This window comes from Kitasatospora xanthocidica (assembly GCF_014656195.1).
GTDB classification, from domain to species: domain Bacteria; phylum Actinomycetota; class Actinomycetes; order Streptomycetales; family Streptomycetaceae; genus Kitasatospora; species Kitasatospora xanthocidica.
On sequence record NZ_BNBY01000002.1, the window covers coordinates 617,868 to 671,636 of the forward strand.

At 73.4% G+C, this 53,769-nt stretch carries 43 protein-coding genes; 27 read left to right on the plus strand and 16 right to left on the minus strand.

The features are described 5' to 3' along the window. Positions 1–58: 58 nt before the first annotated feature. The 3 genes from IE332_RS06070 to IE332_RS06080 form a co-directional block, all read right to left on the minus strand. The gene (locus IE332_RS06070; protein WP_189914023.1) at positions 59–3,184 is read right to left on the minus strand and encodes a tetratricopeptide repeat protein; all 3,126 of its coding nucleotides are present in this window, start codon (positions 3,182–3,184) and stop codon (positions 59–61) included. After that, on the minus strand, positions 3,184–5,055 hold the full coding sequence (locus tag IE332_RS06075; RefSeq protein ID WP_189914024.1) for an HSP90 family protein: 1,872 nt from the start codon (positions 5,053–5,055) through the stop codon (positions 3,184–3,186). The genes IE332_RS06070 and IE332_RS06075 overlap by 1 nt, the downstream gene beginning before the upstream one ends. 140 nt (positions 5,056–5,195) lie before the next feature. After that, a complete protein-coding gene (locus IE332_RS06080; protein ID WP_229928332.1) occupies positions 5,196–6,233 on the minus strand; it encodes a hypothetical protein in 1,038 nt (345 codons plus the stop codon). A 269-nt stretch (positions 6,234–6,502) separates the two neighbouring features. On the opposite strand from IE332_RS06080, the gene IE332_RS06085 reads away from it, so the two are divergent. Further along, positions 6,503–6,973 (plus strand): hypothetical protein, encoded by a 471-nt coding sequence (locus IE332_RS06085; RefSeq protein ID WP_189914025.1) that lies wholly within the window; start codon positions 6,503–6,505, stop codon positions 6,971–6,973. A gap of 78 nt (positions 6,974–7,051) precedes the next feature. Here IE332_RS06085 and IE332_RS06090 read toward each other — a convergent pair whose 3' ends face one another. After that, a complete protein-coding gene (locus tag IE332_RS06090) occupies positions 7,052–7,843 on the minus strand; it encodes a hypothetical protein (RefSeq protein ID WP_189914026.1) in 792 nt (263 codons plus the stop codon). Between the two features lie 257 nt (positions 7,844–8,100). Between IE332_RS06090 and IE332_RS06095 the strand changes: the two genes are divergently transcribed. Both IE332_RS06095 and IE332_RS06100 read left to right on the plus strand, forming a co-directional pair. Beyond that, positions 8,101–8,631 carry an RNA polymerase sigma factor gene (locus IE332_RS06095; protein ID WP_189914027.1) on the plus strand — a complete coding sequence of 177 codons (531 nt, stop codon included), beginning with the start codon at positions 8,101–8,103 and terminating at the stop codon, positions 8,629–8,631. Positions 8,632–8,768: 137 nt separating this feature from the next. Beyond that, positions 8,769–9,668 carry an alpha/beta fold hydrolase gene (locus IE332_RS06100; protein ID WP_189914028.1) on the plus strand — a complete coding sequence of 300 codons (900 nt, stop codon included), beginning with the start codon at positions 8,769–8,771 and terminating at the stop codon, positions 9,666–9,668. Here the strand turns inward: IE332_RS06100 and IE332_RS06105 are convergent. Together IE332_RS06105 and IE332_RS06110 are read right to left on the minus strand one after the other, a co-directional pair. After that, positions 9,654–10,196: a hypothetical protein gene (locus tag IE332_RS06105; RefSeq protein ID WP_189914029.1), complete on the minus strand. Its 543-nt coding sequence runs from the start codon at positions 10,194–10,196 to the stop codon at positions 9,654–9,656. The genes IE332_RS06100 and IE332_RS06105 overlap by 15 nt on opposite strands. A 172-nt stretch (positions 10,197–10,368) precedes the next feature. Further along, complete coding sequence (locus IE332_RS06110; protein ID WP_189914030.1) at positions 10,369–11,811, minus strand: glyceraldehyde-3-phosphate dehydrogenase; 1,443 nt, start codon at positions 11,809–11,811, stop codon at positions 10,369–10,371. 463 nt (positions 11,812–12,274) lie between these two features. On the opposite strand from IE332_RS06110, the gene IE332_RS06115 reads away from it, so the two are divergent. The 7 genes from IE332_RS06115 (at position 12,275) to IE332_RS06145 (ending at position 21,291) form a co-directional block, all read left to right on the plus strand. Continuing rightward, entirely contained in the window at positions 12,275–14,437 is a 2,163-nt protein-coding gene (locus IE332_RS06115) for a UvrD-helicase domain-containing protein (RefSeq protein ID WP_189914031.1), read from the plus strand. A gap of 135 nt (positions 14,438–14,572) precedes the next feature. Next, a complete protein-coding gene (locus IE332_RS06120) occupies positions 14,573–15,043 on the plus strand; it encodes a GreA/GreB family elongation factor (protein WP_189914032.1) in 471 nt (156 codons plus the stop codon). 201 nt (positions 15,044–15,244) lie between these two features. Then, the gene (locus IE332_RS06125) at positions 15,245–15,391 is read left to right on the plus strand and encodes a hypothetical protein (RefSeq protein ID WP_189914033.1); all 147 of its coding nucleotides are present in this window, start codon (positions 15,245–15,247) and stop codon (positions 15,389–15,391) included. Between the two features lie 36 nt (positions 15,392–15,427). Further along, positions 15,428–16,894: an MFS transporter gene (locus tag IE332_RS06130; RefSeq protein ID WP_189914034.1), complete on the plus strand. Its 1,467-nt coding sequence runs from the start codon at positions 15,428–15,430 to the stop codon at positions 16,892–16,894. Next, entirely contained in the window at positions 16,882–17,805 is a 924-nt protein-coding gene (gene fdhD, locus IE332_RS06135) for a formate dehydrogenase accessory sulfurtransferase FdhD (RefSeq protein ID WP_189914035.1), read from the plus strand. Before IE332_RS06130 ends, fdhD begins: the two co-directional genes overlap by 13 nt. Continuing rightward, positions 17,806–18,723, plus strand: a complete 918-nt coding sequence (locus IE332_RS06140) for a LysR family transcriptional regulator (RefSeq protein ID WP_189914036.1) — start codon at positions 17,806–17,808, stop codon at positions 18,721–18,723. Between the two features lie 276 nt (positions 18,724–18,999). Continuing rightward, positions 19,000–21,291 (plus strand): FdhF/YdeP family oxidoreductase, encoded by a 2,292-nt coding sequence (locus IE332_RS06145; protein ID WP_229928369.1) that lies wholly within the window; start codon positions 19,000–19,002, stop codon positions 21,289–21,291. Positions 21,292–21,446: 155 nt separating this feature from the next. Here the strand turns inward: IE332_RS06145 and IE332_RS06150 are convergent, their stop codons facing one another. The 5 genes from IE332_RS06150 to IE332_RS06170 form a co-directional block, all read right to left on the minus strand. Then, positions 21,447–22,748 (minus strand): YhgE/Pip domain-containing protein, encoded by a 1,302-nt coding sequence (locus IE332_RS06150; protein ID WP_189914037.1) that lies wholly within the window; start codon positions 22,746–22,748, stop codon positions 21,447–21,449. Positions 22,749–22,998: 250 nt separating this feature from the next. After that, positions 22,999–23,466 carry a protease inhibitor I42 family protein gene (locus tag IE332_RS06155; RefSeq protein ID WP_189914038.1) on the minus strand — a complete coding sequence of 156 codons (468 nt, stop codon included), beginning with the start codon at positions 23,464–23,466 and terminating at the stop codon, positions 22,999–23,001. After that, positions 23,463–23,834, minus strand: coding sequence for a hypothetical protein (locus IE332_RS06160; protein ID WP_189914039.1), 372 nt, complete (start codon positions 23,832–23,834; stop codon positions 23,463–23,465). The genes IE332_RS06155 and IE332_RS06160 overlap by 4 nt, the downstream gene beginning before the upstream one ends. A 28-nt stretch (positions 23,835–23,862) precedes the next feature. Next, positions 23,863–25,452, minus strand: coding sequence for a peptidoglycan-binding protein (locus tag IE332_RS06165; protein WP_189914040.1), 1,590 nt, complete (start codon positions 25,450–25,452; stop codon positions 23,863–23,865). 2 nt (positions 25,453–25,454) lie between these two features. Further along, positions 25,455–25,784, minus strand: a complete 330-nt coding sequence (locus IE332_RS06170) for a hypothetical protein (RefSeq protein ID WP_189914041.1) — start codon at positions 25,782–25,784, stop codon at positions 25,455–25,457. Between the two features lie 484 nt (positions 25,785–26,268). Between IE332_RS06170 and IE332_RS40675 the strand changes: the two genes are divergently transcribed. The 3 genes from IE332_RS40675 (at position 26,269) to IE332_RS06185 (ending at position 29,285) form a co-directional block, all read left to right on the plus strand. Further along, complete coding sequence (locus IE332_RS40675; RefSeq protein WP_229928333.1) at positions 26,269–27,048, plus strand: DUF4232 domain-containing protein; 780 nt, start codon at positions 26,269–26,271, stop codon at positions 27,046–27,048. 110 nt (positions 27,049–27,158) lie between these two features. Then, positions 27,159–28,478 carry a helix-turn-helix domain-containing protein gene (locus IE332_RS06180; RefSeq protein WP_189914042.1) on the plus strand — a complete coding sequence of 440 codons (1,320 nt, stop codon included), beginning with the start codon at positions 27,159–27,161 and terminating at the stop codon, positions 28,476–28,478. An 87-nt stretch (positions 28,479–28,565) separates the two neighbouring features. Beyond that, positions 28,566–29,285 (plus strand): TetR/AcrR family transcriptional regulator, encoded by a 720-nt coding sequence (locus IE332_RS06185; protein ID WP_189914043.1) that lies wholly within the window; start codon positions 28,566–28,568, stop codon positions 29,283–29,285. 171 nt (positions 29,286–29,456) lie between these two features. On the opposite strand, the gene IE332_RS06190 is transcribed toward IE332_RS06185, so the two are convergent. The 4 genes from IE332_RS06190 to IE332_RS06205 form a co-directional block, all read right to left on the minus strand. After that, entirely contained in the window at positions 29,457–31,094 is a 1,638-nt protein-coding gene (locus IE332_RS06190; RefSeq protein ID WP_189914044.1) for an amidohydrolase, read from the minus strand. A 129-nt stretch (positions 31,095–31,223) separates the two neighbouring features. Further along, positions 31,224–32,648 (minus strand): APC family permease, encoded by a 1,425-nt coding sequence (locus IE332_RS06195; RefSeq protein ID WP_189914138.1) that lies wholly within the window; start codon positions 32,646–32,648, stop codon positions 31,224–31,226. A 262-nt stretch (positions 32,649–32,910) separates the two neighbouring features. Beyond that, positions 32,911–33,876 (minus strand): hypothetical protein, encoded by a 966-nt coding sequence (locus IE332_RS06200; protein ID WP_189914045.1) that lies wholly within the window; start codon positions 33,874–33,876, stop codon positions 32,911–32,913. Positions 33,877–34,009: 133 nt separating this feature from the next. Then, on the minus strand, positions 34,010–35,245 hold the full coding sequence (locus IE332_RS06205; RefSeq protein ID WP_189914046.1) for an MFS transporter: 1,236 nt from the start codon (positions 35,243–35,245) through the stop codon (positions 34,010–34,012). A gap of 708 nt (positions 35,246–35,953) precedes the next feature. On the opposite strand from IE332_RS06205, the gene IE332_RS06210 reads away from it, so the two are divergent. From IE332_RS06210 to IE332_RS06250, 9 genes are all read left to right on the plus strand, one after another. Next, positions 35,954–37,315 carry an argininosuccinate synthase-related protein gene (locus IE332_RS06210; protein WP_229928334.1) on the plus strand — a complete coding sequence of 454 codons (1,362 nt, stop codon included), beginning with the start codon at positions 35,954–35,956 and terminating at the stop codon, positions 37,313–37,315. A 38-nt stretch (positions 37,316–37,353) separates the two neighbouring features. After that, positions 37,354–38,103, plus strand: a complete 750-nt coding sequence (locus tag IE332_RS06215) for a hypothetical protein (RefSeq protein WP_189914048.1) — start codon at positions 37,354–37,356, stop codon at positions 38,101–38,103. Further along, positions 38,100–39,302, plus strand: coding sequence for an ATP-grasp domain-containing protein (locus IE332_RS06220; RefSeq protein ID WP_189914049.1), 1,203 nt, complete (start codon positions 38,100–38,102; stop codon positions 39,300–39,302). The genes IE332_RS06215 and IE332_RS06220 overlap by 4 nt, the downstream gene beginning before the upstream one ends. Positions 39,303–39,398: 96 nt before the next feature. Then, positions 39,399–40,664 carry a lysine N(6)-hydroxylase/L-ornithine N(5)-oxygenase family protein gene (locus tag IE332_RS06225; protein WP_189914050.1) on the plus strand — a complete coding sequence of 422 codons (1,266 nt, stop codon included), beginning with the start codon at positions 39,399–39,401 and terminating at the stop codon, positions 40,662–40,664. A gap of 32 nt (positions 40,665–40,696) precedes the next feature. Continuing rightward, positions 40,697–41,668, plus strand: a complete 972-nt coding sequence (locus IE332_RS06230; RefSeq protein ID WP_229928335.1) for a fatty acid desaturase family protein — start codon at positions 40,697–40,699, stop codon at positions 41,666–41,668. A gap of 278 nt (positions 41,669–41,946) precedes the next feature. After that, positions 41,947–42,693, plus strand: coding sequence for an SDR family oxidoreductase (locus IE332_RS06235; RefSeq protein WP_189914051.1), 747 nt, complete (start codon positions 41,947–41,949; stop codon positions 42,691–42,693). A gap of 72 nt (positions 42,694–42,765) precedes the next feature. Continuing rightward, complete coding sequence (locus IE332_RS06240; RefSeq protein WP_189914052.1) at positions 42,766–42,930, plus strand: hypothetical protein; 165 nt, start codon at positions 42,766–42,768, stop codon at positions 42,928–42,930. A gap of 118 nt (positions 42,931–43,048) precedes the next feature. Continuing rightward, positions 43,049–44,251, plus strand: a complete 1,203-nt coding sequence (locus tag IE332_RS06245) for an adenine nucleotide alpha hydrolase family protein (RefSeq protein ID WP_189914053.1) — start codon at positions 43,049–43,051, stop codon at positions 44,249–44,251. 79 nt (positions 44,252–44,330) lie between these two features. Beyond that, entirely contained in the window at positions 44,331–45,098 is a 768-nt protein-coding gene (locus IE332_RS06250) for a class I SAM-dependent DNA methyltransferase (protein WP_189914054.1), read from the plus strand. On the opposite strand, the gene IE332_RS06255 is transcribed toward IE332_RS06250, so the two are convergent. Then, positions 45,059–45,661: a dTMP kinase gene (locus IE332_RS06255; RefSeq protein WP_229928336.1), complete on the minus strand. Its 603-nt coding sequence runs from the start codon at positions 45,659–45,661 to the stop codon at positions 45,059–45,061. The genes IE332_RS06250 and IE332_RS06255 overlap by 40 nt on opposite strands. A 79-nt stretch (positions 45,662–45,740) precedes the next feature. On the opposite strand from IE332_RS06255, the gene IE332_RS06260 reads away from it, so the two are divergent. From IE332_RS06260 to IE332_RS06280, 5 genes are all read left to right on the plus strand, one after another. Continuing rightward, positions 45,741–46,568, plus strand: coding sequence for a sugar phosphate isomerase/epimerase family protein (locus IE332_RS06260; RefSeq protein ID WP_268256531.1), 828 nt, complete (start codon positions 45,741–45,743; stop codon positions 46,566–46,568). Then, positions 46,565–47,782, plus strand: a complete 1,218-nt coding sequence (locus tag IE332_RS06265; protein ID WP_189914057.1) for an acyl-CoA dehydrogenase family protein — start codon at positions 46,565–46,567, stop codon at positions 47,780–47,782. Before IE332_RS06260 ends, IE332_RS06265 begins: the two co-directional genes overlap by 4 nt. Further along, positions 47,779–48,978, plus strand: a complete 1,200-nt coding sequence (locus tag IE332_RS06270; RefSeq protein WP_189914058.1) for a M20 family metallopeptidase — start codon at positions 47,779–47,781, stop codon at positions 48,976–48,978. Before IE332_RS06265 ends, IE332_RS06270 begins: the two co-directional genes overlap by 4 nt. A 73-nt stretch (positions 48,979–49,051) precedes the next feature. Continuing rightward, positions 49,052–50,272: a hypothetical protein gene (locus IE332_RS41790; RefSeq protein ID WP_189914059.1), complete on the plus strand. Its 1,221-nt coding sequence runs from the start codon at positions 49,052–49,054 to the stop codon at positions 50,270–50,272. Between the two features lie 384 nt (positions 50,273–50,656). Continuing rightward, complete coding sequence (locus IE332_RS06280; protein WP_268256532.1) at positions 50,657–53,650, plus strand: AfsR/SARP family transcriptional regulator; 2,994 nt, start codon at positions 50,657–50,659, stop codon at positions 53,648–53,650. Positions 53,651–53,769: the final 119 nt, after the last annotated feature.

Sequence of the window (53,769 nt, forward strand, 5' to 3'; positions counted from 1 at the left end):
GTGCACAACCCCGGTGCCCCTCACGCCGGTTCAGCACCGGCACCGACCGGCGGCCCGGTCACCGCGACGCCGCGAACCGCTCCCGCAGCTCCTGCAGCACCTGTGCCGCCTCCGGCAGCCCGGCCGCCTCGCAGCGCGCGATGCCGCCCGTCAGCCGGGCCACCGCCGCCCCGGTGCGGCCGAGGTCGCTGCCCTCGATCAGCGCGGCCAGCCGGACGGACTCCGCCCGCGGCGCCTCGGCCCGCTCGCCGCCCCCGTCGTAGACCGCGACGGCCCGCTCGACCTCGGCCAGCGCCTCCTCGTACCGCTCGGCGACGGCCAGGCAGCGCGCCCGCTCGTAGTGCGAACCGCCGCGTAGGTACCAGGCGTTGTACTCCTGGCCGCTCTCCTCGGCGGCCGCGCCGACGCCGTCCGCCTCGGCGATCAGGGCCAGCGCGGAGTCCATCCCGTCGGCGCCCCGGGCGCGCATCGTCGTCCGCGCCAACTCCCGTAGGGTGGCGGCCATCTGGTCGACCTGCGGGGCCTTGCGGTGGGCCTCCCGGGCGCGGGCCAGTGCCGCCTCGGCAGCGTCCCAGCGGTCCGCCTGGGCGAGCGCCAGGGCGGCCTCGCAGGCGACCATGGTGTGGGTCTCCTGGTCCTCCCAGCCGGCCACCAGGTCGGCCAGCCGCAGGTACTCCTCGGCCGCGTCCCGGTACTCCTCCAGTTCGGCCAGGCCGCGGGCGAGGTCCAGCCGGGTCTGGGCGAGCATCCGGACGTCCAGCCGGGCCGCCGACGCGTCGAGCAGCACCGATTCCAGGACGGCCACCGCGTCCGCCGTCCGGCCGGTGTCGCGCAGCACGTCGGCCAGCTGCAGCCGCACCTGGGCGGCCTCCTCGACGGCCTCCGGGCCCTTGCGGTCGTAGCGCGCGGCCGCCTCGGACAGCGCGCGGACCGCACCGCCGAGGTCGCCCACCTGCATGCAGGAGTGGCCGAGCATCATGTACGTCGGCGCGTACGGGTAGGAGTCGTCGCCCCAGCGCGCGGCCTCGGCCAGCGCCCGGTGGAACACCTCGGCCGCCTGGGCCGGTTCGCGGCTCTGCAGCAGCGCCTGGCCCAGCAGACCGAGCACCCGCGGCGTGTGCCAGGGCAGCTCGGCCGCGTCCAACTGGGCCAGCACCTCGCGCAGTTCGGCCACCGCCTCGGCCAGCCGGCCCTGCCGGGCGGCGGCGTCCGCGGTGTACTGCCGGGAGGTCGCGGCCCGCCGGTCGGAGCCGAGCTCGACGGCGCTCCGGTGGTAGCCGCCGACCGCCGCCTCGAAGCGCGCGACGGTCTCCGCGGCGGGCTCCGGCAGCGCCTCGACCAGGTCGTGGTGGGCGGCGTAGGCGCGGGTCTGCAGCACGATCAGGTAGTCGTCGTCGGTCAGCTCGCCGGCCGACCGCAGCTCCTCGGCCCGGGCCAGCGCCGCGTCGAGCGCGGGCCAGTCGGCCGCCTTCGCCTTCGCCTCGGCCTTAACCTCGGCCTTAACCTCGGCCTTAACCTCGCCCTTCGCCTCGCCCTTCGCCTCGGCCTTAACCTCGGCCTTAACCTCGCCCTTCGCCTCGGCCTCGAGCTCGCCCTTCGCCTCACCCTTCACCTCGGCCTCGCCGTCCTCGGCCCCCGATGACGAGTCCTCCGACGACGAGTCCCCCGACGCCTCCGCCACCTCCGACGCCTCGTCGAGGTCGACGATCAGCGTCCGGGTGCGGACCATCAACGCCGACCCGGCCATCCCCGCCGCCTCGAACAGCGCGGCCGCCTCCAGCAGCCCCGCCTTGCCCTCCGCGTACGCGTCGCGCTCCAGCGCCTCGTGGGCACGCTGCTCGGCGAGTTCGGCGCGCAGCCGCTCGGGGCTGCCGACGGCCGTGCCCTCGGGGTGGACGAAGTCCGCGGCCGCGACCCGCTCGGCGATCCGCTTCCACAGCCGGTCGGAGTCCGGGTGCCCGAGCAGCTCCAGCTCGCGGGCCCGGACCACCAGGGCGGTGAAGTCCTCCGGTTCCGCCTCGACCGCCCGACGCGGCGCGGGCGCGACGGCCGGGACGGCGGCCGTCGTCCCGGGCGCGGCGGCGGCCCGCACGCCCAGTGCCAGCGGCTCGGACGTCAGCGGCTCGACGGCCAGCCGGGCGCGCCGCGCGGCGCCGACCGCGTCGGTGCCGTTGCGGGTGTCGAAGCGGGCGGCCAGCGCGTCCGCCTCGGTGCGCAGGTGGGCGAGCAGGGTGTCCACCGTCCAGGCGGTGCCGGCCGGGCCGCTGACCGCGAGCTCGCCGTGGCCGGCCCGGGCCAGGGCGGCGATCAGCACCTCGACGCCGGTCAGGAAGTCCAGCCGGGCGGCGGCCTCGCCGGTGACCGCGAACAGGTCCCGGTTCTCGGCGAGCAGTTCCAGGCCGCGCGGCTCGTTGCCGGACAGCGCGCAGAACTCGATGTGCCGGGCGACGGCGCCCAGCATCGAGGACTTGCCGCGCGCGAAGCGGTAGCCGGTCAGGTGCGCGGAGCGGGCTTCGTCCGTGCGGCCCCGGCGCAGCAGCGGCAGCAGGGCGACGGACTGGCTGAGGTACGGCTCCAGTTCGCAGGTGCTGCGGCCGCCGAGCACCGGGGCGAGCACCTCCAGGGCCCGGGCGTCGTCGCCGAGGTCGATGAAGTGCCGGGCGCGGGCGCGGGTCTCGCAGGCGGGGCAGTCGCTCATCTCGGAGCGCGGGCGGGCCGTCCACAGCTCGTAGGCGTCCTGGACGCCGACGCCGGTGACCTCGGCCAGGTGGTAGCGCTCGGCGTAGTACGGGTGGAGGCCGTGGCCGGCCGCGCGGTAGCGGTCGCGCAGTTCGGTGAGCCAGCGCTCGACGGCGGCCAGCGGCACGTCCGGGTTGTCCCGCAGCGCGCCGGCCACCCACTTGAAGCGCCAGAACACCTGGTGGCGGGCCCATTCGCCGAAGCCGTCCGGGTCCTGGTCCCAGAGCTTGAGCACCCGGGCGAAGACGACCGGGGTCTTGTTCCGCTCGCCGTCGTACTCGTAGGCCTCCATCAGTTCGAGCAGTGCCATCGAGCGGACCTTGGTGTCCTCGAACTGCTCGGCGGCGTCGACGAGTTCCTCGGCGGTGACGGTCCGGGTGCGGCCGTACGGGCGGGAGTCGTTCTCGTGCAGCGCGGCCATCACCGCGTCGGGGGTCTCCAGCATCACGCCTCCTTCGGGCCTTGGTGATCCGGGCCGCCCGCCTCGTGGCCGAGCATGGCGTGGTCGAGCAGGCTGATGAACGACCGGTTGAGCAGGGCGGATTCGCTGGCCTTGAGCGGGCGGCGGGTCATCAGCACGGCCTGTCCGTACAGCGCCTCGACGGCGGTGACGGCCAGTTCGCGGTTGGTCACCGTCGCGGCGCGGCGCACCAGCGGGTTGAGGTGGTTGAGCACCAGCTGGGCGCGGGGCGCCTCGGCGCGCAGCGAGCCGAGGATGTCCGCCCACAACCCGTCGGCCTCGTCGGCGAGTTGGGCGCGGGTGCGCTCGTGCCGGGCCTCCCGGTTGTCGAGCAGCAGGGCGGGCGCGTTGGTCGGGTGGAAGCTGCGCAGGGCGACGTCGCAGTCGAACCGGCCGACCACCTCGCGGGCGATCGCCAGGAAGGCGTTGGCGGCCAGCTCGGCGGCCGGGTCGACGGTGTCCAGGTGCGCGGTGACGGTGCTCGGGTCGAGGTCGGAGACCGAGACGCCGGGGCGGATCTCGGGCAGCCGGTGCACCAGGTCGTGGTCGTAGGTGTAGCCGCCGTTGACCACGCCGAGGCCGGCCGCGCCGGCGATCGGGGCGACCTGGCGGAACTCCTCGACCGTACGGGTCACCAGCACCACCGGGTGGCTGCGGGCGAACTCGTCCAGGGTGACGTTGCCGTCGGTGGTCTCGAACGGCAGCCAGGGCAGCATCATCCGCAGCAACTCGTCGTCGTAGCGCGCGAGTTCCTTGACCGCCAGGTGGTGGACGGACAGGAAGCGGTGCAGCAGCGCCGGGTCGCTCGCGGACAGGCCGGTCAGCCAGTCGCGGATCCGGGCGCCGAGCGCGTCGCGGACGGCGGCCAGCGTCTCGTCGGCGTACAGGCCCTCGCGGGAGGCGGTCGGGCGCAGGCCGTCGGTGTCGACGACGCAGCGGACGAAGAACGCCCAGTCCGGCAGCAGTTCGTCGGCCTGGTCGGAGAGCAGCATGCCCTTGAGGTGCACCCGGTGGCCGTTGCGGCGCGAGGGCGGGGCGGCGTCCGGCAGCACGTACGCGACGCCGCGCAGGCCGACCAGCGGCAGGTCCAGCTCGATGGTGTCGAGCGGGGTGAAGTCGAAGGTGGCCCGGCAGTACTCGGCGAGCGCGTCGCGCCGGGCCAGCGGGGAGCCGTGCCGCTCGGCCCACGGCGGGGTGCGGTTGACCTGGTGCTCGGTACCGTTCGCGTCGATCACGGTGACGTCGTGGCGCAGCAGGCCGCCGAAGTCCCGGGCGAGGGTGAGCACCCGGCCGGGGCGGGTCCACTCGGCGGCGTCGGCGCGCGGAGCCAGGGTGACGGTGGTGCCCGGCTCCGGCTTGGCCTCGGCGGGCAGGGTGCGGATGGTGTAGCTGCCGTCGGAGCTGCCGCGCCACTCGATCACCGGGGCGTCCGGGTCGGCGGCGGAGCGGGTGACCACGGTGATCTCGTCGGCGACCACGAAGCAGGCGAGCAGGCCGATGCCGAACTGGCCGATGAAGTCGCCGCGGGCCTGTGCCAGCCCGGCGCCGTCCAGTCGGCCGTCGGCGTCGCGCTTGGAGCTGCGGCCGATGGTGGCGAGGAAGGTGTGGACGTCCTTCTCGGTCAGGCCGACGCCGGTGTCGGTGACGGACAGCTCGTCGTCGGCGCGGACGGTGATCCGGGCCGGCGCCCCGGGGTCGAGGGCGCGGCGGGCGGAGATCGCGTCCACCGCGTTCTGCAGCAGCTCGCGCAGGTAGACCCGCGGGCTGGAGTAGAGGTGGTGGGAGAGCAGGTCCACCAGGCCGCGCAGGTCCACCTGGAAGGTGTGCGCACTCGTCGGGTTGTCGGTTGGGGACACCGGAGGCTCTTTCGATCGCGGGGCGGGTGTGGTTCGACAGGGGCGCGGCTCGGCGCGTCAGGAACGCCGGGAGTGCCGGGAGCACCGGGAGCGCTCGGAATTCCTGGAGTTCCGGGAACGCCGGGCGGACTCGGCCGGCATCAGTACCCGGCGCAGCGGTCGCGGTGGACCCGGAAGCTCTTGACCGGATCCCCCGAGAGGTAGTGCCAGGGCGACTCGGTGACGGCGCCGTCCAGCGCGTCGAACAGCAGCCGGGCGGTCTTGCGCTGGTCGGCGAGCGAGAAGGCCATCGCGAAGGAGTTGAAGGCGCCCTGCCAGCCGCGCACCGGCGTGAAGTCCGGGTGCAGGACGGACCGGAAGGCGGCCTCCTGCAGCTCGGCCAGCACGGTCGGGCTGGTCAGGTAGGCGTGGTCCTCGCCGTCCGGGAGGTCCAGCCAGTGCTCCAGGTGCGCGAGCGCCACCAGCTCGCCGAGGTGGCTGCCCTCGGGGGCGGCCAGCATCGCCGAGCGGGCGAAGTCGTGCATCTCCTCGTGCGAGCCGCCCCACTTGGCGCACAGCTGCTGCAGTCGCTGCCGGTGCGTGCCCGGGTGCCCGGGCGCCCGGCGGACGGCGGCCTCGAACCGGCAGGTGGCGATCTCCGGGCCGAGCGAGGCGCCGCGGGCGCTGATCTGCAGGAAGTACCAGGGGGCCAACCAGGACGGCTCGCGCTCGGCCGCCGTCAGCAGGTGCTCCTCGGCGGTGTCCAGGCGCTGGTGGAACAGCTTCCACTGCTCCTCGCCCACGTGCTTGGCCCGGGCGCCGGTGCGCGCCTCCCAGGCCCAGGTGATCTGCCGGGCGCCGGACAGCAGCAGTGCCACCGCGTCGTCCGGGGTGTCCGTGAGGACGCGGCCCGTCCACTCCTCGACCCCGGGCACCTCGGCGACGGCCCCGGCGAGGTGCGTCAGCTCCGCGCCGTCCTCGACGGCGGCCAGCGCGGGGCGCAGCGCGGCCCAGTCCCCGGCGGCGGCCTGCCCGAGCACCCTGCGAAGGGACTCGTCCCCGAAGGTCGGGTCGAGCCTCGGCTCGGCGCCGCGGGCCGCCTCGGCCGCCGCGGCCCCCCGCCGGCCGAACCCGAACCCGCGGCGCCCCGCACGGTCCTGCGCGCCCTCCCCGCCGGAGCGGCGTCGGAACAGCGGCATGTGTGTGGCCCCCTCGAACGTCATCGGCATCTTTCGCATGGCCGCACTGCGGCCACCCGAGATGAGTACATATCACGCTCGACTGACATCCGTTTCCCCAGCCCAGCACCCTCCGGGGCCGGTACGCTCCGGCCCGGGCGGGACCCGGCGGGCGGGGGCGGCGCCCGGTGGGCACTGGCGGGCATCGAGGGTGACATCTTGCTGCCTGACAGCTATCCGCCACCGCCCGTCGTGCCCGCACCGACCGGCGTTCCGTCAGTCTTGGGAACGTGCACGCCATCCGCTTCCACCTGCGCGCTCCCGACGGCCCCGCCCGCCTGCCGCGCGGCACGGACCACCCGACTCCCGAGACCGTCCGCGAGGGGCTGGAACGCGGGCTGGCGACGGGGCCGGAGCAGGGGCCGGCAGGCGGACCGGCAGGCGGACCGGCAGGCGACGGGCAGAGCGGCCCGCGCGGCCGGGTCCGGATCGGGCACGCCAGGATCCTGACCGGCCCCGGCACCGTCGACGCGATGGTCTTCACCCTCGCCGACCGCCCGTCCACCGCCGAGACCGCCCTGACCGCCGCCTGCGCCGGACTCACCGACCCGGCCGGGCCGCTGCCCGGCTGGCGACTGGCCCACTGCGCGCTCGACGGCCCGCTCACGCCCGGACCGCTCGAATCGCTCGAACCACTCGGACCACTCGGACCGCTCGATCCGCTCGGAGCTCCCGGGTACCCGGGGCTGACCTGGCACTGAGCCCCGACGGCCCGAACCCCGACCGCCCGAACCCAGACGGCCCGTACCCCGGCACCTCGTCGGCCCGAGCCCCGGCGCTCAGCCCAGCGCGGGCCCGGCGTCGGGCGTCTTGCCCGCCTGCGCCTGCTCGATCCGCTTGACCAGCATCACCGCGAACCGCCGCGTCGCGGCCACGTCCACCGGGCCGCCCTCGGTGGTCACGCTCGCCACCACGGTGCCCGAGCGCACCACGATGCCGACGCCCTCGCCCTCGGCCAGCGGTCCCTGGAAGGCCTGGCTCTCGCTGCCCAGCGCCGGGGTGTCGACCTTCTTGAACGGGCCGGCGGCGTACGAGGCGTAGGTCTCCTTCAGCCGGTTCTTGGCCGCGTCCCGGCTGGGCAGGGTCTCCACGATGAAGCGGGTGACCACGTCGCCCGAGGAGAACCGGACCGACGCGCTGAGCGGCTTGCCCGCGCAGGAGGTGGCCGCGGTGCAGGTCACGGCGTGGTCGGCGGTGTCGACCTTGCGCTTCTCCTCCTCCCACCCGGCCATCACCTTGGCGTCCGGCAGCACCTGGCCGACCAGCTTGTCGTCCAGCAGCGCCGCCTCCAGGTCCGCGCTGGGGGCCGCCGCGGCCGGCGCGGGCGCGGACGCCGGTGCCGAAGCCGCCCCGGACGCGGCCGCGGAGGCCGCCGCGGACGCCGCCGAGGGGTCGGCCGGGGCCGTGGCCGCGGGCGCCGACCCGGCGGCCGTGCTCGCGACCGCCGCACCCGGCGTCCCCGAGGCCGTCCCCGCCGCGGTCTTCGACCCGCCGGACGAGCACCCGGCGAGCACCGCCATCAGCACCCCGGCCGCCACTCCGGCCGCCATCCGCCGACCACTCATCCCCATCGCCCGCTCCCTCCGGCTGTCAGTGACCCCTCAACATAGCCGCAGCTCCGCCCGCCCCCGCCGCCACCCCCGCGCCCGTCGCCGCCCCGACCGCCACGCCGGTCACCGGCCCGGCCGCCACCCCGGTCACCGCCCTGCCCGCCGCACCGGCCCCCTCCCCCGTCCAGTACGGTCCACCCGGGGCGACGCTCGGCGGCGATCGGTGACGGTCGGCGGCGATCGACGAGGATCGGCGAGGATCGGCGACGGGGGACGACATGACAGGCGCGGACAGCCCACGACCCGACCTCACCGCACTCGTCCGGGCCGCCCAGCAGGGAGACGCCCTCGCACTGGACGAGGTGCTGAGCCTGCTGATGCCGTACGTCGGGCGTGTCTGCGCGCCGATCGCCCTGCAGGACGCGCCGGACGCCGCCCAGGAGGCGATGATCGCGATCGTCCGCAACCTGCGCCAACTCAAGTCCCCCGAGGCGCTGTTCGGCTGGGCCCGGGCCATCGCCGCCCGCGAGGCCGTCCGCTTCGCCACCCGCCGGTTGCCCCGTCCCGCCGCCCCCGCCGACCAACCCGACCAACCCGACCAGCGCGACCCCGAGTTGGCCACCGACATCCAGGACGTCCTGGAACGCCTGCCACCCGACCACAGGGCAGTTCTGACGCTACGTCATATCGAAGGACTGGACGAGAAGTCCGTGTCCGAGATCCTGGACCTCCCACTCGGCACCGTACGTTCACGCCTCTTCCGCGCCCGCCACGGCTTCCGCGCCGCCTGGGGAACCGGAGACGGGTGAGCCCGAAAAAATCCACCGCCTCCCGGGATTGCCTCGCCCCTCCCGCCCCTCCTCTCTTGAGAACGGCCTCTCTCGAGCACACCGCCGTCTCGACAACACCGCTTGTCTCAAGAGCATCGCAGGAGAAGGAGACCCCGATGACCGACCCCCGCCCCCGCCCGCTGCCCGACCTCCCCGGCGTCCGGCACGACCACCTCGACGTCGACGCCGACGGCACCGTCCTGCACCTCGCCGAGGCCGGCCCGAGCACCGGCACCCCGCTGCTGCTCCTCCACGGCTTCCCGCAGCACTGGTACGCCTGGCGGCACGTGGTCCCCCTGCTCGACGGGGAGTTCCGCCTGCTCTGCCTGGACCTCCCCGGCTTCGGCTGGTCGGCGGCCCCGCGCCGGGGCGGTCACACCACCGACGACCGCGCCCGCCTGGTCCTCGCCGCCCTCGACCGGCTGGGCCTGGACCGCGTCGGCCTGGTCGGCCACGACTGGGGCGCCTGGACGGGTTTCGAGCTGGCGCTGCGCGCGCCCGAGCGGTTCACCGGCCTGCTCGCGCTCAACATGACCCACCCGTGGCCGCGGCAACGCGCCCTGCTCGGTACGGCCTGGCGGTTCTGGTACACCGCGCTGCTGGAGTACCCCGGCGTCGGCCGCCGGGTGGTCCGCCACCGACCGGGCCTGCTCGCCCATCTGCTCCGGCGCGGCGTACCCGCCGATTCCCCTTGGCCGGACGATGAGTTGGCCGAATACGTGGCGGCGGGCAGCACCCCCGGGGCGGCCCGCGCCGCCGAGCGGCTGCACTGGGGCTTCGTCGTCCGCGACATCCCGCGGCTGGCCCTCGGCCGGTTCCGGCACCGCCGGCTGACCGTCCCGACCCGGCTGCTCGGCGGTGAGCTGGACCCGGTGGTCCGCCCCGCCCTGCTCTCCCCCGTCGGCGCCCCGGCCGACGACCTGACGGCCGAAGTCCTGCCCGGCTGCGGGCACTTCCTGCCGCACGAGCGCCCTGGGGAGGTGGCGGCGGCCGTCCGCCGACTATTCGCGGCCTGACCCGATCCGCCGCTCCAACCGGTCCAGCAGCACCTCGCCGCGCCGGTCGACGAGCTTGCCGAAGAAGCGCTGCACCGGCCCCGCGCCGGGCACCCGCACCGCGGCGAGCAGGGCGAACCGCGTCCCGTCGCCGTCCGGCACGGCGGCCATCCCGCCGAGCAGCACCCGGCTCTGCATCAGGCACCAGCCGCTGCGCAGCACGATCTCGAACCGCTCCCGGTGGCCGAGCACGCTCACCGCGAGCCCCTCCAGCCGATCCCCGCCCGGTCCACGACCGCCGTCCACGCCTCCACCGTCATCCCTGCCACCGTCATCCCCGCCACCGCTCGGCGGCCCGACCTCGAAGGAGCGCAACCCGCTGATCAGACCCGGCAGTTCACCGGACAGGTCGCTCACGACCGGCCACACCGCGTCGAACCCGGCCGCCAGCCGCCGCTCGGCGAACAGCGGACGTCCGGGGGCGGCCGCCGCCATCACCCGCAGCCGCCGCACCGGGTCCAACTCGACCGTCGGCCACCCGTCCGTCATCCCCCACCCCTCCCAGCACCGAAGCCCGAAGCCCGAGCCCCGACCCTGGAAGCCCGACCGGAAACCCGCCTCGCACCGTACCGCCCGGCAATGCCCCGCAACGCCCCTCGATACGCCGAAGGGGCGGCGACCAAAACGGTCACCGCCCCGCCGACGAGGTCCCGCGGTCCGGTCAGACCGCCGGAGCCGGGTAGGTCGGGTACTCGACGCCCGAAATGTACTGCACGACCCGGACGACCTGGCACGAGTAGCCGAACTCGTTGTCGTACCACAGGTAGAGGATCGCGTTGTCGCCGTCGACCTTGGTCGCGCCGGCGTCCACGATGGAGGCGTGGCGCGAGCCGATGAAGTCGCTGGACACCGCGTCGGGCGAGTCGATGAAGTCGATCTGGCGCTTCAGCGGCGAGGTCAGCGAGACGTTGCGCAGGTACTCCAGGACGTCCTCGCGGTTGGTCTCCCGCTTGAGCTGGAGGTTGAGGATCGCGATGGAGACGTCCGGCACCGGCACCCGGATCGAGCTGCCGGTGATCTTCGCCTTGAGGTCCGGCAGGGCCTTGGCGACGGCCGAGGCGGCACCGGTCTCGGTGATCACCATGTTCAGCGGTGCCGAGCGGCCGCGACGGTCGGCCTTGTGGTAGTTGTCCAGCAGGTTCTGGTCGTTGGTGAACGAGTGGACGGTCTCCACGTGGCCGCGGACCACGCCGTACTCGTCCTCCATCGCCTTCAGCGGCGGGACGATGGCGTTGGTGGTGCAGGAGGCGCAGGAGATGATCTGCTCGTCCGGCTTGATCATGTCGTGGTTGACGCCGTGGACGATGTTCGGGACGTCGCCCTTGCCCGGCGCGGTCAGCACGACCTTGGCGATACCGGGGCGCAGGTGCTTCGACAGGCCCTCGCGGTCACGCCACCGGCCGGTGTTGTCGATCAGGATCGCGTCCTTGATCCCGTACTCCGTGTAGTCGACCTTGGTCGGGTCGTCGGAGTAGATCACCGTGATCTCGTTGCCGTTGACGACGATCTTGTTGTTCGCCTCGTCGACGGTGATCGTGCCCTGGAACTGGCCGTGGATGGAGTCCCGGCGCAGCAGCGAGGCGCGCTTGACCAGGTCGTCGCCGCCGCCGTTGCGCACGACGATGGCCTTCAGCCGCAGACCGTTGGCCGAGGCCTTCTCGATCAGCAGGCGGGCGACCAGGCGGCCGATGCGGCCGAACCCGTACAGCACGACGTCCTGGGCGGACCGGCGCTCCAGCTTGTTCGCACCGGTGGCACCCGCCACGGCCTGGGCGGTGAACTCCTCCACCGACAGACCGTGGTCGTCCGCCTTGTACGTGGCGGCGAGCATGCCGATGTCGATCTGCGAGGGGCCGAGGTCCAGGGTGGTCAGGGCGCTCAGGAACGGCATCGTCTCGGTGACCGAGAGCTCCTCGCCCGCTATCTGCCGGGCGAAGCGGTGCGTCTTGAGGATGCTGACCACCGACTTGTTCACCAGGGAACGGCTGTGGCACAGGACGGTGACGTCCCGCTCCCGGTGCAGCCGCCCGATGATCGGGATCATCGACTCCGCGATCTCCTCGCGGTTCTTCCAGTCCGTGAACACGTCGTCGTTGACAGTCACAAGTCCATCTTTCGAGCTGAGGGTGTTGCGCACATGGTAGCTTCGCCCGCCCCCACCCCAGCGGCCGGGCCCACCTCCCCCGACCTCCGCCACCCCTCCCACCTGCACGTTCTCCGACACCCCCACCCCAGAAGGTGATCACCGCCACCCTCGCACCCCACCCCCGCCCACCACCGGCGGGGCCCGCGGAGCGGCCCGGAACCCCCGGCCCGCCCGGGCCCGATCCGGTCCAATCCGGCCCGCCCCGGTCCTATCCGGCCCCATCGCCCGTTCGACGAGACCGAGGCGGGCGGGACCGGCCGCGGTGGCCGAACGAGATCGCGGGGGTCGAACTGGCGGAAGCGAAGCCGGAGTTGCACCCGTCCTTCGCGCCCCGGGTGCTCGCCGACCGTGCGCGCCGGGTGATCGTCCGGGCGGATACAGTGATCGAACGCCCGAACGGACAGAAGCACGAGGGGGCCGCGTGGCGACGCTGGGCATGCACCGGGACTTCCTGATGGAGTTCGCGGGTTTGGAGAAGTCGGTGCAGCGGAGGGTCTTCGAGACCTTCGAGAAGTTCACCGGGGCGACGCACACCGGCGCGCACCTGGAGAAGATCACCCACCAGCGGGACCCCCGGATCCGGACCATCCGGATCACCGACTTCTGGCGCGGTGTCGTCCTCAAGGCCGATCAGGGCGACGGCTACCTGCTGCTGAAGGTGCTCCCGCACGACAAGGCCAACGACTGGGCCTGCAAGCACCGGGCCTCGGTCAACGCCGCCACCCAGGGTGTGGAGATCCGCAACGACGTCGCGCTGGAGCGGGCCACCGAGTCGCTGCGGACCCGGGCCTCCGACGAGCCCCGGCGGCTGTTCGCCGACCGGTCCGACAAGGTCCTGCGCAGCCTGGGGGTCGACGAGGAGATCCTGCCGATCATCCGGCTGCTGCCCGACGAGGCCCACCTGGAGGCGCTCCACCGGGTCCTGCCGGAGCAGCAGTTCGACGTGCTGATCGGCCTGGCCAGCGGCATGGAGCCGGCCGACATCGACCGTGAGATCGTCCAGGCGTACGCGCGGGCGGCGGCGCCGGTGGGCGCTGCGCGGTCCGGGGACGGGCTGGTCTCGGCGATGGCCCACGCGCGCGGCCGGGTCGCCCTGGTGTCCTGCCCCGAGGAGTTGCTGGAGATCCTGGAGCGCCCGTTCGACGCGTGGCGGATCTTCCTGCACCCGGCCCAGTACCGGATCGCCTACCGGGACTCGTTCAACGGGCCCGCCCGGGTCAGCGGCGGCCCGGGGACCGGCAAGACGGTAGTGGCCCTGCACCGGACGTACCACCTCGCGCGCCGGCTGCCGCCGGATGCCCCCGACGGGTCGGTGCTGCTCACCACCTACACCAAGGACCTCGCCGCGGAGCTGGAGCGCTGCCTCGCGCTGCTCGTCACGGACGAGCGGATCAGGGCGAAGGTCCGGGTGGTCACCGTGGACGCGCTCGCCAACGAGGTCCTCCGGCGTTCCCGCGGCGGCGCTCCGCTGAAGATCGTCCTCAACCAGCGCGCGCTCCTCGCCCGCTGGGGGCGGATCGCCCGCCGGCTCGGGCTCGACTTCACCGACGTCTTCCTGGACCAGGAGTGGCGGCAGGTCGTCCTGGCCCAGGCGGTCGAGAGTGCGGAGCAGTACCTGAAGGCGCCCCGGTCCGGCCGGGGCACCTCCCTCGGTCCGCTGAAGAAGGCCCAACTGTGGCGCGCGGTGGCCGCGTTCGAGGAGGAGCTGCGGCAGGCCGGGGAGTGGACCTTCCTCCAGGTCTGCGCGCAGGCCGCGCGGGCGCTCGACGGACAGCCGGACCGCCCGTTCCGGCACGTCGTGGTCGACGAGGCGCAGGACCTGCACCCCGCGCAGTGGCGGTTCCTGCGCGCCCTCGTCCCGCCCGGGCCGGACGACCTGTTCCTCTCCGGCGACCCGCACCAGCGGATCTACGGGAACAACAAGGTCTCGCTGCGCGCGCTCGGGATCCAGGTGGTCGGGCGGTCCTCCCGGCTGCGGATCAGCTACCGGACCACCCACGAGATCCTCAGCTGGTCCGCGTCCCTGCTCACCGGCGAACGCCCGGACGACATGGACGGCGGGGAGGACTCCCTGGTGGGCTACCACTCGACCCTGCACGGCGCACACCCCGAGGCCCACGGTCACGCCGACAAGTCCGAGGAGATCCGGGCGCTCGTCGCCCGCGTCGCGGAGTGGACCGCCTCCGGCGTGAGCCCGGAGGACATCGGCGTCGCCACCCGGACCGTCCAGCTCGGCCGCGACATCGCCGAGGCCCTGGAGCGGGCCGGAACGCCCGCCGTCCTGCTCGGCGACGCGCCCTCCCCCGGCGTGCGGATCGGGACGATGCACCGGATGAAGGGGCTGGAGTTCCGCTGCGTCGCCGTGGCCGGCGTGAGCGAGGGGCTCGTACCGTTGCGCAGCGCGCTCACCCCGGAGGACGCGGACCCGCAGCAGCACCGGGAGGACCTGAACGGCGAGCTGAGCCTGCTCTTCGTGGCGTGCACCCGGGCGCGGGAGGCGCTCTCGGTCTCCTGGCACGGGGAGCCGAGCTCCTTCCTCCGGTCGGTCGTGCCGGAGCGGCGGGCGGGCGCCCTCGCCCGGTAGGCGTCGGGTCAGCCCTGCCCGGCAGGCGTCGGGTCGGCCCGCCTGGAGCCGGGAGGAGTTGCCCGGGCCCCGGTGCGGTGGGGTAATGGGAGGCGACCGGTGTTCACGTGTTCGACGAGCAGCCCGGGAGCAGGTATGACCGGTGGTCCCGAACCCATCAGTGCCGAGGGCCTGCGTGCGGTGCAGGAGGAGTTGGCGCAGCTGCGGGCGGATCGCGAGGAGGTGGCCGCGACCCTGCGCGGGGTGGACCCGGTGGGGGACCGGGCGGATGCGGCGGACGAGTTGCAGCGCGCGTCGGAGGTGACGCGGCTGGACCGGCGGATCGTCGAGCTGGAGGGGCGGCTGCGGGAGGCGTCCGTGGCCGGGGCGCCGTCGACGGAGGTGGTGGGGGTGGGGTCCACCGTCACCGTCCGGTTCGCGGACGGCGTGGAGGAGACCGTCGAGATCTCGGAGCTCGCCGAGGAGCGGGAACTGACCCTGGTGACCTTCGACAGCCCGCTCGGGAAGGCGCTGCTCGGGCGCCACGCCGGGGAGACGGTGAACTACGAGACGCCGGGCGGCGCGACCAGTGCGGTCGTGCTGTCGGTGGGGAGCGGTCCGGAGTAGTCGGGCCCCGGCCTCGGTCGGTACGGAATTCCCGATTCCTTGACCGGGGTTATCCGTCAAGCCTGTCCAGGGCATTGCGAAAACTCCCGATAAGCACCGCCTATCACGTCACAGGAATGACCTCTTTGACGCGGGGATATCGCGGCCGACACACTGGAAAAGGAGGAAATCGAGGAACCCGGGAATGGGGCAGAGCAGCGCATGAGCAGCAACGACGCCGAGGCCGCGTCCCGCCGGGTGACCGCTGAATTCCTCCGCGAGCATTCCGCCGCCGAACTCGCCTTGCTCATCCGCCTTGAGCCGGCACCCTCATCTGCCCTGCCCTCGGCCCCGGCCCCGGTCGGCTGAGGGACAGCGCGAGAACCGCGAGAACAGAGCAAGCAGATGCCCACCCGCCGGTTCCCCCGCCGGTTCCCGCGCTGGCTGCCGGCGGCGGCCGCCGTGGCCGTCGCCGCCTGGGGCGCGAACCAGTTCACCGCCCTGGCCACCGTCTACCGGGCGCGCACCGACTGGTCGGCGCTGTCGCTGGCCGCGATGTTCTCGGTCTACCTGGTCGGGCTGGTCCCCGGGCTGCTGCTGGGCCGTCCCGCCGCCGACCGGTACGGCCGTCGGCGGGTGGTGCGCGGTGCGCTGGTGCTGTCCGCCGCCGCGAGTGCCGTCCTGGCCGCCACGGACGAGCCGGCCGTCTACCTCGCCCGGCTGGCCACCGGCTTCGCCGCCGGGCTGGTCTTCCTGGCCGGGACGGCCTGGCTCCGGGAGCTGTCCGGCCCGTCCGTACCGACCGCGGCCCCCGCCCGCCGGGCGATGTACGCCACCGGGGTCGGCTTCTCGGCGGGCGCGCTGGCCTCCGGGGTGCTCGCCGAGTGGCTGCCGGACCCGACGGTGCTGCCCGCGCTCGCCCACGCCCTGTGCTGCCTGCTGGTCCTGCGTGCCACCCGGCGCCTGCCGGAGACCGCGCCGGGAACCACGCTGGGGACCGCGCCGGGAACCACGCTGGGGACCGCACCGGGGACCACGCCGGGGGCCATGCTGACGACCACGCCGGGGGCCGCGCCGGGCCGCCGCGCCGAACCGGGCGACGCGCACCGCTCGGCCGTCCGGCACCCCCGTTTCCGCTACGTCGTCCTGCCCGCCAGCCCCGCCGTCCTCGGCTCCGCCACCGTGGCGTACGTCGTGCTGCCCCCGCTGGTCGCCGACCGCGTGCCCGGCTACGCCCCGCTGTTCGGCGGCCTGGTGGCGGCGCTGACGCTCGGCACCGGCGTGCTCGCCCAGCCCTTCGCGGCCCGGCTGGACGACCACGGCAGCGCCCGGGCCACCCTCACCGCGATGGCCACCGTGATCGCCGGACTGCTGGTCGGCGCCCTCGCCGCCTCCCGCGACTCGGTGGCCCTGGTGGTCGCGGCCGCCGTCGTCCTCGGCGCCGGGTACGGGCTGACGCTCGGCGCGGGCCTGCACGAGGTGGAACGGCTGACCCCGCCCGCGAAAGGCCCCAGCCCCGGCTCCGGCCCCAGCTCCGCCTCGCTCTACCAGAGCACCACCTCCAGCGGCTTCCTCACCCCGCTGCTGCTCGCCGGAACGGCCGGCCACGCCTCCTACCCGACGCTGCTGACCGGCATGGCCGCGGTGGGCCTGCTCTGCCTGGCCGTCACGGCCGCGCACAGCCGCCGCCACCTGCCCGGACCGGACCACGTGGCGCACCCCGGCGGCCGGAGGGGCGAGGATTCATCCGTGGAGTCCACCACGGAGTCCGCAACGGAGTCCGCCACGGCGGGGGCGACCCCACCGCCGACACCGTCCACGATGCAGCTCGCACCGACCGATCCGAGGAGCCGACGACCATGGGCCGAGTGACCGTACCGCGCAGGGTGCTGCGCCTGCGCCAGGGCACGCCCTCGTACCGCCCCGACACCCTGGCCGCCGAGGAGCCGATGGAGATCCGGGTCGGCGGGCGCCCGCTGACGGTGACCATGCGCACCCCCGGGAACGACTTCGACCTGGCGGCCGGCTTCCTGGTCAGCGAGGGTGCCCTGCACGCCGCCCACCAGGTGGCCGGGATCCGCTACTGCGCGGGCGCCACCGCCGACGGCGGCAACACCTACAACGTCGTCGACGTGGTGCTCGCCCCGGGGGTGCCGGCCCCCGACGCCTCGCTGGAGCGCAACTTCTACACCACCTCCTCCTGCGGCCTGTGCGGCAAGGCCAGCCTGGACGCGGTGCGCACCACCGCGCCCTGGAGCGTCGCCGAGGACGGGCTGCGGGTCACCCCCGCCCTGCTCTCCGCCCTGCCCGACCGGCTGCGCGCCGCCCAGAAGGTCTTCGAGAGCACCGGCGGCCTGCACGCGGCCGGACTGTTCGACGCGGACGGGCGGCTGCTCTGCCTTCGTGAGGACGTCGGCCGGCACAACGCGGTCGACAAGGTGATCGGACACGCCCTGCGCGAGGGACTGCTGCCGGCCCGCGGCACGGTGCTGATGGTCAGCGGCCGGGCCTCCTTCGAGCTGGTCCAGAAGGCGGTGATGGCGGGCATCCCGGTGCTCGCGGCGGTCTCCGCGCCCTCCTCGCTGGCCGTGGACCTCGCCGAGGAGACCGGCCTGACGCTGGTCGGCTTCCTGCGCGGCGAGTCGATGAACGTCTACACCCGCACCGACCGCATCGACACCGGGCCCGTCGACGCCGCGCGCGCCGACACCGAGCCCGCCGACCGGGCCGACAGGGACCGCGCCGACACCGGGCCCGCCGACACCACCCGGAGAGCCGAGTAGATGCTCTTCCGCCAGCTCGAGTACCTCGTCGCCCTCGCCCGGGAGCGCCACTTCGCCCGGGCCGCGCAGGCCTGCCACGTCTCCCAGCCCGCGCTCTCCGAGGCCGTCCGCAAGCTGGAGGAGGAGCTGAAGGTACTGCTGGTCCGGCGCGGCCGCGCCTACGAGGGCCTGACCCCGGAGGGCGAGCGGATCGTGCTGTGGGCGCAGCGGATCCTGGCCGACCGGGACGCCCTGCGGGACGAGGTGGACGCGCTGCGCACCGGCCTGAGCGGACGGCTGCGGATCGGCTCGGTGCCGACCGCCTCCGGCGCCGTCTCCCTGCTCACCGGCCCGCTGTGCGCCGCCCACCCGCTGGCCACCGTGGAACTGTCCACCGACCTGCGCTCCGACGAACTCCTGCGCCAGGTACGGAACTTCGAGATCGACGCGGGCATCACCTACCTGCCCGAACCAGGCTCCGACGGCCTGCGTACGCTCCCCCTGTACGAGGAGCGGTACGTCCTGCTGACCAGCCTGGCCGACGGGCCGACCCGCCACCCCGAGGCCACCTGGGAGGAGGCCTCCCGGCTGCCGCTGTGCCTGCTGCACGCGGGCATGCAGGGCCGGCGGGTGCTGGACGAGGTGTTCGCGGGCCTCGGCCTGGCGCCGACGCCGCGGGTCGAGACGGACTCGGTGGCCTCGCTCTTCGCGCACGTGCGGACCGGGCAGTGGGCGAGCGTCGTGCCGTACGCCTGGCTGCACGTGTTCGGCGTGCCGCCCGGGATGCAGGCCGTCCCGCTGGTGGCGCCGGTGCACGGCGCGCCGATCGGCCTGGTGATCGCCGCCCGGGAGCCGGGCTCGGTGATGGCCCGCGCCCTGCTGGAGGTCGCCCGGCGCACCGACCTCGCCGCCGTCCTCGGCAGCCTCCCGCCGGGGTAGGGCCCCGCCCGTCCCGTACGAATCGGGCCCCGCCAGCCCGTACGAACCGGCCGGGCCCCCGGCGGCTCCGCTCGCCGGGCCCGACCGCCCGGCGTAGCCTCGACCCGAACGCCGGGCGTCCATCGAGCGCCGCGCTCCCCGGGCCTCCGTGCTCCGGGAGCGCCGTGCTCCCCCAGTTCCGTGCCCCGCCCGCCGCGCCCCAGATCCGAGCGACGGAAGGCGAGTGCCGTGACCACCTCCGACGACCCCGTGACCTCCTCCTCCGACGACGATGACGTGCCCGCCACCCCGCGGGAGGACGTCGGCCCCTCCCCCGAGGGCGCGCCGCGGTTCTCGCCGTACCACCACCCCGCCGCGGGCTGGGGCGCGGCCAAGAGCGTGACCCGCTTCCTGGCCCGCGAGGGCGCGTACGTGGACGGGCCGCGGGCGGTCATGCGGATGAACCACGAGAACGGCGGCTTCGACTGCCCCGGCTGCGCCTGGCCCGACGACACCAAGGGCCTGCACCTGGACATCTGCGAGAACGGCATCAAGCACGTCACCTGGGAGATGACCCGCAAGCGGGTCGGCCGCGAGTTCTTCGCCGCCCACTCGGTGACCGAGCTGTCCGGGTGGAGCGACTTCGCGCTGGAGGACCAGGGCCGGCTCACCGAGCCGATGGTCTACGACGCCGCCACCGACCACTACGTGCCGATCGGCTGGAAGGACGCCTTCGAGCTCGTCGGCCGGACGCTGCGCGGGCTGGACGACCCGAACCGGGCCGCGTTCTACACCTCCGGCCGGCTCGGCAACGAGGCGACCTTCCTCTACCAGCTGATGGCCCGCGAACTGGGCACCAACAACCTGCCCGACTGCTCCAACATGTGCCACGAGGCCAGCGGACGGGCGCTGCAGGCGGCGCTCGGCACCGGAAAGGGCACCGTCGACCTCAAGGACTGGGAGGTCACCGACGCGCTGTTCATCCTGGGCGTCAACGCGGCCTCCAACGCGCCCCGGATGCTCACCTCACTCGCCGAGGCGTACAAGCGCGGCGCGCAGATCGTGCACGTCAACCCGCTGGTCGAGGCGGCGGCGACCCGGACGATCATCCCGCACGACTTCACCGACATGGCGCTGAACAGGTCCACCCGCACCGGCACCCTGAACCTCCAGCCGCGCATCGGCGGCGACATGGCGCTGCTGCGCGGCATGGCGAAGGCGATCCTGGAGCAATCCGCCACCGACGACAAGGCGCTGGACCGGCTGTTCGTCGACCGCCACACCAGCGGCTTCGACGCCTACCGGGACATCTGCGAGTCCACGCCCTGGGAGGAGATCGAGCGCCAGAGCGGGCTGGACCGGGCCGAGATCCTCAAGGCCGCCCGGATCTACCGCGACGCCGACCGCTCGATCTTCAGCTGGTGCCTGGGCGTCACCCAGCACGAGCACGGCGTCGACACCGTCCGGGAGATCGTCAACCTCCTGCTGCTGCGCGGGAACCTGGGCCGCGAGGGCGCCGGTCCCTCCCCGGTGCGCGGGCACAGCAACGTCCAGGGCAACCGCACCTGCGGCATCGACCACCGGCCGGCCGGGGAGTTCCTGGACCGGCTCGCCGAGGTGTGCGGGATCGAGCCGCCGCGCGAGCACGGCCTGGACACCGTCCGCACCATCGAGGCGATGCGGCGCGGCGAGGTCACGGTCTTCGTCGGCATGGGCGGCAACTTCGCGCTCGCCGCCCCGGACTCGCCGTACACCTACCAGGCCCTGCGCACGTGTGAACTGACCGTCCAGGTGAGCACCAAGCTCAACCGCAGCCACCTGGTGCACGGCCGGGCCGCGCTGATCCTGCCGTGCCTGGGCCGCACCGAGAAGGACCACCAGCGCGCCGGGGTGCAGTCCACCTCGGTCGAGGACTCCATGAGCATGGTCCACCTCTCGGTCGGCATGAAGAAGCCGGCCTCCTCGCACCTGCTCTCCGAACCCGCGATCATCGCCGGGATGGCCCGCGCGGCACTGCCGGACAGCCCCACCCCGTGGGAGTGGTACATCGAGGACTACGACCGGATCCGCGACACCATGGCGCGGGTGCTCGACGGCTTCGAGGACTTCAACCGGCGGGTACGGCTGCCGCTGGGCTTCCGGATCAAGCAGCCGGCCCGCGAACTGGTCTTCCTGACCCCCTCCGGCAAGGCCGAGTTCTCCACCGCGCCGCTGCCCGACGTCGTCCCCGAGCCCGGCACGCTGGCTCTCGGCACGATGCGCTCGCACGACCAGTGGAACACCACCATCTACTCGGACGACGACCGCTACCGGGGCGTCAAGAACCTGCGCACCCTGGTCTTCCTGAACACGGACGACATGCGCGAGCGCGGCATCGAGGAGTTCGACCGGGTGGTCGTCACCAGCACCGCCCGGGACGGCAGCACCCGCACGCTGACCGGCTACCTGGCCGTCCCGTACGACATCCCGCGCGGCTGCGCGGCCGGATACATGCCGGAGATGAACGTGCTCTGCGCGATCGGCGACTACAGCACGCAGAGCGATCAGCCGATCATGAAGCACCTCAAGGTGACCGTGACAAAGGCATGAGCACGTCTCATACCCGGACGTATGAGCAACTCTCATGCGCGGAGGCATGAGCAAGTCTCATGGGCGGAGCCATGAGCAACTCTCATGCGCAAACGCATGAGGTCCGCTCATGACGTAGCCATGAGCGGACCTCATGCCGCGCCCTGTCCGACGGCTCAGTCGGTCGGCTGGGGCGTCCAGCGGTGCAGGCCCTTGCGGTCGTAGTAGCGGGTCATCGCGAAGCCGAACGCCACGGCCAGCACCGTGCCGACCGCGATCATGATCCAGCCGCGGGTCAGCCCGGCGTCTCCCCGGGCGTCGAAGAAGAGGATCGCCCGGATGCCGTCGCTGAGCTGGCGCATCGGCTCGAAGCTGCCCAGGAAGCGGTAGAAGTCGGGCACCGCCTGCAGCGGGACGGTCGCCCCGGAGGAGGGCAGGGCCAGCGCGATGAAGACGAACATCGACACCAGCTGCCCGATCCCGCCGAACGCGGCGTTGATCGCCTGGACCCCGAGGCCGACGGCGAGGCTCGCGCAGTAGGCGAAGAGCCAGAGCATCGCCTGGTGCGGGGCGTCCATGCCGAGGACGCCGACCGTGCCGAGCATCACCAGGGCGGTGGTGAGCAGCATGATCCCGGCCGTCATGATCATCTTGAGCAGCAGGGTCTGGGTGCGGTTGATCGGGACCGTCGGACGACGGGTGTGCCAGGGGCCGATCTCGCTGTCGCTGTAGCCGAGCGCGCCGTCGACGCCGTTGTGGATGATGTTGCCGCCGATGAACCCGGTCAGGACGGCCAGCAGGGTGAAGTAGAAGGCGCTCAGGCCGAGCCCGCTGTGGCTGCCGATCGGGTGACCGACCTGGGTCGCGACGGCGATCGGGTCGGTCAGCAGCAGGCGCGCGGTGGCGCCGAGGTCCGGCCCCGGGGTGGGCGTCGCCGGGACGGTGGCGAGCAGTTCCCGGCCGGCCGCCTGGGAGGCCTGGTGGACGGCGTTCTGGGCGATCTGGGCGGCCATCGAGGATCCCAGGCTGCCCAGGCCGGGGTTGGTCAGCACGGTGACGGTCGGCCGCTCGGTGGCCCCGCCGGTGACCAGCGCGGTGACGGTGGCGGTGAAGCCCCGGGGGACGACCAGCGCGCCGTAGACCTTGCCGGAGGAGAGCTGGTCGCGCACCCCGGCCTCGTCGACCTGCTTCCAGTCGACGGTGCTGTCGGGCGTGCCGGCCACGATCGCCTTGGTCAGCTGCGTGCCGAGGTTCGCCGGCTGGCCGGGCGGCGGCGCGCCCTGGTCGGCGTTCACCAGGGCGATGGGGAGCCGGTGCAGGTGCCCGGTCGGGTTGACGATGCCGCCCATGTAGAGCAGCGAGAGCACGAGGGCCAGCAGGCCGCACAGGATGCTCGGGAAGAGCCACAGTTTCGGGTGCCGGGCGAGCGCCAGCGCCCGCGCCTGCCGGGGAGCCCCCTGGGAACCTTCGGTCGTCATGCCATCCCTCGGGTCCGGGCACGACCTGGTGCCGCTGCCGGTACGGCGGGAAGTCGTTCCGTGGCGACCGGTCGGCCAAACCTGCATCACCCGGCCGGCCGCCACCCGAAGCCGCCCCTCCCCCGGCTGCTCCCCCGATCCCTGGCCCCACCTGCACCCCCGGCCGATCCCCGTCCAGCCCCGCCCGGCCCCGCCCCGAACCCGGACGCCGGGCCCGGACGCCGGGCCCGGACGCCGGTGCCGGCCCCGGTCAGCGCACGTCGACGGTGAACTGCCGCTCGTCCCGGTCGGATCCGTCCCCGCCGGTGCCGTCCGGGCGGGCGGCGCGGTGGGGGTTGTGCAGGGTGATGGTGGCGCGGCCGGGGTGGGGGCCGGCCCGGAAGACGAAGTAGTAGCGGCCGCCGGAGCCCGCCGAACCGGTGGCGCCGACCAGGTCCCCGAGGCCGAAGTTCTTGACGTACTCGTCGCCCACGGTCCGGACGGCCTCCGGGTCGGGCGCCGGGTCGGCGACCGTCCAGATCTGGCCGGTCACCCGGTGGGCGCTCACCTCGACGGAGAACAACTCGCCCGGTTTGACCGCCAGTTCGCCGGAGTCCTGGGCGAACACCGTGCCGTGGTCGAGCTTGCCGGTAGTCATCCGGTGGACCACCACCGCACCCACCGCGCCCGCGACGGCCGCCAGGGCGACCAGCGCGATCAGGATCCGACGCCACCTCACGCGCTCGCCTCCCGGTGGGTGACCCGCAGCGCCAGCACGGCGGCGACCGCGTCCAGCCACCGGGCGACCAGCAGGTCCCCGGTCGCGTCGCCGGTGACCAGCGCGGCCGCCTCCAGCCAGCCGCGCGCGACCGCGGCCGCCGGGCCGGGCAGCGGCTCGGGCAGGGCGGCGGCGTAGCGGGTGCCGCCGGACCGGACCACCTCGCCGAGGAAGACCAGGGCGCGCGGCATGGCTCCGAGCCGGTCGACGGTGATCGCGGCGGCCACCGCGCCGTCGCCGAACAGCGTGGCCCGGTGCGGGCCCGGGGCGGGCAGGCCGAAGCGGAGCAGCACCTCGACGTCCAGCTCGGCCAGGCTCGCGTCGCTCATGGGATGGGGGGTCGTACTCACTGCGGCCTCACTCGGGCATCTGGACGTGGTCGGCGATCGGCATGTCGCCGCCCTGCGCCGCCCCCTCCATGTGGTTGTTGACGAAGTCGCTCTCGCTCACCCAGACGGTGTAGCCCCAGGGGTTGTAGATCTCCAGCTGGTCGCCGCGGTGCCCGATGATCATCATCTGGTGGCCGTCCGGACGGAACCAGGTGTCCTCCTTGACCCCGATCGGCACCGGCTTGCCCTGGTCCACCGCCGACTCGACCTTGGCCAGCACGTCCTTGCGCTGCTCCGGACCCTCCAGGTCGACGGTGTGATAACCCGCACCTGTGTGCTTGCCGATCTCGTCGTTGGCGGCGTCCTTGGACTCCCCGTCGCTCATCCCGTCCGACCACTCGTTCCACCAGTTCTTGGTGTCGTAGACGCGGTCGGTCTCCTTGAGCCAGCGGTCGTACGCGGCCTTGCCGTTGTCGTACTTCGGGTCGCCGGGGTGCCCGCCGGTGGTGAGCTGGAGGGAGTAGAGCGGGTCGACCATCGCCCGGGCGGTGACGGTCGAGCCGGCCACGCAGGTCGGCTTGTCGCCCTGGTTCCACGCCACGCCCATGTACGAGGTGTCCCGCTGGTTGGTGGAGGAGGAGTCGATCTGCACCGGCGAGAGGCGCTGGGCCAGCCAGGAGGCGTCGCCGCCGTGCTCGTGGATCTGGTCGTCGAAGGCCTTGATCTCGTCGTAGCCGTGCCCGGCGGCGAGCGCCTTCATCAGGTAGGCGCGCTCCTCGGGGGACTTGCTGCCGGCCAGCAGCTGGTCGAAGCGGGCCCGGTCGGCGTCGCTCATCTTGTCCATGAACTGGCCGGCCCGGGTCACGTCGTTGGCGGTCAGGATGGTCCCGAACTGGTCGCTGCCGGCGACCTCCGCGTCCACGATGACCAGCTTGTCCGCGGCGCCCAGGCCCTTGTTCTTGAAACGGGCCGCCAGCGCCTTGTCCGCCAGCGCGTTCAGCTCGCGGGCGGCGGCGCGGCCGGCGTCCTCGGCCTTCACCGCGGCGTCGAAGATCGACTTGATGCCGTCCTTCGCCTTGGCGTGGGCGGTGTGCATCGTGTCGTCGTCCCAGTTGAACGGGTCCGGCGCACCCGAGACGGTGATGTCGTGCAGCAGCTTCAGCGCCTCGCTCAGCGGCGCGTGGCCCTGCCCGTGCAGGGTCTGCGCCTCGCTCAGCGCGGCGGCCAGCGCGGTGAGCTGGTCCCGGCCCTTGCCCAGCATGTCGCGACAGCGCGTCAGGTCGTCGGCGGAGGCCTTCACCACCTCGGCCGCCTTCTCCCCGACCTGCCCGGTCCAGGCCTCCGGCAGGTGCTCGGCGCTCACTCGCGCCACCTTCATCTGGATGACGTCCAGCTGGCTGCTCGCCGTGTTGTACGCGGCGGCGAACTCGCCGAGCTTGCCCGGATCCCCCTTCGGGGCGGGCAGCTGCAGGGCGTCGTGCACGGCGTACTTGAGGTCGCCGGCGCCCCACATGCCGTGCGACTCGTCGATGGTCTTCTTGAGCCGCTCGGCCTGCTGCCGCTGGTTGCCCAGGTCGACGCCCCACGGGCTGAGCGGGTTCGGGCTGTGGTCGGGCACCGTCACACCCCCTGCGGCCGGTACTGCTGTTCGACGCCGTGATCGGTGGTGCTGTAGTTGGCCGCGGTGGTGTGCACCTTGCCCCCGAGGTCCTTCAACGCGTCGACGTTCACACCCAGTTCGTCCTGCCAGGCCTGCCAGAACGCCTTCGCCGCGTCACCCGCGCCGTACTCCCCGAAGGTCCCCTCGCCGGACATGCCCAGCTTCCCCAGCGCGTCCTTCACCGAGCCCACGTCCGTACTGGCCGCCACCAGTTGGTCACCCGCGTCCCCGAGCTTCTCCGGATGGGCACTGAACCCCACCCCGGCCCCGGCCCCGCCGCCACCACTCATGCGTCTCCCCCGATTCCCCGTCGTTCCTCCGTGGAGCGGCGGTCAGCATAGCGGCAGTTCTTCCGCCCACCCCGGGCCTGAACACCGGCTTGGACGGGTGGTCGCACAACCCGCCCGATCTGCGCGGAACGATCACAGGACCGAGGGAATCCCTTGGGGAAGCCCCACACCCGCGCGGGCCTCGGATCCGCAGCGCGGTCGACCCCCACAGGGGCCCGCCCGGTCCTGGGCAGAGCTGTCACACACGTGGGCCGGTGGGTGTCGGCGGGATTGCCCCTTCGGGGTGGTCCGGTGTTCCGGCGGGGTGTTCCAGGGCGGGGTGTTCTCGCAGGTGGGAGGGGGTGGAACTGTTCCAGCGTCCCGTGGTCGCGGGGAGGGGTGGCGGGTGGGGCGGGTGGCGGGTCAGGGTGGTGGTCGACGGCAGGTGGCGATGGCCCCGCCGTCCGGATCCGCTCCTTCACCCACCACTGTCACGGGGGAACCCATGTCCGTTCGTCGTGCCTTCTTCGTTCCGGTCGTCCTCGCTCTCGGGGCCGCGCTCAGCCTGACCGCCTGCCAGTCCGGGGACGCCGCGGGCGGGGCACCGCAGTCCGCGCCGCCGACCCGGGCGGCCTCGGCCCCCGGTTCCGCCGCACCCGCCGTTCCGGCCGCCGACCCCGCCGGTGCGGCGCCGGCACCGGCCGCGCCTGCCGCGCCGGCGGCGAACGGCACCCCGGCCCCGCCCAAGGCGCCCGCCGCGACGTCTGCCGCGACGCCCGCCCCGGCCGGTGGCGGGGACGCGGGCGGCGGGGAGGCGTACGCCTACTCCCACCCCTGCGAGGCCAAGAAGCTGTCGGTGCGGGTGACCACCCGGGCCGAGGCGCCGGGCCAGCGGGTGATCGAGGTGCGCAACCAGGGCACGACGGCCTGCGGGCTGAGCTACTACCCGCTGCTGAGCCTCGGCGACTCGCACGCCGCCGACCGGGGCAAGGACGTCAGGCCGCTGGTGCCCGGCGGGCTGGGCGGCGCCCCGGCGTACCCGGTGGCGGCCGGTCAGCCGGCGTACGCGGTGCTGGACCTCAACCCGGGCGGTACGGCCGGTGGCGCCGCGGCCGGGGTCGACGAGCTGAACGTGCTGGCCGACGGCGACCACATGGCCGCCGCGGACGCCCGCAGCTTCCCGCTCGGCAGCGGCGCCAAGGTCGGCAAGCCGAGGCTGGGCCTGTACCGGAGCACCGTCGCGGACGCCGCCGCGTCGGCCGCCGGCGCGGACCGGCAGTCCTGACCAGGGCCGCTGTGCTCACCCTCCTCCGGGCGCTGCCCCGGCGAACCGGTACCGTGAACCGCGGATCCGACGGGATCCGCGGCCGGTCCGGGGTGAGGGGTACGCAGCGCATGGGCGTGGAGACCGACGAGTTCGCGGCGATGCTGCGGGAGCTGAAGGAGCGCTCCGGACGCAGCTACGGCGCGCTGGCGACCCGGCTGCACGTCAGCACCTCCACGCTGCACCGCTACTGCAACGGCGCGGCCGTCCCCGCCGAGTACGCGCCGGTGGAGCGCCTGGCCCGGGCCTGCGGGGCGGGCGACGACGAGCTGGTCGACCTGCACCGGCGCTGGCTCCTGGCGGACGCGGCGCGGCGGCGGGAGGCGGCCGGGGCGGTGGCGAAGCCGTCGCCGGAGCCGACGACCGAACCCGAAGCCCAAGCCCAAGCCCAAGCAGAACCCGCCGAACCCTCCACCGCCTCCACGGCGGCCGAGGAGGTGGAGCCCGTGCACCCCGTGGCCGTGCCCGTCGATGCCCGCCGCCGTCCCGGCCGGACCCGCGGCCGCGTGCTGCTGAGCGCGGTGGCCGTCGCGGCCGTGGCCGCCCTGGTCTCGGTCCTCGCCCTGCGCGACACCGGCGGCACCCCGGCCGCGTCCGGCGCGCCGACGACGGCCGGTCCGGTCGGTGACGCGGCAGCACCCACGGCCGTACCCACAGCGGCGCCCACCGCGCCCGGCACCACACCCACCACGGCGCCGACCACCGCCCCCGCCACCGCCGAGGCCACCCCCACCGCCCCGCCCGGCACAGCCGCCGAGGAGGACCAGGCCCCGTTCCACGTCAACGTCCTCACCAACAACTGGGGCCACCCCTGCGGCCAGTGGTTCCTGACCCCCCGCACGCCCGCCCAGGTGCCCCCGCCGCCGGACACCGCCGCGCGCACCGACAGCTGGGCGGCCGCGCAGCACGCCATCCCCGCCGGGCACCTGCGACTGGAGCTGACCGCGCAGGGGGCGGACGCCACGGCCGTGGTCCTGAGCACCATGTCGGTGCGCATCGTCAGCACCCAGCCCGCCCCGAAGTGGAACGCGTACACCCCGGGCGGGGGCTGCGGCGGGAACCTCGCCCCGGCGTCCTTCGCGGTGGACCTCGACGCGTCCGCGCCGCGCGCGGTCCCCGTCCCGGGCCTGGAGGGGACGAAGAAGACCCCGGTGACCGACTTCCCCTACAAGGTGTCGAGCACCGACCCGCAGGTGATCGACGTGGACGCCACCACCCGCTCCCAGGACGTCAGCTGGTACCTGGAGCTGACCTGGAGCACCAGCGGGAACCGCCACGGCACCCTCACCGTGAACGACAACGGCCGCCCGTTCCGCACGGCCGGCCTGCACGGCGCCCCGAGCTACTTCTACAACGGCCGCGCCTGGACCCCGTCCCCCGCCGAGGACTGACCGGCGGCCGCCCCGGCCCACTCCGCCTCGGCCTCCTCTATGTCGACCTCTTCTCTACGTCAACGTCGTTGACATAGCCTGGAGGGCATGACCGACCGCGTAGTCCCCGAGCCGGAGCGGAGACGCCGGCGCCCCACCAAGCGGGGCATCGTCCTCACCGCCGAGCTGATCGTCGACACCGCGCTGCGCCTCATCGGACAGCACGGCGCGGACGCGCTCACCGTACGGCGGCTCGGGGCCGCCCTGGGCGCCGACCCGAGCGCGGTCTACCGCTACTTCCACAGCACCGACGACCTGCTGCTCGCCGTCGCCGACGAACTCATCGGCCGCGCCCAGCACGCCTGGCAGCCCACCGGCGACTGGCGCGCCGACCTGCGCGCCATCGGCCTGCGCATCCACGCCGCCTACCAGGCCCACCCGCAGGCGGCCCTGCTCGCCGCCCACCGCACCACCGGTCGCACCCACGAGGCCGCCGCCGTCGAGGCCATCCTCGGCGTGCTGCGCACCGCCGGGTTCCCCGACCTCGAGGCGGTCCGCGTCTACCACGCCTTCGTCGACCAGAGCCTCGGCTTCGCCGCCCTGGACGCCGCCGCCCTCGCCCTCCCGGCCCCCGCCGCGGCCGCCGACCGCCAGGTCTGGCAGGCCTCCTACGCCCGCCTCGACGCCGCCACCCACCCCCACATCGCCGCCACCGCCGACCTCCTCACCACCGACATGCGCCGCAGCGGCTACCCGTACGCCCTCGACCTGCTCCTCGACGCGGCCGAGGCCCGGCTGCGGGCGGTGGGCGGGAAGCGGGAGGGCTGACCCGGGCCGGGGCCCGCTCGGGACCGGCCCCGGGCCCGTGCCGCGGCACCGCCGGCGGTGAGCCCCCGTGTGCCCACCACCGGCGGCCGTCCCGCCCCCGTCACCAACCCCGGCCCCCGGCCGCCCATTCCCCGGCCGCTCGTTCCGCCGGGATCGGCCCGCCGGCCGGACTCAGTCCGTCGCGTACACCAACTCCCCGCCCACGTACGTCCGTTCCACCTTCGCCCGGGCGATCTCCTCCGCCGGTCCGGTGAGGATGTCCCGGTCGAGCACGACCAGGTCGGCGAGGTGCCCGACGGCCAGCACGCCCGCGTCGTCGTGCCCGTTCACGTGCGCGGACCCGGCGGTGTACGCGGCGATGGCGGAGCCGAGGTCGAGCCGCTGCTCGGGCAGGAAGACCCGTCCGTCGGTGGCTTCCGGCTCCATCCGGTTGACCGCCACGTGCAGGCCGGCCAGCGGGTCCGGGCTGCTCACCGGCCAGTCGCTGCCCGCCGCCAGGGTGGCGCCGGCGCGCTGCAGGGCGCCGAACGGGTACTGCCAGGCGGCGCGTTCGGGGCCGAGGAAGGGGATGGTCAGTTCGTCCATCTGCGGTTCGTGGGCGGCCCAGAGCGGCTGGATGTTGGCGATCGCGCCGAGCCGCGCGAAGCGGGCCAGGTCGTCCGGGTGGACCACCTGGAGGTGGGCGAGGTGGTGCCGGGCGCCGCGCCACCCGTTGGCGGCGCGGGCGGCCTCGACGGCGTCCAGGGCCTCCCGGACGGCCCGGTCGCCGAGGGCGTGGAAGTGCACCTGGAAGCCGAGCGCGTCCAGTTCGGTGACGTGTCCGCGCAGGGCGGCCGGGTCGACGAAGCTGAGGCCGGTGTTGGCGGTGGCGCAGCCGCAGCCGTCCAGGTAGGGGCTGGTCATCGCGGCGGTGAAGTTCTCCGCGATGCCGTCCTGCATGATCTTCACCGAGCCGGCCCGGAACCGGCCGTGGCTCAACTCCTCACGCCGCCGCACCAGTTCGGGGATCTGTTCGGCGCCCAGGTCGCGCCGCCACCAGAGCGCGCCGGTCACCCGGGCGGTCAGGGCGCCGGAGCGGGCCGCGGCCAGGTAGGCGTCGGACGGGTCCGGCTGGCCGTTGAACTCGCCGAGCAGCGCGTCCTGCCAGCCGGTGATGCCGAGCGAGTGCAGCAGCCGCTGGGCGCGCAGCAGCCCGTCCAGCCGGTCGGCGGCGGTGGAGGGCGGCAGCAGCCGGGCGACCAGGCCGGTGGCGCCCTCCTGGAGCGTGCCGCTCGGGGTGCCGTCGGGTTCGCGCTCGATCCGTCCGTCGGCCGGGTCGGGGGTGTCCCGGGTGAGGCCGGCGAGTTCCAGGGCGCGGGTGTTGGCCCAGGCGCCGTGGTGGTCCCGGTTGGTCAGGTACACCGGGCGGTCCGGGACGACGGAGTCGAGCAGCTGCCGGGTCGGCAGTCCGCCGTCGAAGCTCTCCATCGACCAGCCGCTGCCGGTGATCCACTCCTGCCCGGGGTTCGCCTCCGCGTACGCCCGGATCCGCTCCAGGTAGTCGGCGACGCCGACCGTCCCGGTGAGGTCGCAGACGGCCAACTCCGCGCCGCCGAACACCGCGTGGATGTGCGCGTCCTGGAACCCGGGCAGCAGCAGCTTGCCGGCGAGGTCCACGACCTCGGTCTTCGGACCGATCAACTCCCGTACCTCGTCGTGCCCGACGGCGACGATCCGCTCGCCGACGACGGCCAGACCGCTCGCCCGGGTGCGGGCGGCGTCGCCGGTGTGGACGGGTCCGCGGGTGAAGACCAGATCGGCCTCGGTCATGGGTGGTGCTCCGTTCGTGCGTCTTGATTGTGTGCGGTGGTGCTCTTACCCGGCGGCTTACCCGACAGGGCGCTACCCCGGCTGGCCCTTACCCGACAGGGCGCTACCCGGCGGGGCGGTCGGGGGCCCTCAACTCCCCTCGCCGCCGCCCAGGAAGTACGGCGAGCGCCGCCGCCAGCGGGCCCAGGCCGCGGCCGGGAGCCCGGTGACGACCATCAGCGTCACCACGGTCAGCTCGAACCACCCGTTGTCGGCGGACAGTTCGAAGTGGTCGGTGGAGTCGTAGAAGGTCCAGGCGAGGTAGCCGCCGACGGCGAGCAGGGCCGCCGCGCCCAGCAGCGGGCCGACCACCGCGCGCAGTCCATCCAGCGGGGCCGTGCGCAGCAGCCCGCGGAAGCGGACGGCGGCGGCGATCGCGGTCAGCGCGTAGTACAGGGCGACGATGACGCCGATCGCGTTGACGGCGGCCGAGATCAGGTCGTTGACGGTCGGGATGGCGAGCGAGGCGAGGGCCAGGGCGACGGCGACGCCGGTGATCAGCATCGTGCCGACGGCGGGGGTGGCGTGCCGGGGGTGCAGCCGGGTCCAGACCGGGCCGAGCACCCGGTCGCGTCCCATCGCGTACATCCCGCGGGCGGTCGGGATCACCGAGGACTGCAGCGAGGCCACGGCGGAGAACATCAGCGCGATCAACGGCAGTGCGGCGAGCGGCTGGTGGGCGAGCCTGGTGCCGAAGTAGGTCAGCCCGTGGGCGCCGTTGTCGGCCAACTCGTCGATCGGCAGCACCCGTTGGAAGGCGGTGCCGGCGAGCAGGAACAGCAGCAGCATCACCACCAGGGCGAGCAGGCCGCCGCGGGAGGCGTCGCGCGGGTCGCGCACCTCCTCGCCGACGCTGAACACCGACTCGAAGCCCCAGTAGCAGAACACCGCCAGCACCATGCCCTGGGCGACGGCGTCGAAGGAGGGGATGTCGAAGGGGTTGAACCACTGGAGCGAGAACGGCTGGTCGCCGGCGAACAGCCCGTACCCGCAGAAGCCGAGCAGCACCGCGTACTCGAACACCAGCAGGGCCTTCTGCAGCCGGGCCGCCATGTCCAGCCCGCGCACCGCGACCAGCGCGGCGGCGATCAGGACGACCAGGCCGAGCAGGGTGCACTGGACGGTCGAGTCGGCGTCGAGCCGCAGACCCGCGACGCTGCGCAGGTGCGCCTCCTCGAGCAGCTGGATCACCGAGGAGCCGGTCACGGTGGTGGTGTAGGCCATGAACACCACCGTGCCGACGGTGTTCACCCAGCCGGTGAGGAAGCCCAGCCAGGGGCTGAGGGTGCGCCCGACCCACCGGTAGCTGGAGCCGGCGTCCGGCTCCACGGTGTTCAGGCGCCCGTACCCGCCCGCGATGGCCAGGACGGGCAGGAAGGCCAGCAGCATGATCGCCGGCAGGTGCAGGCCGACGACCCCGGCCATCAGGCCCAGGCCGATCCCGATGCTGCTGGTGGCGGCCGTACTGGAGGCGGCGATCACCGCGCCGTCCAGTAGGCCGAGGGACTGCCGCATCTCGACGTGGGAGCCGCTCGCGTCCGCTCTCGGACCGCTGCCCGTGTCCTTCACCGTCGATGCCAACGGATCACCGCCTCGCTCGTGGGGGTGCTGCACGTGTGGGGGAACGCGCGCACCGGAGAGGGGCACGCGCGGGAAGTGCGAGCCATGAAACCGGTGACCCCGTAGAACGTCAATGCTGTTGTCATAAGACCGGAGTCCCGTGCTCCGCCCCGAAGCCCCGGTGCGGCAGGCGGTGGGACGGGAGCCGGTCAGCCGGTCAGCCGGCGAGGTCCTTCGGCGTGACCATCCGGGCCTCGCGGAACCCGCTGCCGCGGAACCGGCCGAGGAGGTCCTCGTGCGGGTCCTCGGTGAGGACGAGCAAGTCGTGCACGCCGCCGCGGACCGCGTCCGGCCAGGCGGGCGGGCGCCCGCGGTGGCCGCCCCAGGTGACGAGCAGGGAGGGGTCGGGCAGGGCGCGCAGGGAGAGGATCCGGTCGGCGAACTCGCCGCCGAGGGAGGGGTCGAGGAGTTCCGAGGGGACCGGTGTGAAGCCCATCCGGTTCTTGAAGGTGAACAGCCCCGGCTGCACCACGTGCCCGAAGAGCGCCGGATCGTTGCCCAGCGAGACGTAGGTCAGCGCGTGCTCTCGGGCGTACGCCATGGCCTCCGCGTAGAGCACCCGCAGCGCGCGGCCGGACCGGGCTCCGGGCGAGGCCGCGGAGAAGCGCATCTGCAGGACCGAGAGCGCGGGCCGCCGCCACCAGATGGACCCGGCGAGCAGCGAATCGCCCTCCCACAGGCCGACGCTCACGTGCTCGTCCGCCGCCGCCAGCAGCCGGTCACGGTGCCGGCGCGCGAAGTTCTTCCCGCGCGGCATGTCCGCGATCTGCCGGTCGTAGACGACCAGGAAGTCGTCCGTGAACTCCGCGGTGAGAGACGGCCGGACCTCCAGCCGCAGCCCGTTCTCCGCGACGAACCTGCGGCCGAGGCGGATGTTTCGGCGCTCGGCGCCGGAGAGCCCGGCGGCGAACTCCTCCTCGGACGCCGCCACCGGCGCGCACCAGTTCAGCCAGCGCGGCCGGGCCACGAACCCCAGTCGGGAGAGGACCTCCTGCGGCACGTCCGCGGAGTCCAGCAGCCGCACCACGTCGACCGGCCTGCCCGTGCCCTCCCAGGCGCGCGCTCCGGCTTCGTCCAGGTCGACCGAGGCGACGACGAGGTGGTCCTGTTCGGCGATCTCCAACGCGCAATCCCTGTCGTGCGATTCGTGGCCGGGGAAATCCGTGTCCTGCGGTCGGGGCCGGCCGGTGAATGTCCGGCCGCCGCGCCCGCCGCTCGTCTTCCACCCATGTTCTTCGTACACCGAGTTCCGGTGGTCACTGCGGTACGGGAATCATGAGGACGGCCCTTTCCCGGTGCCGCGTGTAGACCGCCCAGATCGCGATCGCCACCGCCCAGAGGACCAGGGTCGGCAGCCAGTGGTAATAACCGTCGAACCGGCTCGACCAGGCGTACAGGAAACCGGACAGCGGTACCGCGCCCGTGATGAACATCCGGATCGTCGCATTCACCCGGCCGGCGAATTCGGGTGGAATCGCCTCCTGCCGGTAGGTGATGGACGCCACGTTGCTCACCGCGACGGCGAAGCATTCCACCATGAATCCGCCGATGCGCACCGGGAGCACCGGGACGGCGATGAATGCGAGCCCCGCGAAGGCGACGATCTGGACGGCCAGGATGCGCCGTTCCGTACTCCACCGGGGAAGAATGGAAGGGGCGAGCCGGCTGGCCACCGCCCCCATGAACAGACCCACCGCCATCAGGACCGAGATGACGGTCGTGTTCACCTTGTGGTGGGCGAACTCCGCGATGAGCGCCGGTTCCAGCTGGCCGATCGAGATGTTGATGAGCGACATCGTGACCACCAGCCAGAGGATGTCCCTCTTCACCACCCAGCGGAATCCGACCGCGAGGTCGCGGCGCAGGTTCAGTTCGGTCTGGGCGGAGGAGACCCCGGGCAGCAGCATGGCCACCGCGCCGGCCAGTACGTACAGGCCGGCGATGCACAGACAGGCGACGGACGGGCCGAAGACGGCGAAGCCGACGCCGCCCAGGAGCAGGCCGATCACCTTCGACAGCTCCACCGCCGAGTTCAGTTTGGCGACCGCCACGGGGCGGCCCGGCGCGCTGATCAGCAGCGGGATGAGGACGAACTGGCCGGTGATGGTGCAGGCCACGCTGCCCACCCCGGAGAGCAGCACCAGCAGGGCCACGGTCGGCGGGCTGGAGAGTGTGAGGGCGAGCACGGCCAGGCAGACCGCCTGCTGGACCAGCCCCAGCACCAGCACCGTCCGCTTGTCGAAGCGGTCGATGACCGATCCGACGAACGGGGAGGCCACGTAGCTCACACCGCGGAGGGCGAACAGGGCCAGGGACATGGCCACGGAGTCGGACTTGGCCAGCACCGCCAGCGGGACGACGATCCCCAGCTGCCAGTCGGCGACCTTGGAGAGCACCGACGACGCGGTGAGGACGCGCAGCACCCGCGTGTCCGACGCCGGGTCGGCCTGCGCGACCGCCACCTGGTCGGCGGGTGCGGGATTCCCTGTCACCGGGCACCTCCGAGACGCCGCGCCGAAACCCCGACGCGCCGCGCCGAAGCACCGACGCGCCACGCGAAAGCACCGTGCCGATGGATTCGGCCACGGTGCGGGAATAAGAAGGGAATGTCGGAGCGGCCGGTCGGCGAGGGGGCGGAATTCGAGTCGAGCAGCGCTGTGCACCTCACTCGAACCCCCCGGTTTCGACGCCCGAACCCAGGACCGCGAATGGAACCGGAGCCCGGGCAAGATCGCACCCATCATGACCACGCCACTGACGAGGTGTCAAGGCTCGCCCTGACGAGGCCGTGTGACAGAAACGTGCGGAACTCGTGAACCACCAAGCCTATGCACCGTTTTGGCGACCTTCCGTCCCATGCGCCAGCTTTGCGGCCGGGCATCCCGGAACTCAACTTCGGTCTCACATGGATCTGTTGACTCTCAAAGCCGGGTCTGCCTATGCTCGACGCCGCGATTTGATCATCGAATATGCCATCCGAGCGCGCCGCCGGTACTCCAGGCAGCGTCTTTCCTCCTGTCCGGCGCACTTCGGCACCACCGAACGGGCCGGGACTTCTCCGTGAAGTCCCGCCCCCCCTTTGATGATTCATGAACCCCGTGGAAGCAGGACACTCCCGGGGAGCCCACGCGTGCCGGTTCCCCGGCGTGCCACGAGCGAACACCACCCCTTCCCAGGCTGCCGATCCAGAAGGACGTGACGTGAGAACGAGGACCGTGCGCTCCTTTCGCGACATCACGCACCGCGAGGTCGACTGGCGGCGCCCTGTCGTGACGCTCTTCAGCGGGGGCCTGGACAGCTCCTACCTCCTGCACCGCCTGGTGGAGGCGGGGGCCACCGACGTCCACGCGGTCAGTGTGGACGTCGGCGGCGACGAGAGCCCGCCGGAGCTCCGCCGGATCACCGACAGCCTCGGGGTCCGGCTGCACGTCCTCGACGAACGCGCCGTGTTCGCAGGCGAGTTCGTCACCCCCGCGATCGCGGCACATGCCCTCTACCTGGGCTCGTACCCCATCAGCTCCTCGCTGAGCCGACCGCTGTTCGCCCGCGCGGCCCTGCGCACCGCCGAGGAGCTGGGCGCCGAGGTCATCCTGCACACCGCCAACCGCTCGCAGAACACCCTGCGCCGACTGAACGGCGCACTTCGGCAGTTGGGCTTCCGGGGCCGCTTCGGCAGCCCGTACGAGCTCGAACCGGTGCACCGCGAGAAGAAGATCAAGGAACTGCGGGCGATCGGCCTGGAGGAGATGGCGGAGCGCTCGGCGAGCGCCGACTCCAACCTGTGGTGCCGCGAGTTCGAGTCCGGGATCCTCGACGACCCGGAGGACCACCGGGTGCCGGAGTCCTGTTTCCGGTGGAGCGCCCGGCCGCGGACCCCGGGGGCCGAGACGGTGGAGGTCTCCTTCGAGGCCGGCGTCCCGGTGGCCGTGGACGGACGGCGGATGAGCCCGGTCGAGCTCATCGGTGCCCTGAACCCGATCGTCGGCGCCCACGGGCTCGGCCGGCACACCGGCCTGGAGCACCTGCCCGGCGGCGCGAAGGTCCTGGAGGTGCGCGAGGCGCCCGCGGCCTGGCTGCTGATGGCCTCGCACCGCCACCTGGAGACCGCGACGCTCGACGCCGAGACGCTCAGGGAGAAGCTGCACCTGGAGCAGGTCTGGGTGCGCGAGGCCGTCGAGGGCCGCTGGTTCGGCGAACTCCGCGCCGCCTGCCAGGCGTTCACCGCGGAACTGGCCGGCCCGGTCACCGGGACGGTCCGCTGGCGGCTGGCCGGCGGCAGGACCTCGACCGAGTCGATCGTCGCCGAGAACCCCCGGTACGTCCGCAGCCGGGAGGACTGGGAGCTGGCCGGAGTCCGGGACGAGCTCGGGTACTTCGAGCCGGACCCGGAGGCCCGCAACGGGAACGAGAACCGGAACGGGAACGGGAACGGGGACGCGAGCGGGACGCGGAACGGGAACCGGAACGGGACCCCAGCCGGACACAGGACCGCGGCCGGAACCACGGCCGGAACCACCGGCGGACCCGGAACCGCCCAGGAGATCGGGGGAGCCACATGGTAGGGACGGACACGCCCGGGGGAACCGTCGGTCGCACACTGGTGCTCATCGACGCGACGGTGCCCGTGGCGAGGGCCGCGCACGGGCTGGGCTGCCGCGTCGCGCTGGTGCAGCGGCCCGGCGCTCCGGTGCACGAACTCGCCGAGGACCACACGGACTACTACTCGGTCGACTTCGGGCCCGACCCGTCCGCCCACGCCCCCGACACCGCCGCCCACGCCACCACCGCCGGCCCCGCGGCCTTCGCCGACTTCGTGCAGTCCGTCCTGCGCCCGCTGGACCCGTGGGCCGTCCTCTCGCTGACCGGCGCCGGGGCCCTGCCGGCCGCGACAGCCGCCGCCCTGCTCGGCGCCGTCGGCGCACCGGTCGGCGCGGTACGGGCCCTGGCCGCCGCCGGGGACCCCGAAGTCGCCGCCGGGGAGCTGGTGTTGCGCGCCCACACCTTCACCGTGGACGGCGACCACCGGTGGATCGCCGCCGTGCCGGAGGGCCGTCCCGCCATGCCGCCGGAGCACCTGCTGCCCGAGCGGGTCCTGCCGCCCGAGGAGCACCGCGCCGCCCTGGCCGCGCTGACCGGACTCCTCGACGCCGCCGCCCTCCCGGCCGGCCCCGCCCTGGTCCGGCTCGCCGTGCGCGACGGCCGGGCGCGGGTCCTCACCGCCGCCCACGGCACCGGGACGGACGACGAGAACGACCTGATCCGACGACTGACGGGCTTCGACCTTACGGACCACTCGCTGCGGTGGCCCTTCGGCGCGCCCGCGGGCACCGACCGGGAGGCGGGACGATGAGCAGGCCGGCCGCGCTCTTCATCAACAAGCACCACTACTCGCACTTCAGCCGGGGCGGCGCCCACATCCTGCCGACCTCCGAGATCGACATCCACCTGGTCACCCGCTACCGGGCGCACGGCGGACTCGACGGCTTCGCGGACCACCCGCTGCCCCAGGTCGCCGTCTGCGAGACCGAGGACTTCGACCGCTGGCGGGACATCTGCTCCTGGATCCTGCGCCACCACCCCGTCGACCGGGTGATCGCCGTGCACGAGCGGGCCGTGCTGCTCGCCGCCGAGATGCGCTCGAAGTTCTCGCTGCCCGGCATGGACTACGAGACGGCCGTGCGCTTCCGCGACAAGCTGCGCATGAAGGAGGTCCTGCGGGAGGCCGGGGCGGCCGCGCTGCCCGGCTTCGCCGCGCTCGACCGCCCGGCCGACCTCGAACGGATGGACTGGAGCACCGGGCGCAAGGTGATCAAGAGCCGGTGGGGGCTGGCCGCCAGGGACCTGTACATGGTGGACACCCTCGACCAGGCGCGCGCGGTGGTGGCGGACCTGGACCTGTCCGGTTCGCACTACGAGATCGAGGAGTTCGTCAAGGGCCGGATCTACCACTGCGATTCGGTGGTGGTGGACGGCCGGATCGAGTTCTCCAGCGTCGGCACCTACCTCGCGGATCCGGCGGGGTACGAGCCGGGCGGCATCTTCGGCACCGTCCTCGTCGACGACCCGGACCTGCTGCGCCGCATCCGCGCGATGAACACCGCCGTGCTGGGCGCGCTCGGTCTCCGGGACGGCACCACGCACCTGGAGCTGTTCCGCACCGACGCCGACGAGCTCGTCTTCTGCGAGGTGGCCGGCCGCCCGCCCGGCGGCGTGATCCCGCCGGTCATCCAGTGGCAGTACGGGTTCAACATCGTCGAGGCCCAGATCCGCCTCGACGCCGGGCTTCCGGTGACCCTGGGCACCGCGCCCACCAGCGGGACCTGCGGCTTCATCGCGTTCTACCCCGGCGGGGGCGAGGCGCGCGGGATCCCCGCCGAGCGGTTCGACGCGCTCGGCGTCGTGGAGCACATCGCGCACCACGGGGCCGGGAACGGGCGGGGCGGCGTCCGGCACTCCACCGACTTCCTCGACTCGTACGTGATCAAGGCGCCGGACGGGGGCGCGCTCCTGGACCGGATCACCCGGGTCCGCGAGGAGTACTGGCAGTGACCCCGCAGCCATCGGAACAGCCGCCGAAGCCACCGGACCGACCGGACCGACCCACCACGCACCACCCCACCGCCGTCCCCGAGGGAGAGACCGACGATGCCTGACCACGACGTGATCGGAATCGGTGTGGGGCCGGCGAACCTGAGCCTCGCGGCCCTGACCGCGCCGCTGCCCGAGCTGAGCACCCTGTTCCTGGACGACAAGCCCGGGTTCGAGTGGCACCGGGGGCTGATGCTCCCCGATTCGCAGCTGACCGTCACCTACTTCCGCGACCTGGTGACCCTGGTCGACCCGACGAGCGAGTTCTCCTTCCTGAACTTCCTCGTCCGCCAGGGCCGGGCGTTCCGCTTCCTGGAGGCCAACGGCCTGAGCTGCTCGCGCCGCGAGTTCGAGCAGTACTACCAGTGGGCGGCGGCGCGGCTGTCCTCGCTGCGGTGGGGCACCCGGGTCGAGTCGGTCGCGGTCGCGGGCGACCGCTTCGAGGTCACCTGTGCCGGTGGGGCGACCCACACCACCCGGGCGGTCTCGGTCGGTTCCGGTCCCGAGCCGCGGCTGCCGGCCTTCGCCAAGGCGCACGAGGGCAGGGACGTGCTGCACAGCGGTGACTTCGCCCGGGTGCGCCCGGAGTGGAAGGGCCGCCGGGTCGTGGTCGTCGGGGCCGGTCAGAGCGGTGCCGAGGTGGTCAACCACCTGCTGGCCGACGAGCACGCGCTGCCCGCCTCGCTCACCTGGACCTCCAGCGGCCCGGGCTTCCAGCCGCTGGACGACTCGCCGTTCACCAACGAGTGGTTCTCCTCGGCGTACGCGGGCTACTTCCACGGCTTGTCGGCCGCGCGCCGTGCCGAGCTGGTCACCCGGCAGCTGAGGGCCGGCGGTGACGGGATCACCGACGAGCTCCTCGGCGCGGTCTACCGCCGCCTGTACCACCTGGACCACGTGCTCCGCGCGGGGCTGCGGCACCGGCTGCTCACCTCGCGCCGGGCCGTGGACCTGGAGCGGGACGGGTCGGCGTACCGGGTGACGCTGCACGACGAGGACCGCGACGGCACCGAGGTGCTGCCCGCCGACCTGGTCGTCCTGTGCACCGGCTACCAGCGCCGGATCCCGGAGTACCTCAAGCCGATCCAGGGACAACTCGCCGTCCGGGACGGGATGTTCGAGGTGAACGCCGACTACTCGGTGGACTTCGACGGACCGGCCGGGCTGCGGGTCTACAGCCAGGGCTTCGCCGAGGGCGAGCACGGGATCAACGACACCCTGCTCTCCCTGGTGGCCTGGCGCAGCGCCTGTGTCGTCAACTCGCTGGCGGGGCGCCAGGTCTACCGGACCGACGCCGACGAGACCACCGTGGCCTGGCAGTAGCGCCGGTGGCGAGCGAGGAACGGGGAGGGGACGTGGACACCGGCAAGGTCTCGCCGGCCTTACTGTTCGAACGGGCGCGGGTGTCGCGGAGGGACGAGCTGGTCTTCGTCGGCAAGCTGGCGGCGGCGTTCGCGCTCTGCTGCCTGGGCGGAGGGCTCGCGCTGAGCGGCTCGTGGCTCGCGGCCGCCGGCGGGGTGCTCCTGCTGGCCGCGATGTACACGCACCTGGTGGAGTTGCAGCACCAGTGCCTGCACCACTCGGCCTTCCGGAGGGCCGCGGCTCACCGGCCGGTGGGCGTCCTGATCGGGGTCCCGCTCCTCTCGGCGTACAGCCACTACCGGGTCCAGCACCTGCAGCACCACAAGTACCTGGGCACACCGCGGGACAGCGAGTTCTTCGGGTTCGACCCGAGGGCGCCGCTGACCTGGGGCGCCCTGCTGCGAGGCGCCGTCGACCCGGTGCGGCTGGTCCAGGTCGGGGCGGACGTCGCCCGCAGCTGCGCGGGCACGTGGACCTACACCCGGGGGCAGATCGGGGACCGGTCCAGACGCCAGGTGATGAGCGAGTACCGCCTGTTGGGCGTGGCGGTGCTCGCGGCCGCGGTGGCGGCCGGCCTCGGGTACGGCCGGGCCGTGCTGCTGCTGTGGGGGCTCCCGCTGCTGCTCTCGGTCCCGGTGCACTTCTTCCTGGAGCTCCCGGAGCACGTCCTGTGCGACACCGACGGCACCACGGACGTCCTGCGCAACACCCGGACGATCAGCGGGAGCAGGTTCAGCCGCTGGTTCACCAACGGCAACAACTTCCACGTGGAGCACCATGCGGCGATGGTGGTGCCCATCAACAGACTGGCCGGGCGGCACCCGGTCGCCAAGCGGTACGCCGCGCACGCCGAGGCCAGCTATCCGGCCTTCTACCGCAAGGTGCTCCGTGAGGCGCGCCGCAACGGAAGCCGCAACGGAAAGCGCCGGAGATTCGTGGACGCGGCCGGCCGGACCCACTCCTGAACGCTCTCCGCGGCATTCTTCCGATTCCGCGTACGGAAAATCGGACGAAACCTCCGGGAAGTCGCCGGAAGTCGCCGGAGGTCGGCGTGAAGTCGCCGGGCGGAACGTCGCCGAGAAAAGCGTCGGCGAACTCTTGCCGATTCCGCCGGAACCGACCTAGACTCATTCGGGTCAAGCGGAACCGACCGGGTGGAACTCCGCCCCACCGGGAATACCCGCCGGGTCGCACTGCTTCGTCAGATGCGCGCCGATTCATCACACAACGGGGGTTCGTGTTGATGTCGAACGACTCTCACCAGCCAGTTTGCGTGGTCACCGGCGCAAGTCGCGGCCTCGGCCGGGCCCTCTGCCAGGAATTCGAAGACCGTGGATTCCAGGTGGCCGGAGCCTCCCGGAGCGCCCTTCCCGATAATTCGGAAGGTTTAGCGGCGCACGATTCGGTGAATGTACAGGACGAGCGCCGGGTCCGCGAATTCGCGAATTCCGTCGTCGCCCGGCACGGCCGAATAGACGTCTGGGTCAACAATGCCGCGGTCATGGAGGTGTTCCGGGTCGCGGACGGCGACGCGGAACGCTGGAACCGGATCCTCGGCACCAACCTGCTCGGCGTGGTCAACGGCAGTGCCGTCTTCGCCGAACACGTGCGCGGCCGCCCCGGCGCCGGCGTACTGATCAATCTCACCGCCGGCTCGGCGCGCGCGGCGCGCCCGGGCTGGGCGGCCTACTCGGCGAGCAAGGCAGCGGTGGAACGCCTCACCGAAGCCGTCGCCGCGGAGGAGCGGGACGCCGGACTGCGCGCCTTCTGCGTGTCCCCCGGCGCCATGGACACCGCCATGCAGCGCTCCCTGTGGGAGCTGCCGGAGAGCGAGTTCCCCGAGGCGCGGGAGCTGCGCGAACGCGCCGCCCGGGGCCTGATCGGCGACTGCCGCGACATCGCGCGGCGGATCGCCGAGGAGGCCGGGGCACAGCTGCGCCCCGGAGCCCCGGAGCCCGATCCCGTGTTCCTCCCCTTCCGGGCGTCCTGAGACGCCCGCCCCGAACGACCATGCCGTCAGGCGTGGTTGATGGATGCACCATCCAACTAGAGAGGAGCTGACATGAAGACCGAACTTGGTCTGGTCAACGCCCCGGCTGCCGTTCTCGTCGAGTTCGAGCCGGTCGCGGCCCTGAACCTGGGCGTGCTCGGTGCGCGCGAGGCGGCCACGACGGACAGCGGCCTGGAGTCCGTCGCCTGCTGCAACTCGATCGTCGCCACCGGCTGACCGTAGCCGGCCATCGGGGCCCCTCGGGGTCCTGAGGACCGCTGGTGAGGCGCTTCGGCGCCTCACCAGCGGCACTTGCATTGACGATGATCCACCCGCTCACGAAACGGAACGGCATATGCGAGTACGGTTGCAGACCAACCACGGTGAGTACCTCCTGGAGCACGAGAGCGCACCGACCGTCGGCGCCCTGCTGCGGCTGTACGGGATCCCGCTCTCGGCGGTGTGGACCTACCGGATCGAGGGCCACGGGGGCGACGGGCTCCGGCGTGCCGTCTTCGTCCCCGCGTCCACGGCCCGCCCCGGCGACGCCGGCGGCGAGGGCGAGATCTTCGCCCGGGTCACCCGCAACATCAACCTGCCCGGCCTGCTCGGCGTGGAGGCCTCCAGCGCCCGCCTGCACGACGAGGCGACCACCGAGTGGACCTTCCCCACCGAGGACAGCGGCGCCTTCCAGCGCGTGCACACCCAGATGTCCGCCGCGGAGTGCTTCGAGTTCGTCCGCGCCAGCGTGACCGACGTGCTGAAGCAGTGGCCCGGCGACCGCAGCAACGGCCTGGTGGTGGGGACTTCGGGCGGCGGCGACTCCAACGTGCTGCTCTCCACGCTGATGGAGTCCGGCTACTTCGAGCCCGAGCGCGTGGTGCCGGTCATGATGCTCGGCATCCCGGACTGGGACGCCCAGGTCGACAACGCCCGTGCGCTGTGCTCCGCGCACGGCATCGAGCTGAACGTGGTCGAGGAGTCGGAGACCGCGCGGCTGTCCGGCCTCAAGGAGCTCTCCTCGGTCAAGGAGGTGTTCCGGGAGTTCTTCCCCGACGCCGACCTGGAGTTCATGGGCACCTGGCTGCTGCGCCGCGTCCTCACCCGCTACGCCGTCGAGCGCGGCATGAAGTTCGTCGCCACCGGCGCGAACCGGGAGGACATCGTCGCCGAGCACATCGCGCGGGTCTCGCGCGGCCTGCTCCCGCTGCCCGCCCCGTTCCGCGAGATCGGTGACGTCACGTTCTGCTACCCGATCTGGAAGGTGCCGAAGAAGATCGGCGACGGCGCCTACCCGGCCTTCAGCCTGGAGAACTACGAGAACCGCAATCCCAGCTTCAGCCCCGGGCGCAGCGTCTTCTACTACCTCGCGTACTGGATCCCGGAGCTGCTGCCCGGCATGGACAACTCGCTGCTCGACGGCATGTCCAAGCTGGCGGACAAGGACCCGCAGCCCATCACCTGGGACGAGGACCTGCGCGACCACGTCTGCCGCGAGGGCTCCACCGAGGCGCAGAAGACGCGCTGGCAGGAGTTCCTGGCGAAGGTCGAGGCCTGACGGCCGTCGGCGAGCCCGCTTCGTCTGCCGTCCTCCCCGCCCGGGGAGGACGGCAGACGCCGATCGAGGAGAGTGTGCTGTGAACGCGTTTCAGGGGTGGGATGCGGCCTCGTACGGGGACGCCAGGGCCACCGTGTACGACCGTCAGGTGGCCGGGCGGGGCGACGTGCCGGAGGCGGTCGGCCTGCTCGCGGAGCTGGCCGGCGACGGCCCGGCGCTGGAGCTCGGCGTGGGGACGGGCCGGCTGGCGATCCCGCTGGCCGCGAAGGGCGTCCCCGTCCACGGGCTGGACAGCTCGCCGAAGATGCTGGAGGAGCTCGGCCGCGCCCCCGGCGGCGACCGGGTGGTCGGCGTGCCCGGCAGCATGACCGACTTCGCCCTGGAGGAGTCGTTCACGCTGGTCTGGGTGGCCTTCAACTCCCTGTTCCTGGTGGACGATCCGCGGGAGCAGGAGAACTGCTTCCGGAGCGTCGCCGGCCACCTGGCCGAGGGCGGGCGCTTCGTCGTCGAGGCGTTCGTGCCCGCGCCCGAGCAGTTCGACGGGGCGGCGGCCCTGCGGGTGAAGGACTTCGGCTCCGCCAACCTGCTGCTGCAGGTGTCCCGGCACGACGCGGACGCCCAGGTGGTGGAGTCCCTGGACCTGGAGGTCACGGCGGACGGGTTCGCCCTCTACCCGACCCGGGTGCGCTACAGCTGGCCCGAGGAGCTGGACGCGATGGCCGGGCGGGCGGGCCTGCGGCTGGAGGACCGCTGGGAGAACTGGAGCCGGCACCCGTTCACGGCCGGCTCCCGCTCCCACGTCAGCGTCTACACCGCGGCGGACACCGCGTCCGGCAGGGCCCGCTGAATCTCCTTGCGCAGGAGTTCCTGCACCTCGTCGAACGAACCGTTCCCGTCGACCAGGACGAATTCCTCGTACTCCGGCAGGGAACGGTAGGCCGCCCGGTAGTCGACCAGGAACTCCAGGGTCTCCTCGTCGATTCCGCGGCGCTTGATCCGCTCCTGGGCGACGGCCGGTTCGACGTCCAGGAAAAGGGTGAGGTCGGGCTTCGGGAGGCCCCGGTTGAGGCGCCGCAGGAATTCCTCGTTGTCCGCCTTCTGCAGGCGGACGGCGGCGTACTGGCAGACGGTGTAGCGATCGGCGAGGGCCACCGCGCGCGGGGTGGCCAGCACCTCGCCGACCGGGGCGAGCGCCGACAGCTTCGCGCAGGCCGAGATGAGCCTGATCGTGTCGGCCCCGATCATGTCCAGATGGCCCGGGAAGCCGTCCTCCCGGGCGATCGCGTCCAAGGCCTGACGGACCGGGAGCTGTGTCTGGTTGAGGAAGAGCCGGGCCGGCTTCCCCAGGCCGTCGAACCACTCGGCCAGTCGCCCGACCTGGCTGGTCTTGCCGGCCCCGTCGATTCCCACGACCGCGACCAGATATCCGCTGCGACGCTCGGACCCCACTTTTCGATACCTCCACGACGACCCGCATGAATGGATAAAAGTGCCTCGTGTCACTATTCAGCCAAGATTGCACGACCTATCCCGCTATGTCAACGCGGCCAGATCGAACGACTTTCATTTCGAACTGATCGAACCGGCATACCCGCAAAATCTGGACATGCTGGATGAATACTTCTCCGATTTCCTGGAGAAGGCCGGCGGCGCGGAACTCGTGAAGGTGCTGCACGGCCCGTACATCGACATCTCGGTCCATTCCCCGGACCGTGCCGTCCGGGCCGCCTCGGCCGAGCGGATATCCGCGTCGATCGAATGGGCGAAGCGGCTCGGCGCCGAGTTCCTGATCCTGCACAGCAACCACCTGCCGATGCTCAACGAGCCCGCCTACGACCGGCAGTGGCGGGCCGGCTGGCTCGACTTCCTGCGCGGCCAGGACCTCGGGGACGTCACCGTCCTGCTGGAGAACATGTGGGACCGCACCCCGGACCTCAGCCTCTCCCTGGTCGAGGAGTTCGACTCCCCGCGGCTGCGGCTGTGCTTCGACGTCGCGCACTGGAACGTCCACGGCACGGTGCCCCTGGAGGACTGGCTGCGCCGGGCCGGAGCGGCCACCGCGTACGTCCAGTACGGCGACAACCACGGCGACCAGGACTCCGACCTGGCGCTGGGCAGCGGCACGGTGGACTGGCCGGAGCTCGACCGCTGCCTGCGCGCCCACGCCCCGCACGCGGACGTGATGGTCGGCGTCGGCATCGACGACGCCGACGAGCGGCTGCAGCCCTCGATCGACTTCCTGCGCGCCGGCGGCATCCACCCCTTCCCGCCCCACCCGTCCCCCCGCACCTTCCCGCCCGCGGACGGTACCCGGTGACGGCCCCGTCGCCGGAGGAGGCACCGGGCGCCGACGCTGCGTGGTGCCTCAACCCCCGCACGCCCGAGGGGAGGTCGGCCGCCGAACGCGCCGAGGCCTGCCTCGCCGAGGTGGCGGCCGACGCCGAACGCCACGACCGCGACGGCAGCTACGTCACCGAGGCGCACCGCGCCCTCGCCGCCGCCGGCCTGATGGGTGCCACCGTGCCCGCCGCCCACGGCGGACTGGGGGTGCGCAGCCTCCTCGACACCGCCGCCTGCCTGGAACGGATCGCCTTCGCCGACGCCTCGGCCGCCCTGGTGCTGCACATGCAGCTCTCCCGCGGCCTGGGCCTGGCCGCCGGCCCCTCGGACCCCGGGTCCGAGGGGCTGCTGCGTGCCATGGCCGACGGCTCGGCCTACGTGGCCGGCGCCGCGACCGAGGCGGGCGCGGGCTACTTCACCGTGCGCACGACGGCCGAGCCGAAGGAGGACGGCCCGGCCACCGTCAGCGGCCGGAAGATCATGGTCTCGGGGGCCCCCGCCGCCACCCACTTCGCGGTCCGGCTCCGGATCCGCACCCCCGAGGGCGACCGGCTCGGCAGCGCCGTCGTGCCGCGCTCGGCCGCGGTGGAGGTCGTCGACGACTGGGACGGCCTGGGCATGCGGGGCTCGGCGAGCACCACGGTCCGCTTCCACGACGCCGAGGCGCTGCCCTGGAGCCTGGCCGTCCGCGGCCCCTGGGGCGTCCACGACCCGCGGGCCCTGGGCGGCCGGATGCTCAGCTCCGGGGCCATGCTGGGCATCTACCTGGGGCTGGCCACCGCCGCGCACCACACCCTGCTCACGGCCCTGCGGCGGGCCGGCGCCGACCGGCCGGGGGCCTGGCTCGACGCGGCCGCGATCCGCTCCGAGCAGCAACTGGCGGGCACCCGCGCCCTGGTGGAGCTCTTCCTGAGCCGGCTGGACGGGCACGACCCCGCCGACGGCCCTGGCTCCCTGGCACTGGCCCGCGAGTGGCAGCTGTGCCGGCTACGCTCGCACGACACCGCCCTGGCCCTCTCCGACCTCGCCCTCTCCGCCGCGGGAGCCGCCGCCTACCGGTGGGGCCACCCGGCCTCCCGGATCCTGCGGGACGCGCGGGCCGGACAGTACATGCAGCCGTACGGCCCCGCCCAGGCGGCCGAGTTCGTCCGCGCCGCCGGCGAGGGCACCGACCCGGGACTGCTCGCATGACGGCGCCGCTCCCCCCGATCCCCCGGCTCCCCCGACTTCCCCGCACCGGCGGGCCGGCCGTCGACGAGTCGCGGCTGGTCGCGCTCGCCCGGCGGCTCGTCCGCACCCGCAGCGACAACCCGAACACCACCGAACAAGCCGTGGTGCGGCTGCTGGCCGAGGTGCTCGCGGACTCGGCGGACGAGGTGCGGATCGTCCAGCCGGTGCCCTCGCGCCCCAACCTGCTGGCCCGGTACGGCCGGTGCGACGGCTCCCGCCCCACCCTGCTGCTCACCGCCGCCACCGACACGGTGCCGGCCGACCCGGACGACTGGCGGCGGCCGCCCTACCAGGCCCTGGTGGCCGGCGGCGAACTCTGGGGCCGCGGCACCGCGGACATGAAGGGCGGCATCGCCGCGGCGGTCGAGGCCGCCCTCGTCCACCACGCGGCCGGCCGCCCGGGGCCGCGCGACCTCCTGCTGGTGTTCACCGCCGACGGCGAACGCGGCGGCCGGGCTGGCTGGCAGGCCCTGGCCGACACGCTCGAACTGCCGCCCGTCGAGGGCGCGGTGGTGCTGGCCCCGACCGGCCTGGTCCCGCACCGGATGGAGCGCGGGGTGGCCTGGCTCGGCGTCGACCTCCAGGGGCGGGAGGCCCCGGCCTCCCGCGCCGAGGACGGCGTGTCCGCGGTCCTCGCGGCCTGCCGGCTCGCCGAGCTGCTGCCCGCGGCCGCGGCGGCCCGGTTCGCCGGGAACCCGGCGGGCGGCCCGGTCACCACGACCCTGGGCCGGATCGACGGCGGCACCCGGGTGAACACCGTGCCCGGCGGCTGCCGCACCGAATGGGACCTGCGGCTGCCGCCGGGCGGCCCCGACGTGACCGAGGAGGCCGTCCGCGCCCTGGTGGCCGGCTGCCTCCCCGAGGGCGTCACCGGCCGGGTGGAACTGCTGATGACCGCCGCCGCCTCGGAGAGCCCGGTGACACCGCTGTGGGAACGGCTGGTCGCGGCCGGCCGCAGGGCTCACGACGACCGGGCCCACCCCGACCCGGTCTACCCCGGGCCGACCGACGCCCGCACCCTGCGCCGCCGCTTCGCCGTCCCCGCCTACGTCTGCGGCCCCGGCGAGCAGCGCCTCGCCCACGGCGTGGACGAGCGGGTGCCGGTCGCCGAGCTGCGGGCCGCCGCCGAACTCTGCCTGAGCCTGCTGCGGGAGTGAGCCCGGCCGCTCCCGCCCGCCCTGCCACCCCGCCGCCCCGCCTCCCGCGCGACACCTGAGGAGTGATCCACCGATGCCCGACCCCCTGACCCCCGACGCCACCGCCACCGCCACCGCCACCCGGGTCACCAGGCACCTCGTCCTGGGCGACATCTCCCGGCAGTACCAGGTGGCCGGCGGCAACACGCCCCTGCTGGCCGTCGAACTCGCCCCCGAACCCGGCGACGCCCACCTGGCCACCGAGCACCTGCGCCCCGCGGACACCGTCGCCACCGGCGTCCTGGTGCTGGACGGCGACGGGGAGCGGACCGTACCGCTGTCCGCCGCCCCGGTGTGGGCGGGCCTGGGCGCCGGCCCGGCCCTGACCGCCCTCGGCCGGGACGACCTGGACACCCTGGCCCCGCTGATGCTGCTGCGCACCCACGACACCGGCGCGGAGCGGCTCACCGAGGTCATGGTGTGCTCCCGGGTGCGTTCCCTCGGCGTGCTCTTCGTCCGGGTCGCCCGCTTCCCGCACCCGGCCGGCACCGCCCTGCCCGAGCTGGTCCGCGAGGCCCTCGGATACTCCTCCCGGCTGGCCGACTCGATCGTCTTCGAGGGCAGCGCCTTCTCCGTCCTCGAACCCGAGATCGAGATCGAGCAGAAGGTCAACCTGCTCGACGAGGTCAGCATCTGGCAGCTGGCCCAGGCCATGTGCGCGGCCGCCGAGGAGGGCCGCTACCCCGGCTTCTTCCTCGACCCCGGGTACGAGCTGACCCGCTGGCAGTACGCCCAGGAGACCTTCGAGGTGCTCGCCCCGCGCGAGCACGCCGGGTACTTCGGCTTCACGAGGATGCCCGACGGCCGGTACCTGATGAAGATCAAGAGGTTCGAGCGGGACGCCCTGCGGCGCGGCGAGAAGTTCCGCCTGAACCTGGACATCCCCGGCGACGACCTCGACGCCTTCCTCGCCCGCGAGTACCCCGGGTACTCCTTCCACCGGCTTCCCCCGCTCGTCCGGGCGCGCTTCGACGTCAACCTGGAGTCGGCCGCCACCGGGCACTGCTTCAGCATCGAGATCGACGACGTCACGGTGGCCGGCGGCCACAAGCTGCGCCAGGCCGAGATCGAGTACCTGAAGACCCGGGTGCACGAGGGCGTGGACCACGACCTGCTCGACGCGGAGCTGTACCGCCTCACCGAGCTCGTCGAGGAGCAGCTGAAGCAGCTGGGCGTCCGGGCGGAGCGCAGCCTGCTGTCCAAGCTGACGTTCCTGCGGGAGTGCGAGCGGCGGGCCGCCGGCTCGGACTCCTGACCCGATCGGGCGAATCCCCCGCCGTTCTCCGCGAGCACCGCTCGACGGGGGGCGCGGGGGATTCGCCCGTTTTCACACCGCGCGTCGATCCCCGCTGTTCGCCGATGCCGCGGAATTCCACTGACCGCTTTCCGCAAGGATGTCCGAGCGCTGTTCACTCGGTTCGCCGACGAGTCGCCATCGGTTACGATCTGACGAACCGTCGGGCTCAAATGGACTGGCCACGCGAACCGCCGGTCCGCACAGTTCCCGCTGCCGCACGGAAGGACGCTCACGCGTCCATTGACCGCCCCCGGTACCGGGGTTGCCACCGGGCGTGGATCCGGTCAACCATGAGTGGATTGTGCCAAGAGTCGGCCAGCCGCGGCATGGGGGAGAGTGCGGATGCGCTCAGTCGAATTCAGCCTGCTCGGCCCACTGAACGTCCACGTGGGCGGCAAGACACTCAGATTAGGAGGATCCCGCCAAAGAACCGTGATCACCATGTTGTTGCTCTCACCGGGGCAGGTGATCTCGGTGGACACCCTGATCGATGCCGTCTGGCCGAACGGCGGTCCCAGCACCGCCCGCAACCAGATCGCCATCTGCGTCGCCGGCCTGCGGAAGGTCTTCAAGGACGCCACCGACATCAATGACGTCATTCTGACCACCTACCCGGGGTACACGCTCAATCCGGACGGCCACCGGATCGACGTGCGGGACTTCGAGGAAGGGGTCCGCGCCGCCCGTGAATCGGCCCGCGAGGGCCACGTCGACGACGCCTGCCGGCAGTTCGGCGACGCGCTGCGGCTGTGGCAGGGCCGGGCCCTGGACGGCCTCACCGGCACCAGGATCGAGGCCGCCGCGAGCCGCCTGGAGGAGCTGCGGCTCGACGTCGCCGAGGAACTCGCCGGGCTCCGCCTGAAATCGGGCAACCACAACGCGGTGGTCGGCGAGCTGACCGAGATCGTCAAGGAGTACCCGCTGCGCGAGCGCGCCCGGGCCCACCTGATGCTCGCGCACTACCGCGCGGGCCGCCGGGCCGAGGCCCTCGCGGTCTTCGCCGAGGCCCGCCGGGTGCTGGTGGCCGAGCTGGGCATCGAACCGGGCCCCGCGCTGCAGGAGTTGCACGCCCAGGTGCTGCGCGACGCCCCCACCCTCACCGGTGTCCTGCCCGAGCCCACCCACGTGGCCCCCGCGCCGACGCCCGCGCAACTGCCCTCCCGGGCGGCCGCCTTCACCGGACGGGTACCGGAACTGCGGGCGCTGGACCGGATGCTGGACGAGCGCTCGGGCTCGGTGCCGCTGGGCGTGGCCGCGATCAGCGGCGTCAGCGGCGTGGGCAAGACCGCGCTGGCCGTGCACTGGGCCAACCGGGTCGCGCACCGCTTCCCGGACGGCCAGCTCTTCGCCGACCTGCGCGGCTACGACGAGCACGACGAACCCGTGCCGCCCGCCGTCGCGCTGGACCGGTTCCTGCGGGCGCTGGGCGTGCCCGGCTCGCAGATCCCGGCCGACCCGGCCGACCGGCCCGCCTTCTTCCGCAGCATGCTCGGCGGCCGGCAGGTCCTGATCGTGCTGGACAACGTCCGTTCCTTCGACCAGATCCGGCCGCTGCTGCCGGGCTCGGGCCGCTGCTGCGTACTGATCACCGGCCGGGACGTCACCGACGACATGATCGGCGACTACGACGTGCTGCCGATCCGGCTGAAGGCCGTCACCGCCGGGGAGGCCACCGCGCTGCTGTCCGAGGTGGCCGGCCGGGAGCGGATCGACGCGGATCCCCCCGCCACCACCCGGCTCGCCGAGCTCTGCGACCGGCTCCCGCTGGCCCTGCGGATCGCCGGCGCCCGGCTCGCCGCGCGGCCGCACTGGTCGGTGCGCTACCTGGTCACCCGACTGGAGAACCAGCGCATCCGGCTGGACGAGCTGAGCCCCGGCACCGGCGGCGTCCGCGCCGGTTTCGGGCTCGCCTACCGCGAACTGCCCTCCGCCGCCCGCCGGATGTACCGGCGGCTGGGCCTGCTCACGGTTCCCGACTTCACCGCCTGGGTGGGCGCCGCGGTCCTCGACACCACCACGGAGGACGCCGAGAACCTGATGGAGCTGCTGGTCGACGCGCACCTGCTGGAGGTGGTCTCGGGCGCCGGCACCGGCCCGGTCACCCGCTACCGCTTCCAGGACCTGCTGCGGCTGTACGCCTACGAGCGGGCCGTCGAGGAGGAGCCCGAGGGGCAGCGCGACGCCGCGTTCGAGCGGGTCCTGGACGGCTGGCTGTACCTCTGCGACGCCGCCTACCGGCAGCTGTCCGGCGGCGAGTTCACCCTGCCGAGGACCCCGGTCCGGCCCCGGCTGTCGGAGACGGCCGAGGCCGAGCTGCTCGGCAACCCGCTGGAGTGGATGGACTCCGAGTGGATCGCCCTGGCCGACGTGATCAAGCAGGCCGCCCAGTGCGGACAGGCCACCCACGCCTGGGTGCTGACCGCGCTGAGCAGCCCGCTGCGGGAGGCCCGCAACTACCTGGAGGGCTGGGCGGCCTGCGCGGAACTGTCGCTGGAGGCGGCCCGGGCCGCGGACGACCGGCTGGGCGAGGCCGAGATGGTCCACTCGCTGGGGGCGCTCGCCATCTACCGCAACGACTACGCCGGCGCCCAGCCGCTGCTGACGGTCGCCGTCGGGCTGTTCACCGACTGCGGTGACGTCGGCGGCCGTGCCAAGACCCAGCGGCTGCTGGCCGGCTGCGCCCAGTTCTCGGACGACCTGGAGCTGGCGCGGTCCTACTGCGAGGCCTCCCTGGAGGGCTTCCGCTCGATCGGCGACCTGGCCGGCGAGGCCACCACGCTCTCCCGGCTGGCACAGATCGAACTGGACCACGGCAACGTCGACCGCAGCCTGGAACTGAGCGGCGCCGCCGTCGACCTGAGCCGCAAGGCCGGCATCGTCCGGGGCGAGGCGCAGAGCATCTACCGGCTGGCCAACGCCCTGCTGCGGAAGAACGACCTGGACGGCGCGGCCCGGGCGCTGCGCGAGGTCCTGACGCTCTCCCGGAGCTACCAGGACCTCCACGGCGAGGCCCACGCGCTGCGCGGCCTCGGCGAGATCCACTGGCGGCAGGGACGGCTGGACGAGTCGCTGGACCTGCTCGGCCAGGCGCTGGAGACCGCCCGGAAGATGGGCGACCGGCTGCTCCGCGCCCGGATCGAGGGCCACCTGGGGTTCGCGCACGCGCTGATCGGCCACGGCGAGGCCGCCGACCGGATGATGGACGCCCGGGCGGCCTTCACCGAACTGGGCGCCACGGCGCTGGCCGAGCGGATGCGGCTGGCGCTGGACCTGGTCATGCGCCGGGGACTGCTGCGCCCGGTCGACCGGCAGGACCTGCTGGCCCTGCTGGTCTGAGCCCCCCGGGCCGGAACGGGCCGGCGCACATGGCGGAAAGCGCACCGAAACGCACCGAAACGCACTGGAACGCACTGAACGGAAAGGCGGCGGGTGGGACCGGAGCTCCGGTCCCACCC

What these genes read in the sequence shown, in the direction of transcription:
- IE332_RS06070 (WP_189914023.1), bottom strand. Translation starts at nt 3,184, where the DNA reads ATGCTGGAGACCCCCGACGCGGTGATGGCCGCGCTGCACGAGAACGAC.
- IE332_RS06080 (WP_229928332.1), bottom strand. Translation starts at nt 6,233, where the DNA reads ATGCCGCTGTTCCGACGCCGCTCCGGCGGGGAGGGCGCGCAGGACCGT.
- IE332_RS06090 (WP_189914026.1), bottom strand. Translation starts at nt 7,843, where the DNA reads ATGGGGATGAGTGGTCGGCGGATGGCGGCCGGAGTGGCGGCCGGGGTG.
- IE332_RS06095 (WP_189914027.1), top strand. Translation starts at nt 8,101, where the DNA reads ATGACAGGCGCGGACAGCCCACGACCCGACCTCACCGCACTCGTCCGG.
- IE332_RS06100 (WP_189914028.1), top strand. Translation starts at nt 8,769, where the DNA reads ATGACCGACCCCCGCCCCCGCCCGCTGCCCGACCTCCCCGGCGTCCGG.
- IE332_RS06105 (WP_189914029.1), bottom strand. Translation starts at nt 10,196, where the DNA reads ATGACGGACGGGTGGCCGACGGTCGAGTTGGACCCGGTGCGGCGGCTG.
- IE332_RS06120 (WP_189914032.1), top strand. Translation starts at nt 14,573, where the DNA reads ATGACCGGTGGTCCCGAACCCATCAGTGCCGAGGGCCTGCGTGCGGTG.
- IE332_RS06125 (WP_189914033.1), top strand. Translation starts at nt 15,245, where the DNA reads ATGAGCAGCAACGACGCCGAGGCCGCGTCCCGCCGGGTGACCGCTGAA.
- IE332_RS06130 (WP_189914034.1), top strand. Translation starts at nt 15,428, where the DNA reads ATGCCCACCCGCCGGTTCCCCCGCCGGTTCCCGCGCTGGCTGCCGGCG.
- fdhD (WP_189914035.1), top strand. Translation starts at nt 16,882, where the DNA reads ATGGGCCGAGTGACCGTACCGCGCAGGGTGCTGCGCCTGCGCCAGGGC.
- IE332_RS06140 (WP_189914036.1), top strand. Translation starts at nt 17,806, where the DNA reads ATGCTCTTCCGCCAGCTCGAGTACCTCGTCGCCCTCGCCCGGGAGCGC.
- IE332_RS06150 (WP_189914037.1), bottom strand. Translation starts at nt 22,748, where the DNA reads ATGACGACCGAAGGTTCCCAGGGGGCTCCCCGGCAGGCGCGGGCGCTG.
- IE332_RS06160 (WP_189914039.1), bottom strand. Translation starts at nt 23,834, where the DNA reads ATGAGCGACGCGAGCCTGGCCGAGCTGGACGTCGAGGTGCTGCTCCGC.
- IE332_RS06170 (WP_189914041.1), bottom strand. Translation starts at nt 25,784, where the DNA reads ATGAGTGGTGGCGGCGGGGCCGGGGCCGGGGTGGGGTTCAGTGCCCAT.
- IE332_RS40675 (WP_229928333.1), top strand. Translation starts at nt 26,269, where the DNA reads ATGTCCGTTCGTCGTGCCTTCTTCGTTCCGGTCGTCCTCGCTCTCGGG.
- IE332_RS06180 (WP_189914042.1), top strand. Translation starts at nt 27,159, where the DNA reads ATGGGCGTGGAGACCGACGAGTTCGCGGCGATGCTGCGGGAGCTGAAG.
- IE332_RS06185 (WP_189914043.1), top strand. Translation starts at nt 28,566, where the DNA reads ATGACCGACCGCGTAGTCCCCGAGCCGGAGCGGAGACGCCGGCGCCCC.
- IE332_RS06190 (WP_189914044.1), bottom strand. Translation starts at nt 31,094, where the DNA reads ATGACCGAGGCCGATCTGGTCTTCACCCGCGGACCCGTCCACACCGGC.
- IE332_RS06195 (WP_189914138.1), bottom strand. Translation starts at nt 32,648, where the DNA reads ATGCGGCAGTCCCTCGGCCTACTGGACGGCGCGGTGATCGCCGCCTCC.
- IE332_RS06220 (WP_189914049.1), top strand. Translation starts at nt 38,100, where the DNA reads ATGAGCAGGCCGGCCGCGCTCTTCATCAACAAGCACCACTACTCGCAC.
- IE332_RS06225 (WP_189914050.1), top strand. Translation starts at nt 39,399, where the DNA reads ATGCCTGACCACGACGTGATCGGAATCGGTGTGGGGCCGGCGAACCTG.
- IE332_RS06235 (WP_189914051.1), top strand. Translation starts at nt 41,947, where the DNA reads ATGTCGAACGACTCTCACCAGCCAGTTTGCGTGGTCACCGGCGCAAGT.
- IE332_RS06240 (WP_189914052.1), top strand. Translation starts at nt 42,766, where the DNA reads ATGAAGACCGAACTTGGTCTGGTCAACGCCCCGGCTGCCGTTCTCGTC.
- IE332_RS06245 (WP_189914053.1), top strand. Translation starts at nt 43,049, where the DNA reads ATGCGAGTACGGTTGCAGACCAACCACGGTGAGTACCTCCTGGAGCAC.
- IE332_RS06270 (WP_189914058.1), top strand. Translation starts at nt 47,779, where the DNA reads ATGACGGCGCCGCTCCCCCCGATCCCCCGGCTCCCCCGACTTCCCCGC.
- IE332_RS41790 (WP_189914059.1), top strand. Translation starts at nt 49,052, where the DNA reads ATGCCCGACCCCCTGACCCCCGACGCCACCGCCACCGCCACCGCCACC.
- IE332_RS06280 (WP_268256532.1), top strand. Translation starts at nt 50,657, where the DNA reads ATGCGCTCAGTCGAATTCAGCCTGCTCGGCCCACTGAACGTCCACGTG.